This is a genomic window from Jiangella gansuensis DSM 44835 (genome assembly GCF_000515395.1).
GTDB classification, from domain to species: domain Bacteria; phylum Actinomycetota; class Actinomycetes; order Jiangellales; family Jiangellaceae; genus Jiangella; species Jiangella gansuensis.
The window spans coordinates 3994773-4052443 of the sequence record NZ_KI911782.1; the positions used below are offsets into that span (position 1 = coordinate 3994773).

Genomic DNA, 57671 nt, shown 5'->3' on the forward strand with positions numbered 1-57671 from the left:
CCCGTGGCACGGTCACCCTGACGCCGTGTCGCGCACCGGCGATGAGACGAGGCCTGCGGCCCCCGTCTCATCGCCGGTCTCGCCCGACCCTCCTGGGCAAGCATTCGTGGTGAAGCGGGAGGAACCATGGTCCACGTGATCATTTCCGGGGCGGGGTCAGGACTCGCCGCCGGCTTCCTCGGCCGTCGTGGCGTTGACGTCGTCGAGCTTGTAGCGGTCGTGCGCCTGCTTGACGGTGTCCCAGCCGATCTCGCCGCGCCGGGCCAGCAGTGTCAGCACGTTGATGACGATGGACTGCGCATCGACCCGGAAGTGCCGGCGCAGCGCCGCGCGGGTGTCGGACAGGCCGAACCCGTCGGTGCCCAGCGACGCCCAGTCGGTCGGCACGTACGGCGAGATCTGGTCCTGGACGGAGCGCATGTAGTCGCTGACGCCCACCACCGGCCCGCGGGCCTCGCGCAGCCGCCGGGTGACGTACGGCACGCGCTGGTCCTCGCCGGGGTGCATGAGGTTCCACTCGTCGGCGGCGACGGCGTCGCGGCGCAGTTCGTTCCACGACGTCACCGACCAGACGTCGGCGGCGACCTCCCACTCGTCGGCCAGCCGCTGCTGCGCTTCGAGTGCCCAGTTCACGGCCACCCCGGAGGCGAGGATCTGCGCGTGCGGCACGTTGTCGCCAGGTGCGGTCTCCATCGGGTGGTAGAGGTACATGCCCTTGAGCAGGCCCTCGACGTCGAGGTTCTCCGGCTCCGCGGGCTGCGTGTACGGCTCGTTGTACACCGTCAGGTAGTAGAAGAGGTTCTCGGCATCCTCGCCGTACATGCGGCGCAGCCCGTCGCGGATGATGTGGCCGATCTCGAAGGCCCACGCCGGGTCGTAGTGCACCACGGCCGGGTTGGTCGAGGCCAGCAGCGGGGAGTGGCCGTCCTCGTGCTGCAGGCCCTCGCCGTTCAGCGTGGTGCGCCCCGCGGTGGCGCCGAGGACGAACCCGCGGGCCATCTGGTCCGCCGCCGCCCAGAAGCCGTCGCCCGTGCGCTGGAACCCGAACATCGAGTAGAAGATGTAGATCGGGATCATCGGCTCGCCGTGGGTGGCGTACGACGTGGCCGCCGCCGTCCACGACGCGACCGAGCCGGCCTCGTTGATGCCCTCGTGCAGGATCTGCCCGTCCGTGGCTTCCTTGTAGCTCAGGAACAGCTCACGGTCGACCGGCGTGTAGTTCTGCCCGTGCGGCGAGTAGATCTTCAGCGTCGGGAACAGGGAGTCCATGCCGAAGGTGCGGGCCTCGTCCGGGATGACCGGGACCAGGCGCTTGCCGATCTCCGGGTCCTTGAGCAGGTCCTTCAGCAACCGGACCAGCGCCATGGTGGTGGCCACCGGCTGCTTGCCGGAGCCGCGCCTGGCTACCTCGTAGACCTTGTCGCCCGGCAGTACCAGCGGCTTGGCGGTGACCCGGCGGTCGGGCAGGAAGCCGCCGAGCTTCTGCCGCCGCTCCATCATGTAGGCGTGCTCGTCGGAGTCCTTGCCCGGGTGGAAGTACGGCGGGTTGTAGACGTCCTCGAGCGCGGAGTCCGGGATCTCCATGAACAGCCGGTCGCGGAAGAGCTTGAGGTCGTCGCCGGTCAGCTTCTTCATCTGATGGGTGGCGTTGCGCGCCTCGAAGTGCGAGCCGAGCGTCCAGCCCTTGATGGTCTTGGCCAGGATGACGGTGGGCTGCCCGGTGTGCTCGGTGGCGGCCTTGTAGGCGGCGTAGAGCTTGCGGTAGTCGTGACCGCCGCGCTTCAGGCCCCAGATCTCGTCGTCGGACATCTGCTCGACCATCTTGCGCGTGCGCGGGTCGCGGCCGAAGAAGTGCTCGCGCACGTACGCCCCGGACTCGGCCTTGTACGTCTGGTAGTCGCCGTCAGGTGTGACGTTCATGAGGTTGACCAGCGCGCCGTCGGTGTCGGCGGCGAGCAGCGGGTCCCACTCGCGGCCCCAGATGACCTTGATGACGTTCCAGCCGGCGCCGCGGAACAGCGACTCCATCTCCTGGATGATCTTGCCGTTGCCGCGCACCGGGCCGTCGAGGCGCTGCAGGTTGCAGTTGACCACGAAGGTGAGGTTGTCCAGTTCCTCGCGGGCGGCTGTGCCGATGGCGCCGATGGTCTCCGGCTCGTCCATCTCGCCGTCGCCGAGGAACGCCCAGACGTGCTGCTGCGTGGTGTCCTTGATGCCGCGGTTGTGCAGGTAGCGGTTGAACCGGGCCTGGTAGATGGCGTTCAGCGGGCCCAGGCCCATCGACACCGTCGGGAACTCCCAGAAGTCCGGCATCAGCCGCGGATGCGGATACGACGGCAGCCCGCCGCCGGGGCCCGCGTGCGAGAGCTCCTGGCGGAACCCGTCGAGCTGCGCCTTGGTGAGCCGGCCCTCCAGGTAGGCGCGGGCGTACATGCCGGGGGAAGCGTGGCCCTGGAAGAAGATCTGGTCGCCGCCGCCGGCGTGGTCGCGGCCGCGGAAGAAGTGGTTGAACCCGACCTCGTAGAGACTCGCCGACGAAGCGTAGGTGGAGATGTGCCCGCCGACGCCCACGCCCGGGCGCTGCGCGCGCTGCACCATCATGGCCGCGTTCCACCGGATGTAGGCGCGGATGCGCCGCTCGACGTACTCGTCGCCGGGGAACCACGGCTCGGACTCCGGCGCGATGGTGTTGATGTAGTCGGTGTGGCGCAGACTCGGGACGCCGACCTGCCGCTCCATGGCGTGCTGCAGTAACGCCAGCATGAGATATCGCGCCCGGTGGCGGCCGCGCTGGTCGATGGCCGCATCGAGCGACTCCAGCCACTCCCTGGTCTCGTCCGCGTCGATGTCGGGAAGCTGACTCGGGAGGCCGTTGATGATGATCGGCGAGCGGTCTGCAGCCACGACGATCCCTTCGTGGTCTAGGAGACGCCGATGTGAGCGTCGGGGGTTGTCGGGTTCCTATCCCTATCCTGCTCGTTCCGGAGCCGTACGTCACATTCGGGTTCGCCGATGTCTTTGCAGCGCCGCGCAGCCGGGGCACCATGGTCCGCACGAGGTGGGCGTGTCAGGCTTGGTCTGGCGGGTTCACTTGCACAAGGGCGCGTCCTTGGGTGGACTACAGCAATGCGGTACGCACCGAGCGTGCCGGACGACTGCGAGGAGGACGATCGGTGGGCCAGATCGCGGGCCACTCGGACCAGAACGACGGACCGGCCGCACGGCTCGGTTTCCGCCCCAATCAGGTGGTCCAGGAGCTCGGCTGGGACGAGGACAGCGATGACGAGCTGCGGATCGACATCGAAGAGGTCACCGGCAACGAGCTGATCGACGGCGAGTCCGGTGAGGTCGCCGACGTGGTGCTGCAGTGGTGGCGTGATGACGACGGTGACCTCACCGACGCCCTCATCGGAGCCACGACCGACCTCGCTCCCGGTGGCGTCGTGTGGCTGCTGACGCCGAAGGTGGGCCGCGACGGCGCCGTCGAGGCCAGCGACATCGCCGACGCCGCGCTGACCGCCGGGCTGTCCACCACGTCCACCGTCTCGGCAGGCGAGGACTGGTCGGGCACCAAACTGGTGGCCCCGAAGGGTTCGACTCGCAAGTGAACCGGCTCGGTGCCGCAGCACCGGACCTGGTGGGCTCGCCGGCGCCGCACTTCGAGCTGCCCGACCAGCACGGAGCGACGGTCCGGCTGTCCGGCCTGCGCGGACGTCCCGTGGTGGTCGTCTTCTTCCCGTTCGCCTTCACCGGTGTCTGCACAGGGGAGATGGCGGCGCTGCGGGACGCGTTCGTGCCGGCGGTGGGCGACGCCGCACACGTGGTGGCGGTGTCCTGTGACTCGATGTTCGCCCTGCGCGTGTTCGCCGAGTCGAACGGGCTGGATTTCCCGCTGTTGTCCGATTTCTGGCCACATGGCGCCACGGCATCGGCGTACGGTGTCTTCGATCACGGTCGCGGCTGTGCCAACCGAGGTACGTTCGTGGTGGACGCCGAGGGGATCGTGCGCTGGACCGTGGTCAACGCCGTGCCGGACGCCCGGGACGTCGACCAGTACCTGCGGGTGCTGGACGACGTGGGCACCGGCTGAGGGCGACGGCCCGCGCCCGACCACCGACGACCACCATCCGAGCCCGAACGCCGCGAGCGGCAGGAAAGGAGAGGCGACCCGTGCCGTGCTATCGCTGTGGCGCCCGGCAGTCCGACCCTGCCCGGGGAGCCAACCTGTGGGTGCGCGGCGTGCGCGCCGACGAGCAGGTGCTCGTGTGCCCCGACTGCCAGCAGACGAAAGGCTGGTCCAGCGGCCTCGACCACTGCCCGGTCTGCAACGCCACCACGCTGGTGCGCCGCCTGGGCCAGACGGTCTGCCGCTCCTGCGAGGCCTCGGCCACGGCCGAGTTCCTGGCGGTCGAGACCACCATGGACCGCGGTTTCGCCGTCCGGATGCCCGGCCCTGGCCGGCACCGCCGCACCGACGGCCGTGACCTGTCCGCCGACGTCGCCAGCGCCATCGACCGGGTGCTGGGCCGTGGGTCCGCTCGCCCGGCGTCGCCCGGCGACGCAGCCCGGCCCGACGGCGCCCGCCCTGACGGCTCCCGGCCCGACGGCGCTCAGCCCGACGGAGGCGGCCGCGACGCCCCGGGCGTCACCACCCAGGAACAGCGGCGCGTCCCACCCGACGGCGCCGCCTGACCCTCACCCGTCGCGTGTCCGGCCCAGGCCGGGCCTCCGGTAGCCTGAGCCTTCGCGAGGGTGACACAGGGGCGCATAGCTCAGCGGTAGAGCACTGGTCTTACAAACCAGGGGTCGTAGGTTCGAACCCTACTGCGCCCACCGTGTGTGATGTCCCGAGACGCCGTTGACAGGTGTCTCGGAGCATTGTTGCATTTCGGGCTGGTTCTGATGTGTTGGTCGCGCTGTCCCTGTCACTGAGGGTGGCGCCGTTCTCGCCGTCGTCAAGGCCGGGACCCTGCGGGTGGCCTGCGGTCAGCCTTGAGGTGGGCAGCGGTCCAGGTGGTGGGCTCGGCAGAGTGAGATCGCTGCAAGAACGCTGTGGCGTCGCTCTCGTCGAAGCGACAGTGCTCTCACATAGTTTCTGCAGTGATCTCACACCGTTCGCAGCAGGCAGGCGAGCGGGGCAGGCGCGCTACGGCGACATGTCTCCGGCGGTTCCTGGTGGGGCAGTCATCGGTTCTCTGACCGCACCTCACTGGACGAGGACGCGGTTTGTCCCTATTTTGTGGGCTAGACATCGGACTGATGCGGATCCGGCCGTCACCTCAGGGTGATGCCGCGGCAGTCCTCCCCTGAGTCCAGTGGAGGAGTCCCGCATGATCCGTCGTCTTCGCCGCCGCCTGTCGCCGGCCGTGGTCCTCGTCGCCGTCGGGGTGACCGCGTCCGTCGGCGTGGCCGCCGTCCCGCCCGGATCGAGCGCCGTTCCTTCGGGCGCGGGCGCGCTCGCGGCAGCCGGGTCAGGGGCGACTGCCGACGACGCGTTGACGCTCTGGTACGACGAGCCGGCGACGTCCTGGGAGTCGCAGACCCTGCCCATCGGCAACGGCGCGCTGGGGGCCAGCGTCTTCGGGTCGGTCGCGGCCGAGCGGCTGCAGTTCAACGAGAAGACGTTGTGGACCGGCGGCCCTGGTTCCGTGCAGGGATACGACTTCGGGAACTGGACCTCGCCGCGTCCAGGGGCCATCGAGGAGGTGCAGGACCGAATCGACGCCGTGCAGCGGGTGGGCGCCGGGTGGGTCGCGGGCCGGCTCGGCCAGGCGCGCAGGGGCTACGGCTCGTACCAGACCTTCGGCGAGCTCCAGATCAGTCAGACGACGCCGCCTGGCGACGTGAGCGACTACCGGCGCGAACTGGACATCGCCGAGGCGGTGGCCGGGGTGAGCTACGTCGGCGACGGCGTGCGCCACACCCGCGAATACTTCGCGTCGGCCGCGCACGACGTCATCGCGGCACGCCTCGCCGGCGATCGTCCCGGCGCGGTGGACGTCACCGTGGCGCACACCGCTCCGGGCAACCGGACGCGGCAGGTGACCGCGGCGGACGGGCGCATCACCGTAGCCGGCAGCCTGAACGACAACGCGATGCGTTACGAGGCGCAGATCCAGGTGCTCAACGACGGCGGCACTCGTGCGGACAACGCCGACGGCACCGTCACCGTGACGGACGCGGACGCCGTCGTCGTGGTGCTCGGCGCCGGAACCGACTACTCCGACACCTATCCGACCTACCGGGGTGAGGACTCGCACGGCGCCGTCACCGAGCGCGTCGACGCGGCGGCCGCGGTGCCGTACGACGAGCTGCGTGCCGCCCACGTCGCCGACCACGCGGAGCTCTTCGACCGCGTCGCGCTCGACCTCGGCCAGCGGATGCCGGACATCCCGACCGACGAGCTGCTTGCCCAGTACGGCAGCGACGCCGCCGGTGCGGCGCAGCACCGGGCGTTGGAGGCGCTGTTCTTCCAGTACGGCCGGTACCTGCTGATCGCGTCGTCGCGGTCCGGCTCGCTGCCGGCGAACCTGCAAGGGGTGTGGAACAACTCGACCGCCGCGCCGTGGGGCGCTGACTACCACGTCAACATCAACCTCCAGATGAACTACTGGCCGGCCGAGACCACCAACCTCGCCGAGACCACCGAGCCGCTGTGGGACTACATCGACGCACTGTCGGTACCAGGTCAGGTGACCGCCGAGCAGATGTTCGGCAACCGCGGCTGGGTCGTCATGAACGAGACCACGCCGTTCGGATTCACCGGCGTGCACGACTGGGCGAGCGCGTTCTGGTTCCCGGAAGCGGCGGCCTGGCTGGCCCAGCACTACTACGACCATTACCGGTTCACCATGGACCGCCAGTTCCTGGCCGAGCGCGCCTACCCGATCATGAAGCAGCTGGCTCAGTTCTGGCTCGACGAGCTGCGGGTCGACCCACGTGACGGCACGCTGGTGGTGACCCCGAGCTACTCACCCGAGCACGGCGACTTCACCGACGGCGCATCGATGTCGCAGCAAATCGTCTGGGATCTGCTGACCAACGTCACGGAAGCCGCCGCCGTCGTGGGCGACGACGACACCGCCTTCCACTCGGCCGTGGCCGACACGCTGGAGCAGTTGGATCCCGGCACCCGGATCGGCTCCTGGGGCCAGCTGCAGGAGTGGAAGGGCGACTGGGACGACCCGAACGACACCCACCGGCACGTCTCTCACCTGTTCGGCCTGCATCCCGGCCGCCAGATCGCACCTCACACCACCCCTGAGCTGGCCGAAGCCGCGGAGGTCTCGCTCACCGCCCGCGGTGACGGCGGTACCGGCTGGAGCAAGGCGTGGAAGATCAACTTCTGGGCTCGGCTGCTCGACGGCGACCACGCCCACCTCATGCTCGCCGAGCAACTCCAGGCTTCTGCGTTCCTCTGTGCAAAGCCATTTCTCCTGCGCTGGCCAGCCGTGACGCAGCACGATCGGTCTGCCGGCATTCTGTTGGCCCGCTTCAAAGACCTCGAGCTCCACGCCGTCACCCGAAATCAAGGTGGGCTTGGGAAAAGACAAGTTGGTTCAGACATTGAGTTTCCTTTCGTGAGCTGCCGATCATGGGGTGCGTCCTGATCGGCTGCCATCACCGTAAGAGGCATTGCGGACAGAATTGGTCCTCAATACGTGGCACACTCAGACGATGCGGAAGGACCCGACCGGTCGAGCACTGCAGTTGCTCTCGCTCCTTCCAACCCATCGTTTCTGGCGGGGTTCCGAACTCGCCGCACGCCTCGATGTCACGGAACGAACGGTGCGCCGTGACGTCGACCGGCTGCGCGACCTTGGCCATCCGGTCGATGCCAGTTCGGGAAAGTTACGGGGGCTACCGACTTGAAACGGGGGCGCACGTGCCGCCCCTGGTCCTCGACGACGACGAGGCCGTCGCGGTGGCTGTCAGACTGCGCTACGCCGCGCAGGCCGCCATCATCGGCATGGAAGAGACGTCCTTGCGCCCCGACGAAGATCGAGCAACTCCTGCCCCATCGGCTACGCCGACGGGTGTCGGCGCTACATGCGAGCATCACGTCGATGCGGTGGGTTGCCGACGACCACGTCGTCGACCCCGAAGCACTCAGTGTGCTCGCCGCGGCATGTCGAGACCGTGAGGAGGTGCGCTTCGCCTACCGACGGCATGATGGCGACGACAGTCGTCGGCTCGTCCAGCCGCATCAACTCGTGACCGCCGGCCGTCGCTGGTATCTCGTCGCGTGGGACCAACAACGCCGCGACTGGCGAACGATGACGGTGGCCCGCATTGCGCTCGCCGCCCCAGTGGCCGTCATCGAACCAGCCGAGCTCGCCGACACGGTCAGGCGGTTCGCCACTCACCTCACTGCTTCGCCGCGTGAGACACCTGTCGCTAGCCTCTCGGAGGAACAATGACCGCACCGGAACCGCCAGCATCGGCTTCCGCGCACCCAGCGACGTGGAAGTTCGACTACCCGATCTTCCACGCCGAGACCCGGGCACAGTGGCGATCCTGGCTGGAGCGCCACCACACGTCAGCCCGCGCGGTGTGGCTGTGCTCGTGGCGTAGCAGCACCGGCCGACCACGCTGCCCGTACCCGGAGGCCGTCGAGGAAGCCATCTGTTTCGGGTGGATCGACTCCACCACCACCATCCTCGACGACGAGCGCGGCTTGCAGTTGATGACGCCGCGTCGACCCAAGAGTCCCTGGACCCGGCTCAATCGCCAACGGGCAGCCGAGATGGAAAGGCGGGGCCTCATGACCGACGCCGGCCGCCACACTATCGCTGTCGCGAAGTCCAATGGCTGGTGGACGATTTCCGACCAGGTCGAAGACCTCGAAGAACCACCCGACTTGAAGGCAGCGCTCGACGGAGACCCGAAGGCTCGAAGCACCTGGGACGGATTCCCGCCCAGCGCCCGCAAACAGATGCTGTGGTGGATCATAAGTGCTGCTCGAGACGCCACACGGGCAGGTCGAATCGCCCATGTCGTCGCCGAAGCCGCCGCCGGTCAACGTGCCCACGGGTGATGCTCATCCCGAGCACCACGCGTCTTGCCTCCGTAGATCGTGGGTTCGAGCCCCACCGAGCTCGGAATAGACGAACCCGAGCATCACCTCGCGGCCGACTCCAGGCCCGAGCTCCCTTCCGAAAAGACCCACGCGGCCCCGGGCGGCGTGCTGGCAGACTCAGCGTGGCTCACATGAGCCCATTGATCCTTCGTATCATCGATCGTCATGGGCGATATCCCATACAGGACCGCCGGCAACACGACGCTGCTCCTCCATATCTCGCCTCCGCGCAAGCCCGACGTCCTGTCGGCGCCGACAGCGGTCTTCTTCCACGGCGGTGGATGGACCAAGGGGACATGGGTGCAGTTCCAGCCGCAAGCGGCACGTCTCAACGCGCTCGGCATGCTTGCCGTGCTCGTCGAGTACCGCCTCGCTGGCCCGGTCGTCGCCACGACGGACGCGGTGGCGGCGATGAGCGCCGTCTTCGAGATGTCTGAGGAGCTCGGATGCGACACCGAGCGCGTCGTGGCGATCGGCGGATCGGCCGGCGGCCAGTTGGCGGCGGCGACGGCCGTGCTCGAACTGCCCGATGTGAATCCGAGACATCGGCCGGCGGCACTCGTCCTCTTCAATCCGGTCACCGATACGTCGGGCGACTATCCGGCTGGATTCGGAAGGCGGCATTTCGACGATGACGAACACGCTCGGCGTTACTCACCGGTACACCATGTCAGCGAGACCACGCCTCCGACACTGATCATGCACGGCACGGCCGATACCGCCGTTCATCACGAGAACTCCGTGGCATTCGTCGAGAAGGTTAAGCGGTACGGCGGACATGCGGAACTCATTCCCTACGCCGGCCAGCGGCACGGGTTCTTCAACCCGCAGCGCATGGCGCCTCATCGCTCCGGCGGCGGTGACGACACCCTTTTCGAGTCGACGACCCACGAGATGATCCGGTTCATCCGCCAGACATTCATCGAGTCCTGACGCGTAAAGGACAACTACCGCACCCACGGTCGCATGCGCGGGTCCGGGGCCTAGCCGTTGATCTGCGACCTCGCTCGGCCTGCTCGCTGCGTGCCGGTCGAGGCGGAGATCACTCCTGCGCGGATGTCTCCGGCCGACGCCCAGGAACCCTTGACGGGCCGTGAAATCCGTGCGTAACATCTGCGTCCAACCTGTTCGATACGTATCGGGGTTAGCGAGGAGGGGCTGTGGCAGCGCAGCGACGGCGACCAACCCAGATGGACATCGCCCGCCGGGCCGGTGTGTCGCAGTCGACCGTGTCGGTGGTCATCAACGGCGCACCGGCGATCGCGGACGTCGCCGAGGAGAAGCGCCGAGCGGTGCTGGAGGCAGCCGCCGAGCTCGGCTACTCGGTGAACGCCTCGGCGCGCAATCTCAAGGGCGGGCGTAACCGGATGCTCGGCGTCTTCACCTTCGAGCCGGTCTTCCCCGTGAATCAGCGCGATTTCTACTTTCCCTTCCTGCTCGGCATCGAAGAGTCGACCGCCGAGTGCGGCTACAATCTGCTGCTTTTCAGCGCTGTCACGGCGGGCACCGAGCGCCGCGTTTTCGCCGATGGCGTCAACCAGCTCAAGCTGGCCGACGGCTGCGTTCTTCTCGGACGTCATCTCCGTGAGGACGACCTGGCAGCACTTCTCCGCGAAGACTTTCCCTTCGTGTTCATCGGACGGCGTGACGTGCCCGGCGAGGAGTTCTCCTACGTCGCGGCCGATTACGTGGGTGCGACCCGTGACATGGTGCTGTCGCTGGCCGCCCTCGGGCATCGCCGGATCGCCTATCTGAAGGCGGCCGACGACAAGGAATGGACCCAGGACCGCGAGACCGGCTTCCGGCAGGGGCTCGAAGAGGCCGGCATCGCGGATGGCCGGATCGTCTTCCATGTGATGGGGGAGGGGGCCGCACTCACCGGAGCCGAGCTGGAGCGATGGCGGGTGGCGGGAGTCACAGCCGTGCTGGTGGAGCCCAGCCAGGACGACAGCGCGATCTCGGCCCTGGAACACGCGGCCGCCGAAGCGGACATCGAGATCCCCGGCGACCTCTCGGTGGTCCTGCTGGGCGATCCGCCGCTGGTCCACGCCACGGAACGGGACTGGACGCGGTTCACCATTCCGCGCGAGCAGATGGGCCGCGAGGCCGTTCGTCTGCTGCTGGAGCTCCTCGATGACGAAGCCGGAGTCAAGCGGCACCTGTACCTGGACTGCGTTCCGGTTCCCGGTGACTCGGTGGCGGCACCTCGGCCCTACCGGGGACGGGCGACGTGACCGGGTGCCGGTCCACCCCGATGTGGATCAAGGTGACGTCCGCGGGCACGCTGCTGGCCTTCAGCGAGGCTCCGGTGGGGACGAGTGCCGACGACGGTCCGGGTGGTGTGGGCAACACCAGCCGTGCCGTGGCCCGGAGCAGCGACGGCGGCCTGACGTTCACCGATGCCGTCGTCGGGACGAACACTGCGCCGCGTGCGGGCATCGCCTGGCTCACCCAAGGCAGCGACGATGTGGACGGCGGACCTCTCGACTGCGTTCATACGTATCAGGTCGGACGGTCTTCGCGCAGAGTCGACGTCCCGCGGGGCACCACCTAGCAGCACCTCGGTCCAAGAATCAGCGAACCCATCACTACCGCCACGGAGGCACGGTGCAGAAGGTCATTCACTACGAGCGCGGCCTGGAAAAGTTCAAGCCGCTGCGCAACATCGTCACCTACGACGACTTCGATCGTGGCTTCAACGGCTGGCTGGACCTGACGCCGAACTTCGTCAACGACGACTACCGGCACTACCCGTCCGAGGTGGATCTGGCCAGCTGGGCTCCCTCGATGATCAGTGCGGCGCCGATGCGCTTCGCCGCCACCCACGGGTCGATGGAGGGCACGTACTCACTGAAGCTGAACACCAAGCCGGTCGCGAACCGCTACGAGGAGAAGCCGGCTGACGGGAGCATGGGGGTCGCGCTGAAGCGGCTCTCGAACTTCGACCCGAACCTGCGCTACGTCCAGATCGAGGCGTTCTATGCCTACACCCCGCAGCAGGACCGGCTCGGATTCGGTGAAGAGGACCTGCGGGCGTTCGGGTTCTACTTCGACCTTCAGGACCACGAGTACCGCTGGATGCCCGGCGTCCGCTACGTGAACTCCGTCAACGGCAAACTCACCAAGAAGTGGCAGTACTGGAAGGTCGCCGACGGAGTGACCAAGAAGGACTGGTGCTACGGCCGTGAGGACGGCTGGCAGCGCCCCGGTGTCGACAACCTCTGGTACGGCCGTCGACACGCCGACGGCTCGGCCGACGCCTTCCAATGGGTGCCCGACGGCGATCAGGACCTGCTCTACAACGAGAGCCCGGACAAGCTCAACTGGCTGTACTTCCGTCTGCTCATCGATTTCCAGCGGCGCGAGTACGTCGAGCTGCAGAGCATGGATCGGACCTTCGACCTACGAGGTCTGACTCCCACGCTCGTCACGCCCTACAAGAGCATCACGAACCTGATCAACCCGATCTTCTTCGTCGAGACCGACACGAATCGCAGCGTGAATCTCTTCCTCGATTCCGTCGTGTACTCCACGGAATGACCACAGCCCACCGTAGATCGACTCGGAAGGCCCTGCTCAGTGCGCACTTTCGCCACCTCTGTCATCGAACGTCGTCTCGAGATCACCGCCACGCACACCACCCACCCGTACGAGGCGGGCTGGGCTGAGGAAGCGGTCTTCTTCGTCCAGGTCGAAGGAGACCACCCGGAGCTGTCCGTCCAGGCGCAGATCTCACCGGACGGGCTGCACTGGGTCGACCGAGGCCGCGCCAGTGTCCTGGCCGCCGATGACGAGATCGCCGCTATCGACCTGGCGAACTTCGGCGGCTGGCTGCGGTTGGCCTTCACCGGCGCGACGCCGGAGCGGCCGGCCACCGTGCTGGTCCACCTCGCGCTCAAGGGCTGACGAACGGGCAGAAACGGATCGCTTCGATCGAGAGGAGGACAGCACCGATGCTTCCCCAACTGGTCCGCCGGCTCGGCCTCATGATCTTCACCGTGTGGGGTGCCGTGAGCCTCACGTTCGTGATCCTCCGGCTCGCACCCGGTGACCAGGCCACGGTGCAGCTCGGGCCGGACGCGACCGCGGCTGACGTGTCCGCGTTGCGCGAGGAGCTCGGGCTCAACCGGCCGATGCTGGTGCAGTACCTGGACTACCTGGGCTCGGCGCTCACCGGTGACTTCGGTGAGTCGTACCGGTTCCGCGACTCGGCGACGGCGGTCATACTCGATCGATTCCCGGCGACCGTCCTGCTCGCGGGCACCGCGACCGTGTTGGCGCTGACGATCGGTCTGCTCCTGGGGGTCCTGGCCGGTCGCGCACCGGGAAAGCTCGTCGACCGGGCGATCTCCGGCATCACCCTGGTCATGCAGGCGATCCCTTCGTTCTGGTCGGGCATCATGCTGATCCTGCTGATGGCGCTGACACTGCGGCTCCTGCCGAGCGCGGGGTCCGGCGATCTGCAGCACCTGGTGCTGCCGGCGGTCACCCTCGCGATCCCGTTCACGGCGCTGGTCGCCAGGATCACTCGCAGCAGTGTCGCGGAGGTGACGGCCGAGCCTTACATCATGACGGCACGGTCGAAGGGGTTGTCCGAGAGGCTCGTGCTGAGCCGTCACGCCGTGCGCAACTCGGTGATCCCCGTGGTGACCATCGTGTCCTTGCACATCGGCACATTGATGGGCGGCGCGGTGATCGTCGAGCAGGTCTTCGCGTGGGAAGGGGTCGGGTCGCTCCTCGTCGGCGCGGTCGGCAACCGCGACTACGCCATCGTCCAAGGCGCGACCGTGCTCCTGGCGATCGTCGTGGTGACGATGAATCTGCTCGCCGACGTGCTCAACGCCCGGCTGGATCCACGAATCCGAGCGGGGGTGGCGTCATGACGACGATGGGGCTGGTGCAGAACCCGGCGCCGCCGACGCCGTTGGTGCCGGCGCGGACGCGGCGCGCCACGGTGCGTCGCGTGGTCGCCGCCATCCCGATCATGATCTTCGGCTTGTATGTCGTCGCGGCGATCATCGGCCCGCTGCTCATCGACTACTCCCCGGTGGGCGGGGAGCTCAACGACCGCCTCCTTCCGCCCGGCTCGGTGCTCAGCGACGGCGGCACGGCCCTGCTCGGCACCGACGCACTCGGCCGCGACCTGTTAGGCCAGGTCGTCTACGGCGCCCGAACGTCAGTGTTCATCGGCACGCTCGTCGTGCTGATCAGCGCCCTGGTCGGGCTCACTGTCGGTACGGTCGCGGGGTATCGCGGCGGCACGACCGACCTCGTGGCATCGCGCGTCATTGACGTCCTGCTCGCCTTCCCCGGCATCCTGCTGGCCATCGTCATCGCCGGGGTGTTCGATCGAAGCCTCGCCATCGTCGTCATCGCGCTGAGCGTGACCAACTGGATCGGCTTCGCCCGTCTCTCGCGGTCGATGGCCATGACACTGCGGGAGCGCGACTGGGTCAAGTCGGCGACGGTGATGGGCGTGCGGCGCCGGCGAATCATCGCGCGGCACATCTTGCCATTCATCGCCGGCCCTTCGTTCGCCTTGGCGACTACCGAGTTCGCAGGCGCCATCCTGGCTGAAGCTTCGCTGAGCTTCCTCGGGCTCGGTTTGCCGTCGGCATCGGTCTCCTGGGGGCAGACCATCGCCGCCGGCAAGGAATATCTCGCCAGCGCCTGGTGGATCTCCGCCATTCCTGGAATCGCCCTGGCGTTGCTCGTCATCTGCGTGGGCTTCACCGGGGATCGACTCACCCGTTACTTCGGCCGAAAGCAGTGACGGGACCCAGCAGGGCGCGCACCACCACAACACAGTCCAACGCAGCTCAGTGAGGAGCATGGCAATGAGATCCCAACGGAACTCCGCGATCGTGGCAACCGCACTTCTCGGCCTGCTCGGAGCCACGGCATGTGGCGCCGACACCGACTCCACGGGCGGCGGTGGTGATGCAGGCGGCGGCGAGATCGCCGTCGCCGGTCAGTTCCCCACCGAGTCCATCGACCCGAACGGGCCCCTGGCCATCGACGGTGGCACCCGTGTCGCGTCGATTCAGCTGTACAGCCCGTTGCTGCAGACGATCGGACCGGGCGAGTTCGACCCCATTGCCGCGGAGACTTGGGAGATCAACGACACCGCGACCGAGTTCACCTTCACATTGCGTGACGGGATCACCTTCTCCGACGGCTCACCGATCACGGGGAACGATGTGGCCGCATCGTTCGAGCGCACAGTGGCCTCCGACAGCCCCTTCTCCGCGAACTTCGTCAACGTCGCCGTCGCGGCAACTGACACCACGGTGACGTTCACCACGGTTGACCCCGACCCGGCTCTTCCGGCCAAGCTGACCGGGCTCATGATCACCCCGGCAAGCGCGACCGAAGACAGCTACCTGGACACGCCGGTCACCTCCGGCCCGTTCCGAGTGGAGTCGTTCACTCCCGGCGGCGACCTCGTCATGGTCCCCAACGAGAACTACTGGGGAGACCATCCGCAGATCGACCAGCTCACCATCCGGTCCATCCCCGAGGTCGCAGCGAGAGTAACCGCCCTGGAGACCGGTGAGCTCGACGTCATCTGGGGCATCTCCGACGACCAGGTGAAGCAACTCGGCGGCAACACCGAGGTCGAGGTCGTGTCCGCGGTCGGATCAGCCGTCATCACCATGTGGATGAACGCGTCCACGCCCGCATTGGAGAAGGCGGAGGTGCGGCGGGCACTCTGGCAGGCCGTCGACTTCGAGAAGAAGATCGACGCGCTCTACCCGGAGAGCGGCGAGCCCGCCGACTCCGTCATCGCCCCCACGGTTTTCGGATACGCGCCGCAGGAGCCGGTGGTCTACGACCCTGACGCGGCGAGGCAGGCGCTGATCGACGCGGGCTTTGACTTCGACACGACGCTGCGCTTCCACTTCTCCCAGGCGCAGTTCCGCCAGTGGGTCGACTCCGTCGTGTCCGATCTGGCGGCCATCGGTGTCAACGCCGAGGCACTGGAGAAGGAACAGGCCGTCTACACCGAGGACCTGCTGGCCCTGAACTGGGACATCAACATCCAGCAGGTCGGCACGCTCGGGCTGGACGCCTCGTACAACCTCGGCCGGCTCTATACCTGCGCCGCGGAGCGGACCGGCTACTGCAACCCGGAGCTGGACGAGATGCTCAGGCGGGCCGGGACCTCCGTCGACCCCGCCGAGCGGGAGGCAGCCTACGCCGAGGCGACGGAACTCATCTGGAACGAGGCCGTGGGCATGTACCCCATGTTCGTCAAGAATCTCTTCGCCACTCGAACGTCGGTGTCCGGCTTCGAACCCGACGGAGAGGGACTGCCGCGATTCGACACGGTCTCGGTTGATGAGTGACAGGCCTCCCGTGTCGACGAGCACGACGGCAGTGATGTCGGGGCGTGCAGCGGGGGAGTCCCGGCGAGCCTCCGCTGGGACCCTCCGGGTCAGGGATCTGACGATCATGCTGCCCGGCCCGCGCGGCATGGCCGACGTCGTCGACGGCGTCTCCTTCGACATGGTCGAAGGCCGCACGACCGGCCTGATCGGTGAATCCGGGAGCGGGAAGTCGCTGACGGCGATGGCCTTGGTCGGACTGATGCCGGAGACCGGAGTGGTCGGCGGGCAGGTTCTCTTGGGCGAGGAGAACCTGCTCGAGGCCGACCGGGCGCGGATCCGGCAGATCCGGGGGACCGAGATCTCGGTCGTGTTCCAGGACCCGTCGACAGCGCTCAACCCAACGATGACCATCGGTGACCAGGTCGGGGAGATCCTGAGGGGCCGGGGTGTTTCCCGGAGCCAGGCGCGCGTGCGGGCCGCAGAGCTCCTCGACCATGTCGGCATCCCGGACGCGGCAGGCCGCGTCGGCGCCTACCCCCATGAGTTCTCCGGCGGCATGCGTCAGCGGGCGATGATCGCACTGGCGCTCGCCGGCCAGCCGAGGTTCATCCTGGCCGACGAGCCGACGACGGCGCTGGACGTCACGGTGCAGGCCCGGATTCTCGCGCTGCTCGGCCGCCTCCGCGACGAGGACCACCTGTCCATGTTGCTGGTCAGCCACGACCTGCGCGTGATGTCGCACGTCGCAGACGACCTCGTCGTCATGTACGCCGGACGGGTCTGCGAGCGCGGCGGGGCCAAAGCGGTGCTCAACCGGCCGCTCCATCCCTACACCGACGCCCTGGTGCGCAGCGTTCCCTCGGTGCATGTCAGGTCGGCGATCGCCGACCCGCTGCCGGGCAGCCCGGCCAACCCGTTCGACCGGCCGCCCGGGTGCCCGTTCAATCCGCGCTGTCCGCGTGCCGAGGACCGGTGCCGGGCCGAGGTGCCGACGTTGCGCGAGATCGCCCCGGGCCGTCTGAGCGCCTGCCACTTCGCGGAGGAACTGACATGACGGCTGCTGCCGGCCTGAGGATCACGGACCTCACCGTGACCTACCCCGGGCCCCGCGCCGCCGGCCTCGTCGGGCGGCGGACGCCAACCACCGCGGTCAACGCCGTCAGCCTGGACGTCGCGCCGGACGAGACCGTCGCCCTCGTCGGAGAGTCGGGGTCCGGGAAGTCCACGATCGCGCGCGCGGTGGTGGGGCTCGTCGCTCCGTCGGCTGGCTCCATCGACTTCGACGGAACGTCGCTGCTGAAGCTGCGCCCCCGGGATCAGTGGGCGCGGAGGAACATTGCGATGATCTTCCAGGATCCCCGGTCCGCGCTGAACCCGCGCTTGTCGGCGGCGGCCTCCATCAGCGAGGCCTGGGAGGCACACCCCGACGTCGCTCCCGAGGGCGTTCGCCGTGATCAGCGACGGCGACGGGCGGCTGTCGTCGACCTGCTGGCCCAGGTCGGGCTCGATCCGGACGTCGCGGGGAAACGCCCGACGGCGCTGTCCGGCGGGCAGTGCCAGCGGGTGAGCATCGCCCGCGCGCTGGCACTCAGCCCGAAGCTGCTCATCTGCGACGAGGCGGTGTCGGCGCTCGACGTCTCGGTGCAGGCGCAGGTGTTGCAGCTCCTGGTCAGCGTTCGTGAGGCGCGCTCGCTGTCGATGCTCTTCATCACCCACGACCTCGGGGTGGTGCGTCAGGTCGCGGATCGCGTCGCGGTCATGCGCCGCGGCGAGCTGGTCGAGAGCGCCGACGTCCACACGCTGTTCAGAGCACCACAACACGACTACACCCGGCAACTCCTCGCGGCCGCCGTCGACCTCGACGTGAGGAGCTGACCAACGCACGGCACGTCCTCGTCCGCAGTGAAACCACCCAAGGAGAAGGACAGATGACCGATCGCATCAACCGACGCATGATGATCCGTTCCGCCGCCGGCGCAGGTGTCGCGGGCGTCGGCGGACTCGCACTGGGCGGAACCGCCCATGCGGAGACGGCACCACCGAGCCTCGTCGAGGCCGACGGCGCCCCGGTCCTGACGCCTCAGCAGTTCGGCGCCGTCGGCGACGGCGTGGCCGACGACACCGTCGCGATCCAGGCCGCCATCAACGCGGCGCGTTCGCAGCTGAACAAGATCGTCGTCATCCCGCCCGGCGTCTACAAGGTCACGTCGACCATCGTCGTCGGCGACCACGAGTACGAAACCCCCGGCGAGCACCTGAACCGGTTCGTGCTGCGCGGGTACGGCATGTTCGGCGAGGAGTCGTCGAAGATCACCTTCCACCACGACGGTATCGGCATCCGGTGGGAGGCGTCGCTCGGCGGCATCCACGGCATCGCGTTCGACGCACCGGCCAAGTCGGCCAACAACGTCGCGCTCCACGTCGCCCGCAACTCGGCGAACACCGACGACACCGACGTCACCATCGTCGAGTGCTCGTTCCTCCGCTTCCAGCGCGCCATCGAGAGTGTCGGCCGCGGCTTCCTCTTCACGAAGAACAAGGTCGCAGTCTGCACCACGGGCATCACCATCTCGTGGCCAACGGGTGAGATCCCGGGCGGCGTGGTCCACAAGCTGCCGTACGGCCTGCGCAAGTGGCTGATCACCGACAACCACTTCCACTCGAACTTCGACGCGATCGTGTTCAACGGCGCGCCGGACGGCGACTTCCGCGGCGCGGTGATCAGCAACAACCTGCTCGACATCGGCCGCCGACTCTTCAAAGGCAGCCTGACCAACTCGACCATCAGCGGCAATGTGGTCGAGAACGGCAACGGCAACGCGATCATCGAGATCGACTCCGGTGGCCACAACCTCACCATCACCGGCAACGTGATCGGAGGCTTCGACACGACGCCGGGGGCGTGGGAACCGCCCATCTACGCGATCCGCTTCGCGGAAGGTGTCTCGGCGACGAACGTCACGATCTCGGCGAACACGTTCAACTGGCTCCGTGGTTCGCCCATCGGATTCGCGGAGTCCGCCGACAAGATCAGCATCACCGACAACTCGTTCGACCACTGGAACCTGGCCAACACCGCCGTTCACGGAGCCGTTCGCGTCCAGGGCGACGCCACCCGTTTCGCCATCGTCGGCAACGCCATCTCGGCCAACCGGAACCCGGACGGGCTCCCGATCCGGATCGACGGCACGATGAGCGCGTCCAATGTCGTCGGCAACGTGTTCGAGCAGGAGGCTCTGGTCGCCGCCGGCGCGATCAGCGCCGACTCGTTCGTCGAGTCCGAACCTGGCCGGTTCACCAGGCTGCAAGTGGCCGCCGCGAAGGACGCTGCGGTTCGCGTGCTCAGCACAGCCACGGCCGATATCGCCGCGGACGACACGTATGGGGGCTACCTGGTCGAGAGCGCGCTTGCGGACGGATCGGGCCCCGGCGTCAAGGGCGGGGTCGAGGTGGTCGCGGCGAACGCGTCCGGCTCGGCGGCGACCAACTTGCTGTGTTCCACGAACTCCACCAACGGGGTGGTGGCCTTCCAGGCCAGCGTGACGGGCCTGATACCGCCGACGGACAATTCCCGCGACATCGGCAGCGCCGACGCGAGCATTCGCACGGTGTACACCTACGCGACCCGGCTGCATCCCTACACGGTGGCCACCATGCCGTCGGCCGCGGACGCGCCAGGTGCGCTCATCCAGGTCGCCGACGGTCGCGCCGGCGGCCCATGCCTGGCCATGTCCGACGGCACGTCGTGGCGCACCGTGCCGCTCGGGAACGCGGTCAGGTAGCCCTCGGCACTCCAGTTCGATCGGGGCGCGGAGGCCCGCCGGGCCTCCGCGCCCCGACGACCAGCCATCGGCACGACACGAAATAGATCGGACGACCATGGGTGATGATGTGACCTCGGCACCGTGGTGGCGCGACGCGGTGATCTATCAGCTCTATATCCAGTCCTTCGCCGACGGCAATGCTGACGGAATCGGCGACATCGCCGGACTGCGGAACAGGATCGGCTACCTGTCGAGTCTCGGAATCGACGCCATCTGGATCACTCCCTGGTTCCACTCACCCCTGCGCGACGCCGGCTACGACGTCTCCGACTACCGCGCCATCCATCCTCGGTACGGATCCGTGGAGGAGGGCAGAACGTTGATCGACGAGTGCCACGCGGCGGGGATCCGGGTCATCCTCGACATCGTCCCCAACCACACCTCTTCAGAGCACCCGTGGTTCGTCGAGGCAATCGGCGCACCGCCCGGATCCCCGGAACGTTCTCGCTACCATTTCCGCGCCGGGCGCGACTACGGCGCGAGTCCGCCCAACGACTGGCTGAGCGTGTTCGGCGGACCCGCCTGGACACAGGTCGAGGACGCGCACGGTCGCCCGGGCGAGTGGTACCTGCATCTGTTCGACTCGTCGCAGCCCGATCTCGACTGGGACAGTGAGGAGGTTCGCTCCGAGTTCGAGGACATCCTGCGGTTCTGGTTCGACCTCGGTGTCGACGGGTTCCGGATCGACGTCGCCACCGCGCTGGTCAAGGCACCGGGACTCCCGGATCTCGGATATCCAGACGGCGCCTTCCTCGCCGACCTGACCCGCGCGGACCACCCCCACCGCGACCGCGACGAGGTCCACGAGATCTATCGCGACTGGCGCAAGCTGGCCGACTCGTACGATCCGCCGCGGATGTTCGCTGCGGAGGCGTGGCTCGACGACCCGGACCGGCTGTCGCGGTATGTCCGGCCCGACGAGCTGCACACCACGTTGAACCTGTACTACCTGAAATCCGCCTGGACAGCGGACAGCATGCGTCGCGCCATCGACGCCTCGATCGCGGCCACGGCGAGTGTGGGGGCGCCGACCACCTGGGCGTTGTCCAACCACGACGTCGAACGAGTGGTCACCCGCTACGGCCGTGACGACACCCGTCGACGCCCGGGCGTGTCCGGGCCGGACCTGGGGCCCGTCGACGAGCAGCTCGGCCGCCGCCGGGCCCGCGCAGCGGCCCTGCTGACCCTCGCACTACCCGGCAGCGTGTACGTCTACCAGGGCGACGAGCTCGGGCTGGCCGATGCGCACGTGCCGGAGCACGCCCGGCAGGACCCCATCTGGATCCGGTCCGGTGGCCGGCGCTGGGGTCGCGACGGCGCCCGGGTGCCCTTGCCATGGACGCCGGACGGAAGCTCGTTCGGGTTCGGCGACGACGGCGCCTGGCTGCCGCAGCCCCCGGGGTGGGGAACGCACGCGGTGTCGGCCCAGGCCGGCGACGACTCGTCGTTCCTCGAGCTGTACCGGAGCGCGTTGCTCCTGCGGCGCGCTCATCCGGCACTGGGCGGAACGAGCGATGTGCACTGGCACGAAGCGCCCCGCGACGACGTCCTCGTGTTCACCCGCGACCCCGGCTTCGGCTGCGTCGTCAACTTCGGACCGGTGCCGGCGCCGATTCCCCTGGACGGTCGGGTCGTCCTGTCCAGTGACCACCGGACCACCGAGGGTGAGGTTCCTCCCCACGGTGCGATCTGGCTGGATCTTCACCCGGCGCGCCGCGCATGACGACGATCGAGCGCCCCAATGTCGTGCTGATCCATTGGCACGACGTCGGCACGCATCTGGGTGCGTACGGTCACCGTGATGTGACCAGCCCTGCCGTCGACCGGTTGGCTGCGGAGGGGCTGCGGTTCGACCGGGCGTTCTGCACCACACCGCTGTGCAGCCCGGCCCGCGGCTCGCTGTTCACCGGCCGATACCCGCACACGAACGGGCTGATGGGCCTGGTCAACCGGGGCTGGGAGTACCGTCCGGGCGAACGAACCGCGCCGTCGCTGCTGTCCGAGCTCGGCTACCGGACCGCTCTCATCGGTCAACAGCACGAGAGCCACGACCCGTTCCGGCTCGGCTTCGACGAGGTCCATCCCTGGGTCGAGGGCCCGGCCCGGTGCGGGCCGGTGTCGGAGAAGGCGGTGGCATGGCTCGAGGCGGCGCCGGCGGAGCCGTTCTTCCTGACGGTCGGCTTCTTCGAGACGCATCGCCCCTATCCGCCGGCGCAGTACCGGGCGGTGGACCCGGCGGCGGTCGAGGTTCCGCCGTTTCTGCCGGACAACCACCACACGCGCGAGGACCTTGCCGGGTTCCTCGGCTCGATCCGGGTCGCCGACGCCGCCACCGGCCGGGTCCTCGACGCCATCGACCGGGCCGGCCTCGCCGAGTCCACTCTGGTCCTGTTCACCACTGACCACGGGATCGCGTACCCGCGGGCGAAGGGCACGTTGTACGACCCCGGCATTCGGGTGGCGCTCCTCGCCCGGCCGCCACGGTCGTGGAACGTCGCGCCGGGAGCTCCGGACGGGCTGCTCAGTCATGTCGATTTGCTGCCGACCCTGCTCGAACTGGCCGGCGGAGAGGTCCCCTCGTTCGTGCAGGGGCAGAGCTTCGCCCCCGTCCTGCGCGGCGAACCCGGCCCCCGGCGCACGGAGATCTTCGCCGAGAAGAACTTCCACGACGAGTACGACCCGATCCGGGGCATCCGCACCGACCGGTTCGCCTACTTCCGCAACCTCGAACCGGGCACGCCGCCGAGGCTGTCGGGCGACATCGAGCGCAGCCTGGTGCGGCTGGGCCTGGGTGAGGATCGCCTGCGGCCCCGGCCGGCAGAGGAGCTCTACGACCTCGACGACGATCCGTGGCAGCTGCACGATCTGACGGACGACGCGTCGTATGCGAGCGTGAAGGCCGGCCTGGCGGCGCGCCTGGCGGAGTGGATGGCCGAGACGAACGACCCGGTGCTGGCGGGGCCCGTGGTGGCTCCGAGTGGCTCTCTTGACGAGAGATCGGGGGCACGATGAACGACCGGCCCAACATCGTGCTGATCGTGATGGACGACCTCGGCTACGGTGACCTGAGCTGCATGGGGAACACGATCCTGCGCACGCCGCGGATCGATTCGATCGCCGCCGACGGGATCAGGCTGCGTCACATGTACGCGGCGTCGGCGGTGTGTACCCCGTCGCGGGCTGCGTTGCTGACCGGCCGGTATCCGCAGCGGGTCGGTCTGCCGAAGGTGCTGAACCCGCGCGACGGCACCGGCCTGTCGCCGTTCGAGTACACCCTGCCGGAGACGTTGCGCGACGCCGGGTACCGCACGGCGATGTTCGGGAAGTGGCATCTGGGGTGCCGGCCGGAGCACTACCCGACCAGGCACGGCTTCGACGAGTACACCGGGCTGCTCTACAGCAACGACATGCACCCGGTCGAGTTGTTCGAGGGCGACGAGATCACCACCACCGACGTAGATCAGGCGGCGCTCACCCGCGCGTACACCGACCAGGCCGTCGACTTCATCGAGCGGCACGCCGATCGGCCGTTCTTCGTCTACCTCGCGCACACCATGCCGCACATCCCCCTGCACGTGGAGGACGAGTTCGCCGGCCGGTCGGCCGGTGGCAGGTACGGCGACGTCGTCGAGAGCCTGGACCACCACATCGGCCGGTTGTCGGACCGGTTGGAGGATCTCGGGCTGGCCGACGACACCATCGTCATGATCACCAGTGACAACGGGCCGTGGTTCGAGGGCAGCACCGGCGGGTTGCGCGGCACCAAGCTGCACACCTACGAGGGCGGGATCCGGGTCCCGTTCGTCGCGCGGTGGCCGGGACGGATCCCCGCGGGCACGGTGTCCGACGAACCGGTGTGCCTGTTCGACCTGCTGCCGACGCTGGCCGGGCTGGCCGGGGGAGCGGTGCGGGACGACCGGCCGATCGACGGGGTGGACGTGTCCGCGGTGTTGACGGGTGGGTCGATGCCGGTGCCGCGTCCGTTCTTCTTCTTCCACTGGTGGACGCTCAACGCCGTGCGGTGGGGTCGGTGGAAACTGCACCTTGACCGGTTCCCCCGCGACTCCAGCCGGGCCCAGGGCAAGGAGCTGCCCCAGCTGTTCGACCTCGAGCTCGACCCGGCTGAGACCTACGACCTGAAAGACCGCCATCCCGACGTCCTCGAGCAGCTCACCGAGCTGGCGGCGGCATTCCAGGACGAGATCGCCGGCCAACGCGAGGCCGCCGAAGCCCGCGCGGCCGGCCGATCGACCGCGCGGGCATGTCGACGTGCGAGCTCCGCCTCTTGACCACTGCTACGAGCTTGGGGAGACCATGACTGCCATTCCTTCGGATCCGCCGGTGCGCTTGATGGCGGCGCCGTTCACCGCGTTCGACCGTGACGGCGGCCTGGACCTGGACCGCATCGCCGATCAGGTGGCAGGTCTTCGCGCCGATGGTGTCCACGCGGCGTTCGTCTGCGGCACCACCGGCGAGGGTGCGTCGCTGGCCGAAGCGGAGCGCATGCGTGTGGTGCAGCGCTGGTGTATCGAGGCGGGGCCGGAGTTCGACGTCGTGGTTCACGTTGGCCACGCGAGTCTGCGGGTCGCGATCGAGCTGGCTCGGCATGCCGCTTCGACCGGTGCGACCGCCGTCGCCGCCGTGGCGCCGTACTTCCACCGGCCGCGAACGGTGGACGAGCTGGTGGAGGCCTGCGCTGAGGTGGCTGGCGCGGCGGGGTCGCTGCCGTTCTACTTCTATCACCTGCCGGACATGACCGGTGTGCGTGTTGCGATGGCGGAGTTCATCGCGCTCGGCCGCGAGCGGATCCCGAACTTCGCGGGCGTGAAGTTCACCCACAACGACCTCGCCGAGCTCGGGCAATGTCTGCAGGTGGCTGGTGACGATCTGGAGATCATGGCCGGCCGGGACGAGATCCTCCTGGCCAGCCTCGCGGTGGGCGCTGATTCGGCCGTCGGGAGCACGTACAACTTTGCCGCGCCCGTCTATCTCGACATGGCGGATGCGTTCGCCAGCGGAGACCTCGCGTCCGCGCGCCACTTGCAGCAGGTGACGCGGGGCATGATCGATCTCGTCCAACCCTTCGGTGGTCTGCCGGCGCTCAAGGCGATCGCGTCGATGGTCGGCGTCGATTGCGGACCGTGCCGGCTTCCGCTGCACGATCTCGACGACGCTGCGCGGGCGGGCCTCCGGCAGGAACTCGAGCGGATCGGTTTCCTCAAGACGCTCGAGCAGAGCCGTACGCGTCGTGGCGCCGTGAACGAGACTGCCGCTCAAACGGTCTGATCGGTCGGCCTGGGCGCGGGAGTCATTGGGAGAGCAGCAGGTCCGCACGGCCTCGCCTCCGGCGCGCCGTCGCGTTGATCAACAACCCGGCGGTGCTGGCGGCGGGTCGGTGCCGCGGCGTCTCACGCGGGCTGGGGCTTCACCTCGCACTACGTTCGGGCCGGGGCGAAGCGACGTCGGCCGATGACGCCATCGCGTACCGTTCCCGCGTGTGGAGTCGTCCGTCCCCGCGCTTGTCGTCGCGCTCGTGGTCTTCGTCCTCTCGATGCTGGTGTTGCGCAAGGTGACGACGCCCGCGAGGGTGGGCAAGCTCGCCGGCCGGTTGCCGTCGCGCCCGAGAACCGTCTTCTCGCCCGATGACGTACGCCGGCAGGCTACCGAGCTGCTGAACCGGCTCGCCGACGAGTTGAGCCGGACGAACCCGGCCGAGGTGGACGCCGACCTCTACGAGCGGGCCGGGCTCGCCCGCTCGGAGGCGGAGCGGGTGCTGGACTCGGAGCGGTTGACCGATGTCGTCGGCGCGCTCGTCCTGGCCCGGACCGGCCTCGACGATCTGCGGGTCGCCGCCGGGCGATCGCAGATCCGCTACCAGCCGTGCTTCTTCAACCCGATGCACGACCAGGCCACCCGGCAGGTCGCCTACACGCTCGGTGCGGGCACCGTCTCGGTGCCGGTGTGCCGGCATTGCCAGGCCGATATCCGCAGGGGCGGGCATCACCTCGACGCGGTCCCGAGTGACACGAGCCCCGGCGAGCCGTACTTCCTCGGTGACGACGAATGGGCTGTCACCGGGTACGGGGCGCTGGTCGAGGATCTCCCGGCGGCGTTGTTCCGGTACGAGCGGGCCAGGCGGGAGGGCACGCCATGACGGCTGCGACGTCGTATCGGACCAAGCAGCGCAAGCGGCGTGACCTCCGGCGCGCGCGGAAGAGACTTCAGGCACGGCGGGAGCAGCCGTCCACCATGGTCGTGCCGGTGCGGGCTCGCGTCCTGCGGCAGGTGGGGATCTGGGGTGGCGCCGTCGTCCTGGCCACCGGCGCCTACGTCGGCGCCACCATCGCGGCGGCGGCGTTCCTCGACGACCAGGACGACGAGTCCCCGCTCGCCACCGCCGCCGAGGCGCTCGGCGACGACCTCGTCTACGTCGATCCCCGTGCGGAGGACCTGCTGGACGACGCCGAGCTCGCCACGCTGGAGGAACAGGCGGCCGATGCGAGCCAGCCGACGCGGGTCGTGGTGTGGCCGCTGGACGGTGGATGGCCGGCCGACGTCGTCGAGCACATCGCGGCCCGGTCAGGCACGGACAGCAGGTTCCTCATGGTCAACGACGAGGGGCGGACCGTGGTCGCGTCGACGCTCCACGAACGGGAGCCGTCGATCGATGACATGGTCGGCAGGCCGCCCGCCGACGCGGCAGCGCAGGCGCTCGATGAACTCGATGCCACACCGTTGCGGGGCGAGCCTGAGGAGTACGAGGAGAGCTCACTACCGTTCGGCTCCACTTGGCTCGCCGCCGCGTTGGGCGGTGCGCTCGGGGTCGGGGTCATTCTCGTCGCGGTCAGCACCGCATTCGTGGGGTTCGGCATTCTCGTGCTCGCGGTGGCCCCAGGATGGTTCGCCGTCGACGCGTACCGCCGTCGGAGGGCCGGCCCGGCGATCGCGAACGTCGAGGCGAGGCCGGCACGCCGGCGGGGGAAGAACCGGCTCGTCTACCGGCCTCCGAACGACGTCCTGGTCCGGCTCAACACCGTCCGCGTCGCCGAGCGGGGCGAGCGCCTGCGTGGTGAGTTGCTGGCCCTGGGCGAGCGGATGGCGGCGTCGACCGACGACGCCACTGGTGCGGCGTGGGAGCTGGCGCTCGATTGCTATGCGACGGCGGGCCGGATCGCCGACAGCGTCGAGGGTGGTACCGACCTCGCAAGCCACGCCGATGTCGTCGCCGGCCTGGTCCTGGTGGCGCGCGGGCGGCAGGCCGTGGACGCCGCGGAGGCACACGGCGATCTGGCCGAATCGGCCGACTGCTTCGCGAACCCGTTCCACGGCGCGTCGGTCGGCGCCGTGCCGACGATCGCGCTCGGTGCCGACCGGCCGCCGGCATCGGTGCCGCGGCAGGTCGACGTCTGCGCGACGTGCCGCGCCGCGGCCGAGAAGGGCATCGCGGTAGCGGATCCGCTCGTGCTCGATTCCGGCGGCGGGCGCATGCGGGAGTACTGGATGCTCGACGTGACGCCGTGGGCGCAGGTCGGTTACGGCGCGCCGAGCCGTGAGTTGATCGACGCCTGGAACGCCTCGCGGGTCTAGCTCGCCGCCGTGATCGTCAACCGGTGCGGCGCGACGACGTCGTGGTGCGGCTTCGGCCGGCCACGGCTCGAGACGCAAGAAGTAGGTCTCGTGGTATTCGGCGGCATGGTGCGCGGACCGTCAGAGGTTTCGCGCAGGGCGACGCGGCGCGAGCGGAATCCGTGCGGCCGACGCAACCTCATGACGGGCTCTCGGAGTCGAGTGTCGTGAAGGGGGTGTCGGATGATGTTCGCCGTGACTCGCGACACGGGCGCACCGACGTTCGAGGAGTATGCCGGTGTCATCTGGCCGTCGTTGTATCGCAGCGCGTATCTGCTGGCAGGCAACCACGCCGACGCTGAGGACGTCGCTCAGCAGACGTTGTTGAAGGTGTATCGGTCCTGGTCGCAGGTCGTTCGGTCGGACTCGCCGGACGCGTATGTGCGGCGGATGCTCACCAACACGTTTCTGTCGGCCCGCCGCCCGAGGAAGCGGCGGCTGGAGTTGTTGACCGACACCCCTCCCGAGCACGGCGCCGTACGGGCGCCGCAGGGGCCCGAGGACCGGATGATGCTCTGGCCGCATGTGAGGTCGCTGCCGCCCCGTCAGCGCGCCGTGATCGTGTTGCGCTACTACGAGGACCTCAGCGAGCAGGAGATCGCCGACGTCCTCGGCTGCTCGCGCGGCAATGTGAAGTCCACCGCGCATCGCGCGCTCAAGGCCTTGCGAGCCGCTCTCGGCAAGGAACACGACGGCGGGAGGGAGAGTTGAGATGAACATCGACGTCGAGGAAATCCTCAGCCGTGAGCTTCGCGAGGTAGCCTCCGGTCTGAAGGTCCCGGTACGGCCGCCGATGCCGCAGGAGCGGCACCGGACCCAGCACCTCTGGCGGCCGCTGCTGGTCGCCGCCGCGGTGATCATCATCGTCGCGGGTGCCGTGGCCGTGGTGGCGCCGTACGGGAACGACGGGGGACCGCGACCGGCGACATCGCCACCTGTCGAGACGCCCGCTGAGGAGCCCGCGGTTCGTCCCCTCACTGCCGACGTACCGACGGTGCCTTTCCTGTTCGGCGGTCGCTTGTATGTCGGCGGTGAGCAGTTGCCCGGGACCTGGGGAACCATGAACCGGGCTGGCGGCGCGTGGGCCGCGCAACGTCTCGACGAGACCTGGTGGTGGGGCAACGGTGCCGGGCAGAACTCGATCTCCGGCACGGTGATCCTGCAGCCTCGCCTCTCTCCCGACGGCATCCTGCTGGCGGTCGGCAGCTCCACGCGGGAAGGAGGGCAGGTGCTGCTCATCGACACGCGGTCCGGTGAGACGGTCAACACGTTGCAGACCACGGCGACCGGGCCGGGTGATCCAGACCCTCTCGGCGTCGTCGCGGTCACCAACGACATGAAGGTCTTCCTGGAGAGCAACAGCCGCCGTCTGATGTGGCTCGCGGCCGAGGGCGACGAGACGGTCGACCTCGACGCCACCGCCCCCGACCAGTGGGTGCAGGGCAGTACCCCCGCCGGTCTGATCGTGTTCGACGGCACCGCGGACGGTGAGGGCGATGCGACGTACCTGGCGGAGGTCTCCGATTCGGGGACACCGAATCGGTTGCGGACGCTGCCGGGCGAGAGCGTGGTGGTCAACCCGTCCGGCACGTGGCTCGGGCACAGCGGGACCTGGGGCGGTGAGTCCCAGACGATCCCCGAGATCACGGCGCTGCAGTTCGACGGCAGCCGGCAGCTCACGCTGCAGCCACCCGATGAACGGGAACTCCTTGCCGTGACGTGGGAGGACGATGACCTGCTGCTCGCCGAGTTGCACACCGACGGAAGCCCGACCGGGCTGGCACGTTGCAGCATCCGCGAGGAAGCCTGCCTGGTGATCGACGTCCCATGAGGTGTCCGTGACCGGGATGGTGGGGATTGCAGTCCATGCGCGCTGACCCGGTGAGACCACGAGGCAGCCTAGCGGGCGGCTGCGGCCCGCCCGCTAGGCTTCCGGTCATGATCCGTCACACGGTCGCCTTCCGGCTGCGCCACCCGGCCGGCTCGGAGGAGGAGCGCGACTTCCTCCAAGGCGCACTGGTGCTGGCCGGTGTTCCGGGTGTGCAGCGGTTCGAGCAGCTGCGCCAGACCAGCCAGAAGAACGGGTTCCATTTCGGCTTCTCGATGGAGTTCGCCGACCAGGCGGCCTATGACGACTACAACGCGCATCCTGTGCACACGGCGTTCGTGGCCGACCGCTGGATGCCCGAGGTGGCGGACTTCCTGGAGCTCGACTACGAGCCGCTCGGCTGACTCCGGTGGGTCGCCGGCGGTGTGCCGGTGCGGGATGGCGCGCCGTGTCTGAAATGCCCCATTCGGGGTAGCGTCCTCGTCAAGGTGGGACCGGGCCGACGGCCCGGTCGGGAACACCGGAACGGGGCAATCATGAGCGATTTCGTCGCCCAGATGGAGCAGGCATTGCAGAGCGCCGGCCCGGCCGGCCGCCGCGCGATGCTGCGCGGTCTGATGCCGACGGTTGTCAGATGGTTCGAGGAGTCCCTCGAGCCCGACGATCGCGAAGGTCAGGCGGATGTGCGACTCATGCTGTGGGCCGACCAGGTCTCAGGCGGCCTGATCGGACCGCTGTGTGCGGCGACGCAGCGGGCGCGGTCGTCGGCGGCCGCCGCCGAGCGGCTCCGGCAGCAGGTTCGCTGGCGTCGTCGGCGCGGCGTCGTGGACGTGTCGGACGTAGCGGAGGACTGACCCCTACGGCCAGGCGGCCGGAAATTGCCGCGCGAGGCGGCGTGCGGCCCCGGTAGCGTCTGCCGCCATGACTCTCCCGCGTACCCGCCCGGACCTGACCGCCGACGAGCGCGCCCAGCTGGTCGGCTGGCTCGACCTGCAGCGCGCCATCGTCCACTGGAAATGCGAAGGCCTGTCCGAGCAGGACGCGCACCGGCCCGTCCTGCCGACGTCGCCGTTGATGACGATGGCCGGGCTGGTCTCGCATCTGCGCTGGACCGAGCACTGCTGGTTCGAGGTGCTGTTCCTCGGCCGCTCGGCAGAGCCGAACCCGCAGTTCCGCGAACCCGACGACGGCGACATGATGGTCGACGACGTCCCGCTCGCGCAGCTGCTGGCCGAGTACGAGCGGCAGTGCGAGATCTCGAACGAGATCGTCGCCGCCCACTCGCTCGATGACGTCGGCCGGCACCCCGACTTCCGCTCCGGCGCCGCCAGCCTGCGCTTCATGCTGACGCACATGGTCGAGGAGACCGCCCGGCATGCCGGTCACGCCGACATCGTGCGGGAGCTCCTGGACGGGCAGAAGGGCTACTACTGACGTCCGGCTCACCCTGCTCGCAGGAGGCGGCCCGGGCGGGCGCTGGTCTGGGCGCCGTTCTCGATCACAGGCTCGCCGTTCACCAGGACGTGGTGGATGCCGGCCGGGGGACGGCACGGGTCCAGGAAGGTGGCCCGGTCGGCCACGACGGCCGGGTCGAACACGACGACGTCGGCGGCCAGTCCGGGACGGAGCACGCCCCGGTCGGCGATTCCCAGGCGGTCGGCGACGGCGCCGGTCATCCGGTGCACCGCCGTGGCCAGGTCGAGGTCCCCGAGCTCGCGGACGTACCGGCCGAGCACCCGGGCGTGGGCACCGAATGCGCGCGGATGCGGGCGGCGTCCGCCCTGGTCGTACGGCAGGGCCGCGCCGTCGGAGCCGACCAGTGTGTGCGTGTAGCGGAGGAACTCGCGCATGTCGGCCTCACTGCGATAGAAGAGCACCACCTGCACCCGGTTGCCGCCGGCTCGGCACAACCCCAGGACGTACCGGGCCGGCGGTAGCCCCGCGGCTCGGGCGGCCTGCTCGACCGTGGCGCCCTCGGGTGCGCCGAGAATGCCGTCGGTGCGCGCGAGCAGGACCCGGTCCCAGAACCACGGGATGCGCTCGTCGCCGGGCACGCCGCCCCAGCCGGCGGCCAGGTCCGCTTCGGCTCGGGCCGCGACGGCCGGGTCGGCCAGCCGCGCACGCATCGCCTCGATGCCGCCGTCCTGCACCCACGCGGGGAGGTACTGGGTGAGCGCGGAGGCGGAGGCGTCGTACGGGTACACGTCGGCGGCCAGGTCCACGCCGTGGCCGCGGGCGCGGTCGATGACGGCGAGCAGGTCGCCGGCCCGTCCCCACCGGTCCGGTTCGTTGACCGCGAGGTGGGAGAACTGGATCCGAGCTCCGGTGTCGTGGCCGAGGCGGGCCGCTTCCTCGATCGCGCCCGCGCCGCCGCCCCGGGCGTGGGTGGCGTACAGCCGGCCATAACGCGCCAGCACCCGGCACAGGGCGGTCAGCTCGGCGTCGTCGGCGTACCGGGACGGGACGTACGTCAGCCCCGTCGACAGTCCGAACGCCCCCTGGTCCAACTGCTCGGCGAGCAGCACCCCCTGGGTGGCCAGCTGGCCGGGCGACAACCGCTGGTCCATGCCGGCCGCGGCGATGCGTAGCTGGCCGTGGCCGACCAGAGCGGCCACGTTGATCGCGGTTCCCCGCTCGGCCAGCGCGGCGCCGTAGCCGGCCAGGTCTCGCCAGTGCGGCGAGACGGGGTCGTCGCCGATGCCGGCCAGGAGCTCCACGTGGTCCCGGTGGTGGCGCGCCGTGAGCGGGAACGCGGAGAAGCCGCAGTTGCCGACGATGTCCGTGGTGACACCCTGGTGGACCTTGCTCTGAGCCCGGCCGTCCAGCAGCACGCTCACGTCCGAGTGCGTGTGGACGTCGATGAAACCGGGCGCCGCCACCAGGCCGTCGGCCGCCAGGACCCGCGCCGACTCCACCGGCGTTCCCGGCCGCAGCAGCGCTTCGATCCGGCCGCCGTCGACGAGGACGTCCCGGTGGGCGGCGGGCGCGCCGGTCCCGTCGAGCACCGCCGCGCCGCGGATCAGGAGGGTCGGCATGCGGGCTCCCATCGGCTGAGAGGTTTCACTGGTTGCAACAGTTGATTCACTTGGTAGAATCCGATGTCGGGAACCGGGCAACGGCGGCCAGTGCCTGCGCCGTGCCAGGTCATTATGATCGAGCAACCGTCGAGGGCAGGAGTTCGCGATGAGCGGCGAGGCAGAGCCGGCCGACAGCCGATCCGGCATCCGCGCCGTGAGCCGGGTGTGTGACGTTCTCGACCTGGTCCAGGCCCACCCGCAGGGCTTCTCCCTCAACCAGGTCGCCAATGTCACCCAGCTGCCCAAGAGCTCCGCCTATCGGTACCTGACTGCGCTGGAGGAACGGCAGTACGTCATGCGCGATCCGGCCAGTGGCCTGTTCCGCATGGGCTCGGCGTTCCTGCCGCTGCAGTCGCAGCAACTCGCGCTGCTGGGGGAGCGGGTCCGGCCGTACCTGGTCCGGTTGCGCGACGAGTTCGACGAGACCGCCAACCTGGGCATCCTCGACGGCTACCGCATCTCCTACGTCGAGATCGTGGAGAGCCCGTACTCGGTCCGGCTCGCGGCCCGCCCCGGCGACCGTGACCAGCTGCACTGCACGGCGCTGGGCAAGGCCATCGCGTCCACGCTGGACCTCGAGCGGGTCACGGCCATCCTGGCCGCCGAGGGCATGCCGCGTCGCACGGAATCCACCATCACCACGCTCGAGCAGTACGTCGAGGAGCTGGAGCGCACCCGTGCCCGCGGCTACGCCATCGACGACGCCGAGAACGAACGCGACGGACGCTGCGTGGCCGTACCGCTCTCGGGGCTCAAGCTGCCGGCGTCCATCAGCGTCTCCGCACCGGCCTCGCGGCTGGAGCTCGACGACATCCCCAAGGTCGCCGGAGCCCTCACCCAGGTGGCCGCCGAACTCGCCGCGGCCGACCGCTGAGCCGGGTCGGGGGCGGGTCCGGCCGGCGTCGCCCGCGCAGGCGTCACCCACGCACCGCCGCCACGACGTCGATCTCGAACTTGATCTGTTCGGTCAGGCAGTTGGCGATGGTCGTGCGGGCCGGCAGCGGCGGCGCGAAGTAGTCGCGGTACCGGGCGTTGAACTCGCCCAGGTGCGCGGGGTCGTGCACGTAGGCGCCGACCTTGACCACGTCGCTCAGATCGAGGCCATGGGCGGCCAGGACGCGCTCGACGTTGCGGATGGACCGGTCCATCTCCTCGGCGAACGTGCCCGGCACGATCGTCCCGGACTCGTCCACCGACGCCTGGCCGGAGACGAAGACCAGCCCGCCGGCCACCACGGCGGCGGTGAAGTTGGCGGTGTTCCCGTCGGGGTTCGTGGGGGTGGGGTCGGTCATGTCGCTCCTGTCGAGTTCGCTGGTGTGGCCGTCATGGGGTTCAGATGATCCAGGCGTGCCAGTTCTCCGGCGCGGTGACGGCTCCGCTGTCGCGCAGGCGTTCGAGGGCGGGGCCGATCTCGCGGACCAGGCCCCAGTGCTCCCGGAGGGTAGCCGGGACCAGGTAGGCGGGTGCGCCGGCGGCGGTGGCGCGCATCAGGTCGACGCCGCGAGCGGTCAGCTCGCCGGCGGCGTCCGGACCGTCGCCGGGGTCGCGGGCGGCGGCGAGCAGGTCGAGCAGCAGGCCCAGCGAGCCGGCCAGCCGGAGCAGTTGGTGCGACCAGGTGCCGGCGGGGTCGCCCCAGTACCGGACCGGGCGCCCGGCCGGCATGCTCGCGACGGCGTCGAGCACGGTGGCGCGGGACTGCCGGAGGACGTCGGCCAGCGGCGGCTGGGTGAGCGCCGCGGCCCGCACGATGTCGTCGGGGTACGTGGTGACGCCGGCCGCGGAGGTGGCGAAGTAGGGCAGGACGTGCTGGAGCAGGTACATCATCAGCGGGTAGCTGGCGGTGACGGTGCCGGCCAGGGAGAGCGCGTGGGCGGCGGCGTCGGGGTCGGCGGGGGACAGCAGCCGGGCCCACCGGGTGCGGAACCCGGTGGCGCCGCCGGAGCCCTCCAGGTTCCAGGCGAGGTCGGCCAGGCACGCGACGTTCGCGTGGTCGGCCGGGCTGGGCATCGTGTAGGCCAGAACGCCCTCGGCACCGGCCTGGCGGCCCCGGCGCAGCATCGTCTCGATGTTGGGGCCGAAGTCCTGACTGAACAGCGTCGCGAACAGCCCGGTGGTGGGTGCCACCCAGGTCGTCGCGGTCCTCGCATCGGGCACCGGTACGGGGTCGTTGTACTTCCACCACGTGATGACCGGTTGACGGAACCCCGCGGCCGCCGCCCGGTCGAGGTAGGTGTCGAGGACGCCCTCGCGGACCAGGGTGTCGTGCCAGTGCACCATGCCGATGTCGTGCTCGGCGAGCAACCCGCCAATGGCCATCAGGTACTCGATCAGCTGCTCGCCCGGTGAGAGGTCGCGGCAGCCGTCGCAGCGGCAGTATGGGCTGACGGTGCGCAGCCGGTCGTCCGGGTCGATGTTGCGGATCGGGTAGTACTCGTCGGCGGCGACGTGCAGCCGCCGGACCCCGGCCGGCACCAGATGCTGGCGCACCAAATTCGCGACGACGGCGAGCAGCGCCGCTCGGGCCGCGGGCCGGCTGACGCAGTAGCCGTACCCGGTGGGCGCGCCGTCGTCGTCCAGCGCGGACAGGTCGGGCACGAGCCGGGGCAGGAGCGTGGAGTGACCCGGCCCGCCGAAGTGCGGGATCACCTCGATGCCTTGCTCGGCGGCGTAGCGCACCACCTCGGCGAAGAGGTCGTCGGCGAAGAACGTGGGCAGGTAGACCTGGGTGACCTCGCGGCCGGTCCGGACGTCCCAGGTCACCATCCGCTGTGGCGTGCGCAGCTGCGGGAAGTCGTCGAGCGGTACGAACAGGTACTCGCTGCGGCTGGTGTCGTGGCGCAGGTCCCAGCAGCCGTAGACGGACACGCCGACGGTGTTGAGCTTGAGCTGGCCGGCGCGGTCGATGAACGTGCGCCAGTCGGTGGCGTCCATGCGGTCGCTGCCGGCGAACGACTCGGCGAACAGCCCGCGCCGGCGATACGTCGGATGGTCGGCGATGCGCACGTGCGGCAGCCCATCGCCGTCGCCGCCGTCCCACAGGTCGACTAGCGTGCGGACGGCGTGCAGCGCGCCGTGCGGGTCGCCGGCCCGCACCCGCACACCGTCGGCGTTCACGTCCAGCTCGTAGCCCTCGGACTCGGTGGTCGCCCGGGTCAGGGCGACCGCGACCTCGGGCTCGCCGCCGGTGCCCACCGCGGCGAGCAGCCGCTCGAGATGGGGCCGGAACGCCGCCAGGGCGTCCGGCACCTCGGCGAACACGAGCCGGCCGGCCGGGAGCGAGGCGTCGCCCCACTCCAGGCGGCGCGGCTGTGGGACGAGCGCGGGATGCGGCGGCATCGCCTCAGCCCCAGCTCAGCGGGCGCAGGTCGAGTTCGCTGGCCGAGCGGTACGGCTTCATGCCGGCCAGGTCGTCGCGCATGGCGGACACCTCGTCCTGGTTGGCGATCGGGATGACGTAGGCCCGGTCGGCGAACAGTTCGACCGCCTGGCGGCGCAGGTCGGCCCACTCCGCGGTGTCCAGCGCCTGGTCGGCCTCGGCCAGGAGCTGGCCGAACTCCTCGGAGCAGTCGTTCGAGAACCAGCCGGGGCACTGCCAGGAGTCCGCCTGCTGCGGCCCGCTCAGCACCGTCAGCTGGTAGTCGGGGTTCTCGCCCAGGATCTGCTCCAGGTAGGTGGTGAGATCCAGCCCCACCGGCTCGACCCCGATGCCGACCGCGGTGAGCTGCGAGCGCACCACCTCCATGGTGGCGGGGAAGAACCCGCTGGTGATGTAGGTGAAGTCGACGGCGAGATCGGGCACGCCCGCCTCGGCCAGCAACTCCTCGGCGCGGTCGGGGTCGTACGGGTACGGGCAGTAGTCGCTGTTCCAGGGCACGTTGGGCGGATTGACGAAGACGCACGAGGGCTGCCCGAGGCCGCCGCTGGCGCCGTCGATGATCGGTTGGCGGTCGACGGCGTGCGCGATGGCCTGGCGGACGCGGTCGTCCTGGAACGCGGGGTCGGCGGCGTTGAGGACCAGGTAGATGAACTCCGACCCGGCGGTGGTGACGCCGGTGAAGCCGTCGGTCTCGTTGATGCTGTCGAACCGTTCCAGGCCTTCGCCGATGAGGTTGCTGACCAGGTCGACGTCACCGGCCAGCAGCGCGTTGAGCGAGGCGGTCTCGTCGGCGAAGAACTGCCAGGTGACGTCCTCGAAGTACGGCAGGTCGGTCCAGTAGTCGTCGTACCTGGCCAGGGTCACGGAGACACCGTTGCGCCACTGCTCGAAGGTGTACGGCCCGGTGCCGACGGGTTGCTGGGCCAGCTGGTCCGCGGAGCCCTCCGGGATGATCAGCCCGGCCACCCCGGACATGCCCTGCAGGAAGTTCTGGCTCGGCCGGTCCAGGCTGACGGTGACGACGTCGTCGGCGGTGGCCTCGATCGCGCTGACGGCCGCGAACGGGCCCGAGATCTCGCCCTGTGGCGAACTCTGGCTGGCGGTGAGGGAGTAGACGACATCGGCGGCGGTCAGCTCGCTGCCGTCGTGGAACGTGGCCGGCCGGATGGTAAACGTGTACTGCAGGCCGTCCGGGCTCACCTCGTACGACTCGGCCAGCAGCGGCTCGTAGCCGCCGTCCTCGGTCTTCTCCAGCAGCGGTTCCACCACGTTGTGCACCACCAGCGCCTTGATGGCCGTCGCCGCGTTCTGCAAGTAGTTCCAGTCCGGCGGCTCCTGCGGGAACGCGACGCGCAGCTCGGTGGACTGCTCACCGGAGCCGCCGCCGTCGTCGCCGTCTCCGCCGGAGCCGGCGAGCTGTCCGCCGTCGTCGCCGCAGCCGGCGAGGACGAGCCCCGCGGCCAGCGCCACGACGAGGGCCGCGGCGCGCCGGCGGCGCCGCACGAGGTGGTGGATTCGGGTCGGGCGGGTGCTCTTCACGAGGGTTCTCCCGTCGTCGAGACCGGGCTCGGCCCGGTCGGCGGGTGCTGGATGGCGGGTGCGGACGAGCGAGAGGGACGGCCGACGGCCGCGAGCATCCCGCCGTCGACGGTGACGACCGATCCGGTGACCCAGCCCGCGGCGGGGTCGAGGAACATCCGGACCACGTGGGCGACCTCGGTGCCGTGGCCCCACCGTCCCAGTGGGATGCGGGCCCGGTCCTGCGCCTTCACGTCGTCCGGCAGGCCGTTGATCATCGGCGTGTCGACGCTGCCGGGCCGGACGACGTTGACGGTGATGCCGTGCTCGGCCAACTCCAGCGCGAGACACTGGCTGAAGGCCTCGACCGCGGCTTTGCTCGGTGCGTAGGCGCAGCCGCCGCGGGTGCCGCCGACGGCGTTGACCGACGACCAGTTGACGATCCGGCCGCCGCGGCCGGCGGCGACCATGTGCCGCGCCGCGGCACGGTCGACGTTGACCGTGCCGAAGTGGTTGACCTCCATCAGCGAGCGCAGGGTCGCGGTGCTCGCGGTGAGCGCCTCGGCCGGCTCGCCCACCAGTGCCGCGGTGACGCACACCGCCCAGGGCGGACCGGACTGGCGCACCAGCTCGGCCATGACGTCGTCGACGGCGGCCTCGTCGGTGATGTCGAGCGGGGCTCCGCTCAGGCCGGAGTCACGCACGCGACCGGCGTCCACGTCGCAGACCGACACCGCCGCGCCCTCGGCGGCGAGCGACTGCGCCAGCGGCAGGCCCATCCCGCCCAGGCCGACGACGATCACGTGCTCCCCGGCGAGGCCGGACCCCGTCGCGGCGTTCATCGTCCGGCCCCGGCGTGCAGGGACGGTGCCGCGGCCAGCAGCGTCCGGGTGTAGGGGTGCTGCGGATCCTCGTAGATCTGCTCGGTCGGTCCCTGCTCGACGATCTCGCCGTTCAGCATCACGGCGGTGTGGTCGGTGGCGAACCGGACGACGCGCATGTCGTGCGACACGACCAGCAGCGCCAGGTGCCGTTGTTCGCGCAGCTGCTGGAGCAGGTTGAGGATCTGCGCCTGGACCGACACGTCGAGTGCCGACGTCGGTTCGTCGGCGACGATGAGGCCGGGCTCCACGGCCAGCGCGCGGGCCAGCGCGACCCGCTGGAGCTGCCCGCCGGACAGCGCCCGCACCGGCCGGGCGGCCATCGCCGCCGGCAGGCCGACGCTCTCCAGCGTCTCCCGGACGGTGACCGCGCGGGAGCGGCGGTCGCCGATGCCCAGCACCACCAGCGGGTCGCCGACGACCGCCCCGACGGACAGCCGCGGGTTGAGCGAGCTGCGCGGGTCCTGGAAGACCATGGCGGCGTCGCGGGCGAGCGTGCGGAACCGGGTCATCTGCGGCAGCCGGTAGATGTCGTTGCCGCGGTGGCGTACTTCGCCGGAGGTCGGTGCGATCAGGCCGAGCAGTGACCGCGCCAGGGTCGTCTTGCCCGACCCGGATTCGCCGATGAGCCCGACCGCCTGGCCGGCCCGGACGGTCAGGCTGACCCCGGCCAGAGCCCTCGTGACGGTGCCCCGGCTGTGGTAGTCGACGACGACGTCGCGCGCCTCCACGATGACGTCGGACGGCGCCACCGGCTCGGACTCGGACGTCGACCCGGGGCCGGATTCGGACGTCGACCCGGGCTCGGGCTCGGACGTCGGCTCGGGTTCGACGGCTGCCGGCCGGCTGGGGACCGCGGTCCGCGGCATCGGGTGGAAGCAGGCCAGCAGCCGCTCGCCGTCGGCCGCCAGGGCGGGCCGGGTGGCGCAGGCGTCGTCGGCGCGGGAGCAGCGGTCGCGGAAGCGGCAGCCGGTGACGAACTCGGACGGCTGCCGGACGTGCCCGGCGATGGGTGCGAGCACCGGCCAGCGTTCCTCGAGGCTGATGCTGGCGCCGAGCAGGCCGGCGCTGTAGGGGTGCCGGGGCCGGCGGAGGATGTCGGCGGTCGGCCCGGCCTCCACCACCTGTCCCGCGTACATGACGGTCGTGCGGCTGGCGACCTCGGAGACCAGGCCGAGGTCGTGGCTGACGAACATCAGTGCGAAGCCGCGACTGGCCTGCAGGCCCTGCAGCAGCTCCACCACCTGCCGCTGGACGGTGACGTCGAGCGCCGTCGTCGGCTCGTCGGCGATGACCAGCGCGGGGTCGCGGGCCAGGGCGATGGCGATGAGAACGCGTTGCCGCTGGCCGCCGGAGAGCTGGTACGGCCGGGCGCGCAGGATCCGGTCGGTCTGGCCCAGGCCCACCGAGGCCAGCAGCTCCGCCGGGGTGCTCGAGGACCCGAGGCGGCAGACCTGGCGCAGCTGGGCGCCGACCGTCATGCCCGGGTTCAGGCTGGTCATCGCGTCCTGGAACACGACGGCGATGCCGGCGCCGCGGATCCGGCGCAGCTCTCGCCGCGACATGGCGCGCACGTCCCGGCCGCGGAACGCGACCGTGCCGGACACCTGCGCGGTGGACGGCAGCAGGTGGGCCGCAGCCATTCCGAGCAGCGACTTCCCGCAGCCGGACTCGCCGACGACGGCGACCGCCTCGCCGACGCCGATGGTGAGGTCGACGCCGTCGAGCACCGGCACGTCGCCGTAGCGCTTGGGGAAGCGGACCTGCAGGTCTCGGATCTGAAGAAGTGGGGCGTCCGTGGCGTCCGGGCCGGGTCCGCCCGCGGGATCCGTGGTCGTCGTTGTCATCATCGGGACCTCAATCGCGTTCCGAGGGCTTCGGAGAACCTGTTCAGCGCGAGCACGGCGACGACGATGGCCAGGCCGGGGAAGAGTGACACCCACCAGGCGCCGGCGCCGATGACGGCCTGCCCGTCGCTGATGATGTTGCCCCACGACGGGGCCGGCGGCTTGATGCCGGCGCCGAGGAACGACAGCGCCGCCTCCGTGACCACCGCGTCGGCCATGATGAGGGTCGTGTAGACCATGACCGGCAGGGCCGCGTTGAGCCCGATGTGGTAGCCGACCAGCCGGATCTTGCGGGTGCCGAACAGGGTGGCGGCGGTGACGTAATCCTCGCCGTGCTCGGCGAAGACTGCCGCGCGGACGACCCGCGCCATCGGCGGCGTGTACACGACGCCGAGCACGATCACGGTTGTCCACAGGCTCGGGCCGATGGCGGCGGCCAGGACGATCGCCAGCAGGATGCCGGGGAACGCCAGCCCGACGTCCATGATCCGCATGATCACCTCGTTGACCCAGCCGCGGCTGCTGGCGGCGAGGGCGCCGAGGATCCCACCGCAGACGAGCGCCGCGGCGGCGGAGCAGAAGGCCACCAGAACGCTCAGCCGGGCGCCGTGCACCACCCGGGCCAGGACGTCGCGGCCCAGCTGGTCGGTGCCGAACAGGTGGTCGGCCGACGGGCCCTGCAGGGCGCGGGAGGCGTCGATGCCAGTCGGGGAGCCGGGGACGATCAGGGGCAGCACCACCAGGACGGTGATGAGGACGACGCCCGCACCGGTCAGCCAGCGGACCAGCGGGTCGGTGCGCAGTGCGACGGTGTATCGGCTCATGGCTGCGCCACCTCCGCGCCGCGCGGGTTGAGCAGCAGGTAGACGAGGTCGACGATGACGTTGACGACCACGAAGGACGCGGCGCCGACGATGGCCACCCCGCGCACGATGCCGAGGTCGCCCTGGCGGACGCCGGTGACCAGCAGCGTCCCCATGCCCGGCAGGTTGAACACCGTCTCGACCAGGATGGCGCCGGACATCATGGCGCCGATGTAGACACCGAGCACGGTGATCGGGGTGATGAGCGCGTTGCGCAGGACGTTGCCGACCAGCACGGTGCCGATGGGCAGGCCGCTGCCGACCGCGGTGCGCACGTAGTCCTTGCCCAGCTCGTCGGCGACGGAGGCGCGGATGACCCGCGTCATCGCCGCGGCGAACGGCAGCGCCAGCACGACCGCCGGGCCGATCAGCGAGGAGAACCAGTAGCTGAAGCCGGTCGAGAGCGGCGCGTATCCGCCGGCGGGCAGCACACCCAGACCGACGGCGAACAACTGGACGAACAGCAGGCCGATCCAGAACTGCGGAGCGGCCTGGAAGAACGCTGCCACCACGCTGATGACGCGGTCGGCCGGCCGGCCCTCGAACCGGGCCGCGACGATACCCAGCAGCAGCGCGAACGCCACCGCGATGACGGTGGCCATGAGCATCAGCTGGACGGTGATCGGCAACGCCATGCCGATCAGCTCGTTCACCGACTCCGGGCGGACGACGGATTCGCCCAGCCGGAACTGGACGAGGTCGGCCAGGAACCGGACGTACCGCAGCGGCAGCGGGTCGTCCAGGCCGTTCTCGGCGGCGAACCGTTCGCGCTGCTCGGCGTCGGCGAAGACGCCCAGCACCGCGCGGGCGGGATCGTTCGGCGACAGGTCGATGACCACGAAGACGGTGAACGACACCCCGAGCAGGATGAGCGGAGCCAGCAGCAGGCGCCGCCCGATGAAGCGGGCGTAGCCGCGGCGCCCACCCGCCCGGCCCGGTGGGCCGGGCGCCGGCGCGGGCCGGTCGAGGCCGGCGGTGGCGCTAGTGACCATCGCTGTCCCGTTTCCGCCCGGCATGACCGGTGACCGGCCGGCCGCGGGTCATCCGGTGACCCCGTCGAGCTCGAACCCGGAGGTGGGCAGCGGCCGGAATCCCTGCAGCGTGCTGGACCACCCGGTCAGGTAGTCGGCGCGGTGCAGCCGCGCCAGCGGCGTCTGTGTCTGGAGGATGTTCTGTGCCTCGGCCAGCGCCGCGGACCGCTCGGCGGCGTCGGCCGTCGTCAGGGCCAGATCCAGCAGCTGCTCCACCCGGTCGCGCTCGGGCGTGTTCCAGTACAGGAACTCGCGCGGGATGGTGCCGTAGAACGACCACCGCAGCAGGAACTCGGCGTCCGTCGCACCCAGTGCCGCGGTGTCGCTCTTGATCAGGAACAGGTTGTAGCTGCCCTCGGTGACCCGCGAGTACAGCGACTCCAGCTCGCCCGGGATCACGTTCGGCTCGAACCCGACCGCGCGGAGGTTCTCCTCGATGATCGGCGTCTGCGAGGCGAGGAACTCCAGGTTGCCGGCCAGGAAGTCGATCGGGATGCCGCCGTCGCCGTAGCCGGCCTCGGCGAGCAGGGTCCGGGCCTGGTCGGGGTCGTACCGGTAGACGACGTCCGGGGCGGCGTACTCGGGGTTGTCGGGGGTGATGACGCCGTCCCATGCGGGGGTCGCGTGGCCGAAGAAGCTGGTCTGGCTGATGGTGTCGCGGTCGATCGCGTAGACGACGGCCTGCCGGACCCGGTGGTCGTCGAAGGGCGGCTTGCCGCAGTGGAACATGAGGCCGGTCTGGTGGTCGCCGCTGGCGCCCTCGGCCTCGATGCCCTCGGTGGCCGCCAGGCTGTCGAACGAGCTGCTGGGGACGTCCTCGACGATGCGGGTCTGGCCGCTGCGCAGGCCGGACACGCGGGCGTTGCCGTCGACGGTGACGTTCACCGTGAGCTCGTCGAAGGCGATGCGCGCCGGGCCGGAGTAGTCCTCGAACAGTGTCATGGACACCTCCTGCCCGGAGGCGACCGAGGTGACGCGATACGGCCCGGTGCCGACGGGGGTGACGGTCAGCGCCTCCGGCGAGCTCTCCACCGCCCGCCTGGACATGCCCTTGACCAGGACCAGCCGCTGCGCGAGCAGGGTGGTGGGCTGGGTGAGGAGGATCTCGACCTCGTGGTCGCCGACCGCCTGGACGGACTGGACGATCTCGAAGAACCGGGCGAACAGCGACCCCGCGGCGGGGTCCTTGATGCGCTCGATGGTGAAGACGATGTCGTCGGCGGTCAGCGGGCTGCCGTCGTGGAACACCACGTCGGAGCGCAGCGGGATCCGGTACGTCGTGGGGTCGACCTCGTGCGGCAGGTCGGTCGCCAGCTCGGGCGACAGGTCCGCCCGCGGCGGGAACGGGTCGAGCCGGTAGAGCGACTCGTACACGAACCGGTTGATGGCGATGGTGCCGACCGCCGACGCGGTGGTCGGGTCGAGGTCGCTGAAGGTGTTCGCCATGGCCGCACGCAGCTGCGAGCTGGTGGACCCGGGCGAGCCGCTGCTTCCACCGGTGTCGCCGGCCGGCGTCTGCGCCGTGCAGGCGGCGGCCGCACCGCCGAGGCCGACGGCCGCCAGGCCCACACCGGCGGCGCGCAGGAGCTGCCGGCGGCTCAGCGCGTCCGACCACAGGGCGGCGAAGCCGTCGTCACTGGTGAACCGTGTCATGTGAGGACCTCCTGACAGTGCGTGCGGGTCGCTCCGGTGTTCATGTCGATCACCACAGGGTCCAGCCCCCGTCGACGACGATCTCCGCCCCGGTGATGAAGGACGCCTCGCCGGACAGCAGGAAGGCGACCGCACCGGCGATCTCGTCCGGCCTGCCGAGGCGCCCCAGGGGGGTGGCAGCGGCGAACCGGTCCACGTCGGCGGGGCTGAGCTCGTGGTGCTCCAGGCCGATCATCCCGGGGGAGACGGTGTTGATCCGGACGCCCGACGACGCCGCGGCCACCGCGAGCTCCCGGGTCAGCTGCCGGACGGCGCCCTTCGATGCCGCGTAGGCGACGCCGCGCTCCGGCCCGTCGGGGGTGTCCGGGGAGATGCGCTCGGGGTAGAAGACGGGGTTGAGGGCGACCTCGCCGTAGACGGAGGCGATGTTGACGATGCCCGCGCCGTCCCGGCCGCGCATCCGCCGGATCGCCTCGAAGGACAGGAACGCGGTCGCCTCGACGTTCAGGGCCAGGTTCTCCCGCCACCGCTCGAGGTCCTGCGCGAACAGGGGAGCGATGTACGTGTCGCCGGCGTTGTTGACCAGCGCCGTGAGCGGTTCCGGCTGCTGGTCGGCGGCGGCCATGATGGCCTCCCGCCCGTCCGGTGTCGTGACGTCGGCGACGACGGTGACGACGTCCGGAGCGGGACCGGCCAGCCGGGCGGTTTCGTCGAGCTTCTCCTCCCGCCGGCCGGCGATCAGGCAGCGGTAACCGGCCTGGGCCAGCCTGAGCGTGATCGCCCGGCCGATGCCGGTGCCGCCGCCGGTGACGACGGCCAGCCGGGTGGCGTCGAGCCGGTCCGAAGGGCTGGCCATGTCAGATCCTGGCCGGGACGAAGCTGTCGGTGGCGCCGGTGCCGCCGGACTCGGCGGCGATGGCCGACTCGACCATGGCGCGGAAGTCGTGCCGGGGCCGGTAGCCGAGGATGTCCCGAGCGGCGTCGACGGCCATCTCCAGCCGCCACGTCAGCGGTAGCCGGACACTCAGGCGGGGGACACCGTCCAGCTCCGCGACGACGTCGGCGCCGTCCTCGAACGTGGTGGGCTCGGCGGCGGTGATGTTGAACGCGCGACCGGTGGCGGCGGGCACGGTGAGGGCCAGGTACAGCCCCTCCACCGCGTCGCGGACGTCGAGCAGGTGGATGCTCCACGGCCCGTCCGGCCCGGTGAGCCCGACGGCGACGTCGTCGGCGGCATCGCCGACCGCGTCGTCGAACAGCTCGGCCAGCTCCGGATTCTGGCGGAACAGCGGCCAGATGTTGCTGTCGCGGCCCAGTTCGACCCGCCTCAGCATGGTCCGGACCGAGGCTACCCGGAAGTACCTGCGCGCCTCCGCCGGGTCGAGCACCGTGGCGAACCGGGTGATCGCGAACGGGATGTCGTACTGGACGGCGTGGTTGCGCAAAATCACCTCGCCCAGCAGCTTGGCGGTCCCGTAGTAGTCGGCCGGCACCTGCGGCGCGTCCTCGGGCAGCGGCACCAGCGGCGGGTCGCCCGGCCGGTAAGTGCCGTCGGTGCTGGCGAGCAGGAACCGCTCCACCCCGCCGCTCTTGACCACGCCCTCCAGCAGCCGCAGCGTGCCGAACGCGTTGACGTCGTAGAACCGGTCGACGGGGGTGTCGCCGCGCACCAGTTGGGCGGCGAGGTGGACGACATGCGTGACGCCTCGGGTGGCGGCGTCGACAGCGCTCTGGTCGCCGAGGTCGGCCTCGACGATCTCGACGCCGTCCAGGCCGTCGAGCTTGGCCCGCTGCGGGTCGCCGGGCAGGACCATCGCCCGCACGTCGGCACCGGCCGCGCGCAGCCGGCGGACCATGTTCGCGCCGACTCGCCCGGCCGCGCCGGTGACGAGGACTCTCATGCGACACCTCCGTCGAACGTGGTGTGGATCTCGAACGGGTACAGCGGCCGGCGCCGGTTCAGGTAGGAGAACCGGTGCAGGTTGGCGGCGGTGATGCCCGGGGTGTCGACGCGCACGATGTCGGCGACGTGCGGCCCGTAGCCGGCCAGCGGCGAGTGCACGCCCTTGGCGACGATCGCGGCGAAGTCCGCGGGCGCCAGCCCGAGCGTGGTGAGCTGGTCGACGCTGAACGGCAGCACCACCTCGGTGGTGACGATGACCGTCTGGCCGGTGTCCAGGCGGACGGCGGCGCTGGGCCCGGCCTCGAAGTGGCTCCAGCCGGCGTGTACCGGGCCGGTCGCGTCGAACGTCCCGTCGTGCAGGGCGAGCACGGTCGCCGTGGCTTCGACCGGCGGCCCGGTGGCGGGGTCGGTGCGGGCACCGAGGGTCACCGTCACCTGCGCGCCCACGCCGGCGGCCGTACACGCGGCGGCGGTGACGGGGTCGGCGACGATGGTGAGCAGGCTCGCGAATCCGGCCGCACGTGCGGCGCCGAGCAACACCACCGAGTCGCCGGGTGAGCCGGCACCGATGTTGTCGCCGACGTCGAGCAGCAGAACCGGAGCCCCTGGCGTCCCTTCCGCACGCTGCGCGGCGGCGATGGCCTGTGCCGGCGTGGTGCCGGTGACGTCGAACTGGGCGCGGCGGTTCCACACCTCACCGGCGAGCGCGCGGGCGTGGGCGGCCGCCGCGGCGTCGTCGCCGTCGGTGATGACCACGACGCTCATGCCCATCTCCGGGACGTCGGCGTACGGGTACCCCTCGGCGACGGTGGCCGACAGCACGCCCGGCTCGTCCATCAGCGCCCGGACCCGGTCCATCAGGTCCCGCATCGGCGGCTCGTCGGTGTTCTGGCACAGGATGTTGATCGTGGTGGGCACCGGTAGGTAGGCCAGCGCCGGGCGGATCTCGCCGCGCGCCGCCCGGATGGTCAGGTCGCCCACTTCCTCGGCGACCTCGCGCGCGTCCACATGCGGGTTGGTGCGGTAGGTGTTGAGGACGTCGGCGTGCTCACACATCGCGGCACTGATGTTGGCGTGCAGGTCTAGTGAGACCCCGATCGGGACGTCCGGCCCGACCGCCGCCCGGATGGACCGCAGCAGGTGGCCGTCGACGTCGGCGATCTGCGCACTGACGGCCGCACCGTGCAGGTCGACGAGGACGCCGTCGAACGGACCGGAGCGGCGCAGCGCCGACACCATCTCCTCGGTCCGGGCGTCGAGGGCGTCGGCGGTGATGGGCCCGGACGGCACCAGGTGCGTCATCACCAGCGGCACGGCCTCGACGCTGTGCTTGTCGCAGGCGGCGAGGTAACCGGACACGGTGCTGGTGCCGCCCGCGTGCCGCTCCACGATCTCCGCGCCGCGCAGCGTGGCCCCCTCGACGACGGCGGCGTCGACCGGATGCGCCGAGAACGTGTTGGCCTCGTGCGACAGGCCGAGCAGAGCGATGCGGAGCATGGGGCGAGGTCTCCTCTCGTGGTCCGGGGCGGTCAGACGTGCCGGGCCCAGTCGGCGATGGCCTGGGGCACGTCGTCGACCTGGGCGGTGGGGATGCGTGCGGCGGGAGCGGCGAAGCGGCTCTGGTCCTTCCAGCCGGCGCCGGTGAGGATCAGTACCGGGTGGTCGTCACCGCGCAGCCGGCCGCGCTCGTGGTCGTCGAGCAGCGCGGCCAGGCTGGTCGCCGCTGCCGGTTCGACGAAGACACCCTCGGCGGTGGCGAGCAGCTGCTGCGCCCGCAGGATGGCGGCGTCGTCGACAGCGGTGCCCCAGCCGCCGGAGGCCCGGACGGCGTCGACGGCCAGCTGTCCGTCCGGTGGGGCCGGCAGCTGCAGGCCGGAGATCAAGGTGTCGCAGCCGCCGACGACGGGCTGGTCGAGCTCACCGGCGAGGTGCCGGGCGATCGGCGCGCACCCGAGCGGCTGGCAGACGACGACGGCGGCCTGCTGTGACCGGGTGGCCAACCCGCGGGCCAGCGACGCCGCCAGCCCGCCGCCGCCGGTGGGTGCGTACGCGTGGGTCATGTCCGGCACCTGCTCGGCCAGCTCGTAGCCGAGGGTGTCGATGCCGCGCATGCCCAGCGGGTTGTGCGCGTTGGCGGTGATGGCGAGGAACAGCCCGTGCCGTTCGGCCGCCGCGGCCACGTGCGCCATCAGCCCGGTGCCACTGGTGGCCGACGCGCCGTCGCCGACGCCGTCGACGGCCACGACGCCGATGCCGTACGGCACCAGCGGCACCCGCTTCTCCTGCGGCGCGGTGGACACCACGCACAGGAAGCCGGGCAGGCCGGCGCGGGTGCCGAAGGCCGCCATCGCCAGGCCGGCGTTGCCGGACGACGTGGCCACCCAGCCGCGGTAGCCCTGATGGCGGGCCAGGGAGACCGTCATCGCGGCGACCCGGTCCTTGTAGGACCCGGTCGGGTTGGCCGTCTCGAGCTTCGCCGACAGCCGCCCGAGGCCCAGCCGGGACGCGAGGCGGTCCAGTGCGATGACCGGTGTACCGCCCTCGCCGAGGGTGACGAACCGGTCGACCGCCGGCAGGTCTGCGGCGTAGCGCGCCAGGCCGTGGGTCGGAGTACTCATGCTCCGGCCTCCTCTCGGCCGTCCAGGCCGGCGAGGACGAACAGCACGTCTTCGGTCGCGGTACGGGCCTGGCGCCGCAGGAACATGACCATGCCGTCACCGGGCGCGACGACCGGATGCGCGGACTCGCCGTCGTGATCGTGGAACCGCCCGATCTCCTCGCCGCGGCGTACGACGTCGCCGGCCCGGACCGACGAGACGAAGAAGCCGTGCCCGCCGGCGGCGGCGCCGGTGTCGAGGTCGCCCTGGCCGTGCACCCACCGGGGCGGCGCGGGGCGGTCGCCGGACGACGGCAGCATGCCCAATTCGGCGAGGACACGCAGCACGCCCGCGACGTAGGTGTCCAGCTCGTGTGCCCGGATGCTGCCTCCGCCGGAACATTCGGCGTAGATGGCCGGGATGCCGGCCTGTGCCGCGACGGAGAGCGACCGGCCTGGTGCGGACGCGGGGTGCCGCCAGACGACCGGGGCGCCGAACGCGACCGCCAGCCGTTCCGAGGCGGCACCGGCCGGGCCGTCCGCGCAGTACCCCGCCAGCAGCGGCATGCGGTAGCGGATGCCGGCCGAGTGCAGGTCGACCAGCGCGTCGCTGCCCTCGATGACCTCGGCCGTGACGGCGGCCGCGATGGCCGCGGTGGGTCCGTCGGCCGGATCGCCGGGGAAGCTGCGAGCGAGGTTGCCGCCGTCGAGCGGGCTGGTCCGGCTGTGCGCGTCCCAGGCGGGCGGATTGGCGACGGCGACCGCGCGGACCGTGCCGCGCAACGGGAGACCACGCAGTTCGCTCAGCACGAGGCGGACCGCCAGGACACCTTCGTCCTCGTCGCCGTGGACGCCGCCGAGTAGGGCGAGCGTCGGCCCGGCGGACTGGCCGGTGACGGTGGTGAGGACGACGCCGCCGGCAAGCGACCGGTGGTTGACCTGCGGCTCCTGCATGCGTTCGCTGCTCTCCGCTCGTCGGTTCGACACGGCGCCGGACCCGGCGTCGTGGTGTCCGTTCGATGACCTCGCGGTACGCCCGGCCGGTGCAGAAAGCCCCCGGCCGCTGACTGTTGAGTGAACCTATCCGGGCCTGATAGAAGTGTCAACAGATGGGACGGCTGATTCAGTCTGTGGCACCTCGGTGGAAATATGACCTTTACCGGGAGTGCCCGCTCACGTAGCATCACTTCACCTGACGGAAACAGTAACTCATCTACTGGAACCTCGGTCGAACAGGAAGAGGCTGATGACGTCCACGACTCACACGCGATCCGCGCAGTTCGACCAGCGGGCCCGGGACCTCACCCCCGGCGGTGTCCACTCCAACGTGCGCCTCAGCGGGCCGAGAGTGTGTTTCGACCGGGGGGAGGGCGCCTGGCTCTACGACATCGACGGCAACGACTACGTCGACTACCTGCTCGGCCAGGGCCCGAGCCTGCTCGGCCACGCCGCCCCGGCGGTCAACGCCGTCGTCGCCCGGGAATCACGGCGCGGTTCGGTCTTCGGTTCGCAGCACGTGCTCGAGAACGAGGCCGGCGAGCTCTTCCTCGACACCGTCGGCTGGGCCGAGCGGGTGCGCTTCGGCCTGACCGGTACCGAAGCCGACCAGGCCGCGCTCCGGCTGGCGCGCGCGGCCACCGGCCGCACCAAGTTCGTCCGGTTCGAGGGCACCTACCACGGCTGGCTCGACAACATGCTGGTCACCAGCGTCGACGGTCAGATCCGCCCGGGCAGTGCCGGCCAGCTGGCCCACCACCTGGACGACACCTACTTCCTGCCGTACAACGACCTCACGGCCCTGGAGAAGGTGTTCGCCAACCACGACGACGTCGCCGCCGTCATCGTCGAGCCGGTCATGTGCAACAGCGCCGCCATCCAACCCCGCGACGGGTTCCTGGCCGAGGTGCGCCGGCTGTGCGACCGCACCGGTGCCGTGCTCATCTTCGACGAGGTCATCACCGGCTTCCGGGTGGCGCTGGGCGGCGCCGCCGAACGGTACGGAGTCACTCCCGACCTGGCCGTCTACGGCAAGGCCATGGCCGGCGGCTGGCCGGTCTCCGCGCTGGCCGGGTCCGCCGCCCTGATGGACCAGCTCACCACCGGGGTCGTCCACTCCGGCACCTTCAACTCCTCGATCCCGGCGTGCGCGGCCGTGATCGCCACCCTGACCGAGCTACGGCAGGATCCGCCGTACGAGCGCATCGAGACGCACGGCGCGGCCCTGATGAGCCGGATCCGGGAACTCGGGGCGGCGCACGGCGTCCCGCTGCGGGTGCAGGGCCTGCCGGTCGCCTTCCACGCGTCCTTCGGCGACCCGCACCCCATCCACCACCACGCGCAGCTGGGCACCATCGACGCCGCCCGCTACGCGAGGTTCGTCGAGGTCCTCGTCGCGCACGGAGTGTGGGTGGCGCCGCGCGGCATCTGGTACGTTTCGGCCGCTCACGGCGACCGCGAGCTCGACGCCGTCGTGAACCGTATGGATGCGGCGCTCGCGGCGGAAACCCGCATCCGTCGCACCGCCGGTTGACGAGCAATTGCGCGGCGCCGGTCGCCGCGCAACCCACCCTCGTCCGGATCGGGGAGGAGGTCACGTGATTCGCCTGGTCGTCCGCAAGACCGCGGTGCTGCTGGCGTCGGCGCTGGCTGGATCCATCGTCGTGTTCGTCCTGATGCGGATGCTCGGCGGCGACGTCGCCACCGTCATCCTCGGCCAGGGGAGCACGCCCGAAGCCCGCGAGGCGCTGCGGGCGGAGCTGGGGCTGGACCGGTCCTGGCCCGAGCAGTACGCCAGCTGGATCGGCGGGCTGTTCCGCGGCGACCTCGGCCAGTCGTACGCGGCCGGTTACGACATCTTCGACGAGATCGTCGCCCGGCTGGGGCTGACGCTGAGCCTGGCGCTGATCTCGCTCGTCGTGTCGCTGCTGCTCGGCGTGGTCGCCGGTACCTACTCCGCCCTGCACGCGCGCGACGCCCGCGGCGGGCTCGTCGACGTCGTCGCGCAACTGGGCATCGCGATTCCGCCGTTCTGGGTCGGACTGCTGCTCATCAGTCTCGTCTCGGTGCAGCTGGGGTGGCTGCCGTCCGGCGGCTACATCCCCTGGTCCGAGAGCGTGGTGGGAGCGCTGCGCAGCCTCACCCTGCCGCTGATCGCGCTCTCGATCGCGCTGACCGGTGTGTTCACGCGGTTCGTGCGATCCAGCATGCTCGACGTGCTGGGGGAGGACTACATCCGCACCGCGATGGCCAAGGGCCGCACCTGGCGCGGCGCCGCGATCCGCCACGGCGTGCGCAACGCCTCCATCCCCCTGGTCACGGTCGGCGCCCTCCAACTCGGCGGACTGCTGGCCGGCACCGTCGTCATCGAGAGCGTGTTCACCCTGCCCGGCCTCGGGCGGATGCTCATGTCGGCGGTCACCGGGCGGGAGGCCATCGTGGTCCAGTCGCTCGCGTTCGTGATCATCCTGGTGATCCTCGTGCTGAACTTCCTGCTCGACATCGCCTACGGGCTGCTCGACCCGAGGATCACCGACGCGGAAGGAGCGGCCCGTGCGTAGCCGTCTGCGTCAATGGCCCCTGCAGCTGGTGGTGGGCGCCGGCCTGGTCGGCGTGTTCGTCGGTGTCGGAGTGATCTCCCTCGTCTGGACGCCGTACGACGTCGAGACGCTCGACGTGGCCGCCCGGCTGGCACCCCCGGGCACCGACGGGCATCTGCTCGGCACCGACCGCCTCGGGCGGGACCTGCTGACCCAGCTCATGGTGGGTGCCCGCAACTCGCTGCTGGTGGCGGTCGTGAGCACGACCGCGGCGCTGATCCCCGGCGTCCTGGTGGGGCTGCTGGCCGCGGCCTCGGGCAGGTTGGTGCGTGAGACGCTCAGCCGGGCCACCGACGTCGCCATCGCGCTGCCCGGCATCCTCATCGCCCTGGTCCTGGCCACCGCGATCGGCCCCGGCAACACCACCACGATGATCGCGATCACCGCGTGGTTCGTGCCGGTGATGGCCCGGGTCACCATCGGGCCCGCCCGGCAGATCCTGGCCCGCGAGTTCGTCGAGGCCGCCCGGGCCGGTGGCCGCGGCCGGTGGTTCATCCTGCTGCGCCACGTGCTGCCCAACATCGCCCCGGTCATCATCGTCCAGACGTCGCTGCTGTTCGCCTCGGCGATCCTCATCGAGGCCGCGCTGTCCTATCTGGGCGTCGGCGCACAACGCCCCACGACGTCGTGGGGCATGGTCTTCAACGAAGCGCAGGCCGTGGTGGGCGAGGCGCCGAGCCTGGTGCTCATCCCGGGTGTGGTCATGGTCGTCACCGTGCTGGGCTTCAACCTGCTCGGTGACGGGCTGCGCGCCGTGCTCGACCCGCGCCAGACGACGAAGGTGGTGGCCTGATGCTGTCGATCCGCGACCTCACCGTGCGCATCGGACCGCACGAGATCGTGTCCGTCGACGAGCTCGACCTCGCGCCGGGCCGCCGGCTCGGACTGGTCGGGGAGTCCGGCTCGGGGAAGACCATGACCGCGATGAGCATCGTGGGGCTGCAGCCGCGCGAGGCCGTCGTCACCGGGTCCATCGTCTTCCACGGCCGCGAACTGGTCGGGCTCACCGACCGCCAGTTCGCCGACGTGCGAGGCGCCGACATGGGGGTGGTCTTCCAGGATCCGCTGCGGGCACTGAACCCCACCATGCGGATCGGGCGGCAGATCGCCGAGGCCGTCCGGCTCACCGGCGACCTCAACCGCGCCGAGACCAAGGAACGCGTGCACGAGCTGATGGCGCAGGTCCAGCTGCCCGAGCCGGCCCGGTTGGCCCGCCGCTACCCGCACCAGCTGTCCGGCGGACAGCGTCAGCGCGTGCTCATCGCGATGGCCATCGCCTCGCGGCCGCGGCTGCTGATCGCCGACGAGCCCACGACTGCGCTGGACGTCACCGTGCAGAAGGGCATCCTCGACCTCATCGACACCGTCAGCGCGGAGAACGACATGTCGGTGATCTTCGTCAGCCACAGCCTCGGCGTGGTCCGCAAGGTGAGCGACGACATCGCGGTGCTCTACGGGGGCCGCCTGGTCGAGAGCGGGCCCGGCGCCGCTGTCGTCGACCGCCCCCGCCACCGCTACACGGAGGCGCTCATCGGAGCCGACCCGGACCACGCCGACCCCGACCAGGCGGAGGCCGTCATCGGGCAGCCGCTGACGACGATCCCGGGCGCGGTCCCGCCGCTCGGGGCGTTCCCGAGCGGCTGCCGGTTCCGGGACCGCTGCCCGCACCACCTGGAGGTTTGCACGCAGGATCCACCGGTCACCCGCGAGGACGGCCCGCACCGCTACACCTGCTGGAACCCCGCCGCCGTGACCGTGGGAGGTGAGCGCGATGGCGCCGCTCGTTGACGTCCAGGACCTGTCCTTCCGCTACGGCGGGCACCTGCCGTGGGTCCTGCGGTCGGTGGGGCTCTCGGTCGAGCAGGGCGCCGCCGTGGGCATCGTGGGTGAGTCCGGGTCGGGGAAGTCGACCCTGGTGCGCGTGCTGTGCGGACTGGTGGCGGCCGGCGGCGGCACGGTCGGCTACGAGGGCCGCGACATCAGCGACTGGCTGGCCCGGGACCCGCGAGCGTTCCGCCGGCAGAACCAGATGGTCTTCCAGAGCCCCGGGTCGTCGTTCGATCCGCGGATGCGGATCCGGCGGTCGGTCGGCGAACCGGTCCGGGCGTTGGAGCGGCGGCGGGTGAGCGAGGCGGAACTGACCGAGTGGCTGGCGCTGGTCGGGCTGGACCGCACGATCCTCGACCGCTATCCCCATCAGCTCTCGGGCGGGCAGCTGCAGCGAATCGCCATCGCCCGGGCGCTGTCGGTGAACCCGTCCGTCCTGTACGCCGACGAGCCCACCAGCGCGCTGGACGTGTCGGTGCAGGCACAGGTCCTCAACCTGCTCATGGACCTGCGCGCCCGGCTGGGCCTCACGCTGGTCATGGTGTCGCACGACCTCGCCGTCGTCGGCCGGGTGTGCGAGCAGGTCGTGGTCATGCGGAACGGCGAGATCGTGGAGTCCGGGCCGACGGCCGCCGTCATGCACCAGCCCGCCGCCGACTACACCCGGTCGCTCGTGGCAGCCGCCCGCGCGGTGAGTCTGGCGGCGTCGCGCGTGCCTGGCTGAGCGCCCGACGTCCCGCCCGCCTCCCGTTGATCTTGGAGTTCTGGCGGAATCCATCGGAGGCGGCGTCCAGCGGTGGAAGCAACGGTCATGCTGCTGCCGGGTTGGCGAGCAGTTCGGCCAGCGCTTGGGCTGGGGTCTTTAGGTCGAGGGTAGGGCGGGGCCGCTGGTTGAGGGTGGCGGCGATGCGGTCGAGGTCGGCGGCGGTGTGGGTGGACAGGTCGCTGCCCTTGGTGAGCCAGAATCGCAGCAGCCGGTTGGTGTTCTCGTTGCTGCCGCGCTGCCAGGGCGAACGCGGGTCGCAGAAGTAGACCGGCATGTCCAGGTCGAGTTGGATGCGCTGATAGTCGGCCAGCTCGGTGCCGCGGTCCCAGGTCAGGGACCTGCGCAGATGGTCGGGCAACCCGCGCATCTGGTTGATCATCACCGCGGCTACGCTGGCCGCGTCGTGGCGCTGCGGCAGGTGCAGCAGCATGGTGAAGCGGGTGGTCCGCTCGACCAGCGTGCCGACCGCCGACGCGTTGCCGGCGCCCACGATCAGGTCGCCCTCCCAGTGTCCCGGGACGGCCCGGTCGGCGACCTCGGCCGGGCGTTGGCGGATCGTGAACGCCTCCCGGTACGGGCTGCTTTCCCGCTTGCCGGCGGTGCGTGGTCGACGCGCGGCGCGTTGCAGGCTCAGCTGCCGGTGCAGGTCCCGGCGCAGCTGCCCGCGGGTCTGCACATACAACGCCTGGTAGATCGTCTCGTGGCTCACACGAGCCATCCTCGCCCCAGCATCGGCGCCGGGACGCTCGCGCCGCAGGACCGTCGCGATCAGTCCCGGCGACCAGCCATCGTCCATCCACCCCTCGATCGCCCGGCACAACATCGGGTTCTCGACGAGCTTGAACGGTTTCGGCCGGCGGCGACGCTCGTGCGCGGCCCGATGCGCGACCGACGCGTAGTAGGAGCCGTCGCCGCCCCGGTTACGCCGCACCTCACGACAGATCACCGACTTGTCCCGCCCGATCGCCGCGCCGATCTGGGCATACGACAGTCCCTGACGCAGCAGCGCCGCGATCACCGCCCGGTCCTGACTGCTCAACGCCCGACGCTGCCGGGCCAGCGGCCGCTGCTGCCCGCCGGTGACACCGGGAACCGCTGCCGCCCCGCTGCCGGGCAGTCCCCCGCGGCGGCCTGGCTGGATCGATAGGTCCACAAGCCCCGATGCTCGCCACCACAGCACACCAGTCCACGACGACACGCCGACCACCCGCGCCGCCGCCTGCGCCGACAACCCGCCACACAACAGCTCAAAGAACTCCTCACGCACCTCACACGAGAACACCTTCGGCATCGGACAACACCTTCCACCAGGCGTTGCTACGACCGATGGAATCCGCCGGAAATTCCGGGCGGAGTAAGCCCCATAACTCCAAGATCAACGCAAGCGGGGCGGTCAAGGGGTGAGCGCCGCTTCGCCGATGCTCCGGGAGAGGTCAGCGGGTCGGCACCACCCAGATGGGGTTGGTGTAGAACCACAGGTCGACCCACGGGTCGGCGTCGCCGACGACATCCATGGCGGGGCCTTCCGGGTCGATGGACGCGCCGAGGAATCCCGGCTGGGAGCGGTTGCCGTCGGTGCCGCGCAGCCGGACGTAGAACGGGTCATAGGCGTTCGGCAGCCGGTGCACGATCTCGAAGGTGCCGGTGCGCCCCGAGGTGTCCCACTGCTTCACGACCGTGGTCTCCGGCGCGACGAAGCTGTCGCGGTCGGCATCGGCCGCGGAGGGGTCGACCATGCCCTGGATGAGGTCGACCCGGTTGAGCTCGGGGACGAACTGGGCCCAGTTCGGCTGGTCCTGCGCGGTGATCCGGATGACCAGCTCGAGGCGGGCGCCGTAACGCACCTGCAGTGTGGAGCCGAGTGGGACACCCGGACCGCGGCTGCCGTGCACCCGGACGCTGACGTCGACGTTCTTCACCAGCCGGCCGTGGTCGACCCACACCCGCCCGTCGCGCAGGCCCTTCATGACCGCGAGGTAGGAGCGGGCGTCGGAGCCGACGTGGGTGCGGGAGTAGAAGCCGGGCCAGAAGTCGCCGGCGGTCAGGTTGACCGCGCCGCCGTGCACCGGCGCACCGTAGCGGCCATCGCGGTTGAACTGGTCGGACGAGGAACCGTCGGGGCGACGGCTGGTGTCGCCCCAGTTGACGTGGGAGTCGGAGTTGGCGCTGATGGACCACGGCTTGCCCTCGGCCAGCAGGCTGTCCCACAGGCCGCCGACCGTGGCGGTCATCCAGTCGAAGCCGCCCCAGGTGCGGTAGCTCTCCAGCGGGTAGCCGGGGAACGAGTTGGCGTTGGGCCCACCCCCGTAGTAGCCGCGCGCCGACCCCGGGCCGAATCCGGCGGGCAGCCCGGCGGCCTGGTGCCCCGGCGCGCCCTCGAACCCGACCGCGACGCGAGGGTCGGCGTCGCGCCAGGCGCGGATCTCGTGCGGGCTGTCGATGCCCTGGCGGGCCGGGTGGTTGGCGAGGAACAGCGCGTCGTCGACACGACGCTGGTCGATCTGCGCGCCGAGCCACGTGATGCCGGCCAGCGCGTGCGCCTCGTTGGCGGGGGTGTTGGCGCCCCAGCCGTTCACGCCGCCGTCGTAGTCGGTTTCGAACTGCTTGAGAACCGACACCTCGTTCGGGCCCGGCGCGACGAACACCGTGCCGTGCTCGGCGGCCGGGATGTTCCACTCCAGGCCCTGGAAGACCAGGGTGTCGGGGAGTAGCTCGCGGGCCGCGCGGATGTCCGGGTTCACCAGCTCGACGCCGATGCGGGCATGCGTGGCGCCGCCGTGGTCGGTGATGACCATCCAGTCCAGGCCGTACGCGGCGCCGTGCTGGACCTGGTCGATGACCCGGTACATGGCGTCGGAGCTGAACTGTGTGTGGATGTGGTGGTCGCCGGCCAGCCAGTGCCGCACGGGGCCGCCGCCTGCGGCCGGGGTGGTGGCCGGGCGTCCACGTCCTTCGGCCATCGCCGGCGTGACCCCGACCATGCCCAGCGCGGTGGCGCCACCGACGATGCCGGCGGACCGGAACAGTGACCGGCGGGACAGCTGAGACG

50 protein-coding genes, 1 tRNA gene and 1 pseudogene (1 of these 52 only partly in view) are annotated in these 57671 nt (G+C 70.4%); 35 read left to right on the forward strand and 17 right to left on the reverse strand.

Annotated features, from left to right (window positions below; all coding sequences use genetic code 11):
* Window positions 1-156 precede the first annotated feature (156 nt).
* A complete protein-coding gene (aceE, locus tag JIAGA_RS0118745) occupies window positions 157-2904 on the reverse strand; it encodes a pyruvate dehydrogenase (acetyl-transferring), homodimeric type (RefSeq protein WP_026876853.1) in 2748 nt (915 codons plus the stop codon).
* 269 nt (window positions 2905-3173) lie between these two features.
* On the opposite strand from aceE, the gene JIAGA_RS0118750 reads away from it, so the two are divergent.
* The 29 genes and pseudogenes from JIAGA_RS0118750 to JIAGA_RS0118890 all read left to right on the forward strand — a co-directional run bounded on the left by JIAGA_RS0118750 (window position 3174) and on the right by JIAGA_RS0118890 (window position 31122).
* On the forward strand, window positions 3174-3608 hold the full coding sequence (locus JIAGA_RS0118750) for a DUF3052 domain-containing protein (RefSeq protein WP_035812706.1): 435 nt from the start codon (window positions 3174-3176) through the stop codon (window positions 3606-3608).
* Entirely contained in the window at window positions 3605-4090 is a 486-nt protein-coding gene (locus JIAGA_RS0118755; RefSeq protein WP_211239730.1) for a redoxin domain-containing protein, read from the forward strand. Before JIAGA_RS0118750 ends, JIAGA_RS0118755 begins: the two co-directional genes overlap by 4 nt.
* Window positions 4091-4170: 80 nt before the next feature.
* Complete coding sequence (locus JIAGA_RS33290; protein WP_051426257.1) at window positions 4171-4692, forward strand: hypothetical protein; 522 nt, start codon at window positions 4171-4173, stop codon at window positions 4690-4692.
* Between the two features lie 69 nt (window positions 4693-4761).
* Window positions 4762-4833 (forward strand) — tRNA-Val (locus tag JIAGA_RS0118765).
* Between the two features lie 497 nt (window positions 4834-5330).
* On the forward strand, window positions 5331-7610 hold the full coding sequence (locus JIAGA_RS30805) for a glycoside hydrolase family 95 protein (protein ID WP_211239731.1): 2280 nt from the start codon (window positions 5331-5333) through the stop codon (window positions 7608-7610).
* A gap of 67 nt (window positions 7611-7677) precedes the next feature.
* A pseudogene (locus JIAGA_RS36185) lies at window positions 7678-8309 on the forward strand (helix-turn-helix transcriptional regulator); the annotation flags it as partial.
* A gap of 107 nt (window positions 8310-8416) precedes the next feature.
* The gene (locus JIAGA_RS33980; protein WP_084469792.1) at window positions 8417-9037 is read left to right on the forward strand and encodes a YdeI/OmpD-associated family protein; all 621 of its coding nucleotides are present in this window, start codon (window positions 8417-8419) and stop codon (window positions 9035-9037) included.
* A 207-nt stretch (window positions 9038-9244) separates the two neighbouring features.
* Window positions 9245-10012, forward strand: a complete 768-nt coding sequence (locus tag JIAGA_RS30810; RefSeq protein ID WP_051426258.1) for an alpha/beta hydrolase — start codon at window positions 9245-9247, stop codon at window positions 10010-10012.
* Window positions 10013-10269: 257 nt separating this feature from the next.
* Window positions 10270-11313 carry a LacI family DNA-binding transcriptional regulator gene (locus JIAGA_RS0118790; protein WP_035812708.1) on the forward strand — a complete coding sequence of 348 codons (1044 nt, stop codon included), beginning with the start codon at window positions 10270-10272 and terminating at the stop codon, window positions 11311-11313.
* Window positions 11310-11633, forward strand: a complete 324-nt coding sequence (locus JIAGA_RS0118795; protein ID WP_157553321.1) for a hypothetical protein — start codon at window positions 11310-11312, stop codon at window positions 11631-11633. The genes JIAGA_RS0118790 and JIAGA_RS0118795 overlap by 4 nt, the downstream gene beginning before the upstream one ends.
* A gap of 53 nt (window positions 11634-11686) precedes the next feature.
* Window positions 11687-12619, forward strand: coding sequence for a DUF6772 family protein (locus JIAGA_RS0118800; protein ID WP_051426259.1), 933 nt, complete (start codon window positions 11687-11689; stop codon window positions 12617-12619).
* Between the two features lie 39 nt (window positions 12620-12658).
* Complete coding sequence (locus JIAGA_RS0118805; protein ID WP_026876861.1) at window positions 12659-12985, forward strand: DUF6385 domain-containing protein; 327 nt, start codon at window positions 12659-12661, stop codon at window positions 12983-12985.
* A 47-nt stretch (window positions 12986-13032) separates the two neighbouring features.
* Window positions 13033-13962 (forward strand): ABC transporter permease, encoded by a 930-nt coding sequence (locus tag JIAGA_RS0118810; protein WP_026876862.1) that lies wholly within the window; start codon window positions 13033-13035, stop codon window positions 13960-13962.
* Window positions 13959-14852 (forward strand): ABC transporter permease, encoded by an 894-nt coding sequence (locus JIAGA_RS0118815; protein ID WP_051426260.1) that lies wholly within the window; start codon window positions 13959-13961, stop codon window positions 14850-14852. The genes JIAGA_RS0118810 and JIAGA_RS0118815 overlap by 4 nt, the downstream gene beginning before the upstream one ends.
* A 64-nt stretch (window positions 14853-14916) precedes the next feature.
* On the forward strand, window positions 14917-16428 hold the full coding sequence (locus tag JIAGA_RS33295) for an ABC transporter substrate-binding protein (protein ID WP_026876864.1): 1512 nt from the start codon (window positions 14917-14919) through the stop codon (window positions 16426-16428).
* A 106-nt stretch (window positions 16429-16534) separates the two neighbouring features.
* Window positions 16535-17464, forward strand: coding sequence for an ABC transporter ATP-binding protein (locus JIAGA_RS0118825; RefSeq protein WP_026876865.1), 930 nt, complete (start codon window positions 16535-16537; stop codon window positions 17462-17464).
* The gene (locus JIAGA_RS30820) at window positions 17461-18285 is read left to right on the forward strand and encodes an ATP-binding cassette domain-containing protein (protein ID WP_051426261.1); all 825 of its coding nucleotides are present in this window, start codon (window positions 17461-17463) and stop codon (window positions 18283-18285) included. Before JIAGA_RS0118825 ends, JIAGA_RS30820 begins: the two co-directional genes overlap by 4 nt.
* 53 nt (window positions 18286-18338) lie before the next feature.
* Window positions 18339-20192 (forward strand): right-handed parallel beta-helix repeat-containing protein, encoded by a 1854-nt coding sequence (locus JIAGA_RS0118835; RefSeq protein ID WP_026876866.1) that lies wholly within the window; start codon window positions 18339-18341, stop codon window positions 20190-20192.
* Between the two features lie 97 nt (window positions 20193-20289).
* Entirely contained in the window at window positions 20290-21957 is a 1668-nt protein-coding gene (locus tag JIAGA_RS0118840) for a glycoside hydrolase family 13 protein (protein ID WP_026876867.1), read from the forward strand.
* Window positions 21954-23246, forward strand: a complete 1293-nt coding sequence (locus tag JIAGA_RS30825; protein WP_157553323.1) for a sulfatase family protein — start codon at window positions 21954-21956, stop codon at window positions 23244-23246. Before JIAGA_RS0118840 ends, JIAGA_RS30825 begins: the two co-directional genes overlap by 4 nt.
* The gene (locus tag JIAGA_RS30830; protein ID WP_051426262.1) at window positions 23243-24523 is read left to right on the forward strand and encodes a sulfatase family protein; all 1281 of its coding nucleotides are present in this window, start codon (window positions 23243-23245) and stop codon (window positions 24521-24523) included. Before JIAGA_RS30825 ends, JIAGA_RS30830 begins: the two co-directional genes overlap by 4 nt.
* A gap of 25 nt (window positions 24524-24548) precedes the next feature.
* Window positions 24549-25520, forward strand: a complete 972-nt coding sequence (locus JIAGA_RS30835; protein ID WP_084469795.1) for a dihydrodipicolinate synthase family protein — start codon at window positions 24549-24551, stop codon at window positions 25518-25520.
* A 211-nt stretch (window positions 25521-25731) separates the two neighbouring features.
* Window positions 25732-26388, forward strand: coding sequence for a hypothetical protein (locus JIAGA_RS0118860; protein ID WP_026876868.1), 657 nt, complete (start codon window positions 25732-25734; stop codon window positions 26386-26388).
* Window positions 26385-27821 carry a hypothetical protein gene (locus tag JIAGA_RS0118865; RefSeq protein ID WP_026876869.1) on the forward strand — a complete coding sequence of 479 codons (1437 nt, stop codon included), beginning with the start codon at window positions 26385-26387 and terminating at the stop codon, window positions 27819-27821. The genes JIAGA_RS0118860 and JIAGA_RS0118865 overlap by 4 nt, the downstream gene beginning before the upstream one ends.
* 234 nt (window positions 27822-28055) lie before the next feature.
* Window positions 28056-28571, forward strand: coding sequence for a SigE family RNA polymerase sigma factor (locus JIAGA_RS0118870; RefSeq protein WP_026876870.1), 516 nt, complete (start codon window positions 28056-28058; stop codon window positions 28569-28571).
* 1 nt (window position 28572) lies between these two features.
* Window positions 28573-29691: a hypothetical protein gene (locus JIAGA_RS0118875; protein ID WP_026876871.1), complete on the forward strand. Its 1119-nt coding sequence runs from the start codon at window positions 28573-28575 to the stop codon at window positions 29689-29691.
* 107 nt (window positions 29692-29798) lie between these two features.
* Window positions 29799-30092: a Dabb family protein gene (locus JIAGA_RS0118880; protein WP_026876872.1), complete on the forward strand. Its 294-nt coding sequence runs from the start codon at window positions 29799-29801 to the stop codon at window positions 30090-30092.
* 132 nt (window positions 30093-30224) lie between these two features.
* Window positions 30225-30542 carry a hypothetical protein gene (locus JIAGA_RS0118885; RefSeq protein ID WP_026876873.1) on the forward strand — a complete coding sequence of 106 codons (318 nt, stop codon included), beginning with the start codon at window positions 30225-30227 and terminating at the stop codon, window positions 30540-30542.
* 67 nt (window positions 30543-30609) lie between these two features.
* Window positions 30610-31122, forward strand: a complete 513-nt coding sequence (locus JIAGA_RS0118890) for a DinB family protein (protein ID WP_026876874.1) — start codon at window positions 30610-30612, stop codon at window positions 31120-31122.
* An 8-nt stretch (window positions 31123-31130) separates the two neighbouring features.
* Here JIAGA_RS0118890 and JIAGA_RS0118895 read toward each other — a convergent pair whose 3' ends face one another.
* On the reverse strand, window positions 31131-32723 hold the full coding sequence (locus JIAGA_RS0118895) for an N-acyl-D-amino-acid deacylase family protein (RefSeq protein ID WP_026876875.1): 1593 nt from the start codon (window positions 32721-32723) through the stop codon (window positions 31131-31133).
* Between the two features lie 148 nt (window positions 32724-32871).
* Here JIAGA_RS0118895 and JIAGA_RS0118900 point away from each other — a divergent pair, with 148 nt between their 5' ends.
* Complete coding sequence (locus JIAGA_RS0118900) at window positions 32872-33639, forward strand: IclR family transcriptional regulator (RefSeq protein ID WP_026876876.1); 768 nt, start codon at window positions 32872-32874, stop codon at window positions 33637-33639.
* A 43-nt stretch (window positions 33640-33682) separates the two neighbouring features.
* On the opposite strand, the gene JIAGA_RS0118905 is transcribed toward JIAGA_RS0118900, so the two are convergent.
* The 13 genes from JIAGA_RS0118905 to JIAGA_RS33305 are packed head-to-tail and all read right to left on the reverse strand — an operon-like array spanning window position 33683 to window position 49387.
* Complete coding sequence (locus JIAGA_RS0118905; RefSeq protein ID WP_026876877.1) at window positions 33683-34057, reverse strand: RidA family protein; 375 nt, start codon at window positions 34055-34057, stop codon at window positions 33683-33685.
* A 40-nt stretch (window positions 34058-34097) separates the two neighbouring features.
* A complete protein-coding gene (locus JIAGA_RS0118910; protein WP_026876878.1) occupies window positions 34098-36101 on the reverse strand; it encodes a glycoside hydrolase family 20 zincin-like fold domain-containing protein in 2004 nt (667 codons plus the stop codon).
* Window positions 36102-36105: 4 nt separating this feature from the next.
* Complete coding sequence (locus JIAGA_RS0118915; RefSeq protein ID WP_026876879.1) at window positions 36106-37680, reverse strand: ABC transporter substrate-binding protein; 1575 nt, start codon at window positions 37678-37680, stop codon at window positions 36106-36108.
* Window positions 37677-38501, reverse strand: coding sequence for an SDR family NAD(P)-dependent oxidoreductase (locus tag JIAGA_RS30840; protein WP_051426263.1), 825 nt, complete (start codon window positions 38499-38501; stop codon window positions 37677-37679). Before JIAGA_RS30840 ends, JIAGA_RS0118915 begins: the two co-directional genes overlap by 4 nt.
* A complete protein-coding gene (locus tag JIAGA_RS0118925; RefSeq protein ID WP_169738893.1) occupies window positions 38498-40387 on the reverse strand; it encodes an ABC transporter ATP-binding protein in 1890 nt (629 codons plus the stop codon). Before JIAGA_RS0118925 ends, JIAGA_RS30840 begins: the two co-directional genes overlap by 4 nt.
* Window positions 40387-41211, reverse strand: a complete 825-nt coding sequence (locus JIAGA_RS30845) for an ABC transporter permease (protein ID WP_051426265.1) — start codon at window positions 41209-41211, stop codon at window positions 40387-40389. The genes JIAGA_RS0118925 and JIAGA_RS30845 overlap by 1 nt, the downstream gene beginning before the upstream one ends.
* A complete protein-coding gene (locus tag JIAGA_RS0118935) occupies window positions 41208-42242 on the reverse strand; it encodes an ABC transporter permease (protein ID WP_084469798.1) in 1035 nt (344 codons plus the stop codon). Before JIAGA_RS0118935 ends, JIAGA_RS30845 begins: the two co-directional genes overlap by 4 nt.
* A 48-nt stretch (window positions 42243-42290) precedes the next feature.
* The gene (locus tag JIAGA_RS0118940; protein ID WP_026876882.1) at window positions 42291-43934 is read right to left on the reverse strand and encodes an ABC transporter substrate-binding protein; all 1644 of its coding nucleotides are present in this window, start codon (window positions 43932-43934) and stop codon (window positions 42291-42293) included.
* A 49-nt stretch (window positions 43935-43983) separates the two neighbouring features.
* Window positions 43984-44790: an SDR family NAD(P)-dependent oxidoreductase gene (locus JIAGA_RS0118945; protein WP_026876883.1), complete on the reverse strand. Its 807-nt coding sequence runs from the start codon at window positions 44788-44790 to the stop codon at window positions 43984-43986.
* Between the two features lies 1 nt (window position 44791).
* On the reverse strand, window positions 44792-45835 hold the full coding sequence (locus JIAGA_RS33300) for an NAD-dependent epimerase/dehydratase family protein (RefSeq protein WP_051426266.1): 1044 nt from the start codon (window positions 45833-45835) through the stop codon (window positions 44792-44794).
* Complete coding sequence (locus JIAGA_RS0118955; protein ID WP_026876884.1) at window positions 45832-47334, reverse strand: M81 family metallopeptidase; 1503 nt, start codon at window positions 47332-47334, stop codon at window positions 45832-45834. Before JIAGA_RS0118955 ends, JIAGA_RS33300 begins: the two co-directional genes overlap by 4 nt.
* Window positions 47335-47366: 32 nt before the next feature.
* On the reverse strand, window positions 47367-48455 hold the full coding sequence (locus tag JIAGA_RS0118960; RefSeq protein ID WP_026876885.1) for a pyridoxal-phosphate dependent enzyme: 1089 nt from the start codon (window positions 48453-48455) through the stop codon (window positions 47367-47369).
* Window positions 48452-49387, reverse strand: a complete 936-nt coding sequence (locus tag JIAGA_RS33305) for a succinylglutamate desuccinylase/aspartoacylase family protein (protein WP_051426267.1) — start codon at window positions 49385-49387, stop codon at window positions 48452-48454. Before JIAGA_RS33305 ends, JIAGA_RS0118960 begins: the two co-directional genes overlap by 4 nt.
* Before the next feature lie 292 nt (window positions 49388-49679).
* Between JIAGA_RS33305 and JIAGA_RS30860 the strand changes: the two genes are divergently transcribed.
* The 5 genes from JIAGA_RS30860 to JIAGA_RS0118990 all read left to right on the forward strand — a co-directional run bounded on the left by JIAGA_RS30860 (window position 49680) and on the right by JIAGA_RS0118990 (window position 54580).
* Window positions 49680-50963 (forward strand): aspartate aminotransferase family protein, encoded by a 1284-nt coding sequence (locus JIAGA_RS30860; protein ID WP_035812710.1) that lies wholly within the window; start codon window positions 49680-49682, stop codon window positions 50961-50963.
* A 64-nt stretch (window positions 50964-51027) separates the two neighbouring features.
* The gene (locus tag JIAGA_RS0118975) at window positions 51028-51990 is read left to right on the forward strand and encodes an ABC transporter permease (protein WP_026876886.1); all 963 of its coding nucleotides are present in this window, start codon (window positions 51028-51030) and stop codon (window positions 51988-51990) included.
* A complete protein-coding gene (locus tag JIAGA_RS30865) occupies window positions 51983-52822 on the forward strand; it encodes an ABC transporter permease (RefSeq protein WP_035812711.1) in 840 nt (279 codons plus the stop codon). The genes JIAGA_RS0118975 and JIAGA_RS30865 overlap by 8 nt, the downstream gene beginning before the upstream one ends.
* A complete protein-coding gene (locus JIAGA_RS30870; protein ID WP_051426268.1) occupies window positions 52822-53817 on the forward strand; it encodes an ABC transporter ATP-binding protein in 996 nt (331 codons plus the stop codon). Before JIAGA_RS30865 ends, JIAGA_RS30870 begins: the two co-directional genes overlap by 1 nt.
* Window positions 53801-54580 carry an ABC transporter ATP-binding protein gene (locus JIAGA_RS0118990; RefSeq protein WP_026876887.1) on the forward strand — a complete coding sequence of 260 codons (780 nt, stop codon included), beginning with the start codon at window positions 53801-53803 and terminating at the stop codon, window positions 54578-54580. Before JIAGA_RS30870 ends, JIAGA_RS0118990 begins: the two co-directional genes overlap by 17 nt.
* Before the next feature lie 85 nt (window positions 54581-54665).
* Here JIAGA_RS0118990 and JIAGA_RS0118995 read toward each other — a convergent pair whose 3' ends face one another.
* Both JIAGA_RS0118995 and JIAGA_RS0119000 read right to left on the reverse strand, forming a co-directional pair.
* Window positions 54666-55913 carry an IS30 family transposase gene (locus JIAGA_RS0118995; RefSeq protein WP_026876277.1) on the reverse strand — a complete coding sequence of 416 codons (1248 nt, stop codon included), beginning with the start codon at window positions 55911-55913 and terminating at the stop codon, window positions 54666-54668.
* A 142-nt stretch (window positions 55914-56055) separates the two neighbouring features.
* On the reverse strand, window positions 56056-57671 hold the 3' portion of the coding sequence (locus JIAGA_RS0119000) for a CehA/McbA family metallohydrolase domain-containing protein (RefSeq protein ID WP_026876888.1). The gene runs 151 nt beyond the window's last position; only the last 1616 of its 1767 coding nucleotides appear in the window; its start codon lies off the right edge, out of view; its stop codon occupies window positions 56056-56058.

Excerpts from the sequence above, each read along its gene's own strand:
- JIAGA_RS30805 (WP_211239731.1), top strand. The coding sequence starts at position 5,331 with ATGATCCGTCGTCTTCGCCGCCGCCTGTCGCCGGCCGTGGTCCTCGTC.
- JIAGA_RS33980 (WP_084469792.1), top strand. The coding sequence starts at position 8,417 with ATGACCGCACCGGAACCGCCAGCATCGGCTTCCGCGCACCCAGCGACG.
- JIAGA_RS30810 (WP_051426258.1), top strand. The coding sequence starts at position 9,245 with ATGGGCGATATCCCATACAGGACCGCCGGCAACACGACGCTGCTCCTC.
- JIAGA_RS0118790 (WP_035812708.1), top strand. The coding sequence starts at position 10,270 with ATGGACATCGCCCGCCGGGCCGGTGTGTCGCAGTCGACCGTGTCGGTG.
- JIAGA_RS0118810 (WP_026876862.1), top strand. The coding sequence starts at position 13,033 with ATGCTTCCCCAACTGGTCCGCCGGCTCGGCCTCATGATCTTCACCGTG.
- JIAGA_RS0118815 (WP_051426260.1), top strand. The coding sequence starts at position 13,959 with ATGACGACGATGGGGCTGGTGCAGAACCCGGCGCCGCCGACGCCGTTG.
- JIAGA_RS33295 (WP_026876864.1), top strand. The coding sequence starts at position 14,917 with ATGAGATCCCAACGGAACTCCGCGATCGTGGCAACCGCACTTCTCGGC.
- JIAGA_RS0118825 (WP_026876865.1), top strand. The coding sequence starts at position 16,535 with ATGCTGCCCGGCCCGCGCGGCATGGCCGACGTCGTCGACGGCGTCTCC.
- JIAGA_RS30820 (WP_051426261.1), top strand. The coding sequence starts at position 17,461 with ATGACGGCTGCTGCCGGCCTGAGGATCACGGACCTCACCGTGACCTAC.
- JIAGA_RS0118835 (WP_026876866.1), top strand. The coding sequence starts at position 18,339 with ATGACCGATCGCATCAACCGACGCATGATGATCCGTTCCGCCGCCGGC.
- JIAGA_RS0118840 (WP_026876867.1), top strand. The coding sequence starts at position 20,290 with ATGGGTGATGATGTGACCTCGGCACCGTGGTGGCGCGACGCGGTGATC.
- JIAGA_RS30825 (WP_157553323.1), top strand. The coding sequence starts at position 21,954 with ATGACGACGATCGAGCGCCCCAATGTCGTGCTGATCCATTGGCACGAC.
- JIAGA_RS30830 (WP_051426262.1), top strand. The coding sequence starts at position 23,243 with ATGAACGACCGGCCCAACATCGTGCTGATCGTGATGGACGACCTCGGC.
- JIAGA_RS30835 (WP_084469795.1), top strand. The coding sequence starts at position 24,549 with ATGACTGCCATTCCTTCGGATCCGCCGGTGCGCTTGATGGCGGCGCCG.
- JIAGA_RS0118865 (WP_026876869.1), top strand. The coding sequence starts at position 26,385 with ATGACGGCTGCGACGTCGTATCGGACCAAGCAGCGCAAGCGGCGTGAC.
- JIAGA_RS0118875 (WP_026876871.1), top strand. The coding sequence starts at position 28,573 with ATGAACATCGACGTCGAGGAAATCCTCAGCCGTGAGCTTCGCGAGGTA.
- JIAGA_RS0118880 (WP_026876872.1), top strand. The coding sequence starts at position 29,799 with ATGATCCGTCACACGGTCGCCTTCCGGCTGCGCCACCCGGCCGGCTCG.
- JIAGA_RS0118885 (WP_026876873.1), top strand. The coding sequence starts at position 30,225 with ATGAGCGATTTCGTCGCCCAGATGGAGCAGGCATTGCAGAGCGCCGGC.
- JIAGA_RS0118890 (WP_026876874.1), top strand. The coding sequence starts at position 30,610 with ATGACTCTCCCGCGTACCCGCCCGGACCTGACCGCCGACGAGCGCGCC.
- JIAGA_RS0118895 (WP_026876875.1), bottom strand. The coding sequence starts at position 32,723 with ATGCCGACCCTCCTGATCCGCGGCGCGGCGGTGCTCGACGGGACCGGC.
- JIAGA_RS0118900 (WP_026876876.1), top strand. The coding sequence starts at position 32,872 with ATGAGCGGCGAGGCAGAGCCGGCCGACAGCCGATCCGGCATCCGCGCC.
- JIAGA_RS0118905 (WP_026876877.1), bottom strand. The coding sequence starts at position 34,057 with ATGACCGACCCCACCCCCACGAACCCCGACGGGAACACCGCCAACTTC.
- JIAGA_RS0118910 (WP_026876878.1), bottom strand. The coding sequence starts at position 36,101 with ATGCCGCCGCATCCCGCGCTCGTCCCACAGCCGCGCCGCCTGGAGTGG.
- JIAGA_RS30840 (WP_051426263.1), bottom strand. The coding sequence starts at position 38,501 with ATGAACGCCGCGACGGGGTCCGGCCTCGCCGGGGAGCACGTGATCGTC.
- JIAGA_RS0118925 (WP_169738893.1), bottom strand. The coding sequence starts at position 40,387 with ATGACAACGACGACCACGGATCCCGCGGGCGGACCCGGCCCGGACGCC.
- JIAGA_RS30845 (WP_051426265.1), bottom strand. The coding sequence starts at position 41,211 with ATGAGCCGATACACCGTCGCACTGCGCACCGACCCGCTGGTCCGCTGG.
- JIAGA_RS0118935 (WP_084469798.1), bottom strand. The coding sequence starts at position 42,242 with ATGGTCACTAGCGCCACCGCCGGCCTCGACCGGCCCGCGCCGGCGCCC.
- JIAGA_RS0118940 (WP_026876882.1), bottom strand. The coding sequence starts at position 43,934 with ATGACACGGTTCACCAGTGACGACGGCTTCGCCGCCCTGTGGTCGGAC.
- JIAGA_RS0118945 (WP_026876883.1), bottom strand. The coding sequence starts at position 44,790 with ATGGCCAGCCCTTCGGACCGGCTCGACGCCACCCGGCTGGCCGTCGTC.
- JIAGA_RS33300 (WP_051426266.1), bottom strand. The coding sequence starts at position 45,835 with ATGAGAGTCCTCGTCACCGGCGCGGCCGGGCGAGTCGGCGCGAACATG.
- JIAGA_RS0118955 (WP_026876884.1), bottom strand. The coding sequence starts at position 47,334 with ATGCTCCGCATCGCTCTGCTCGGCCTGTCGCACGAGGCCAACACGTTC.
- JIAGA_RS0118960 (WP_026876885.1), bottom strand. The coding sequence starts at position 48,455 with ATGAGTACTCCGACCCACGGCCTGGCGCGCTACGCCGCAGACCTGCCG.
- JIAGA_RS33305 (WP_051426267.1), bottom strand. The coding sequence starts at position 49,387 with ATGCAGGAGCCGCAGGTCAACCACCGGTCGCTTGCCGGCGGCGTCGTC.
- JIAGA_RS30860 (WP_035812710.1), top strand. The coding sequence starts at position 49,680 with ATGACGTCCACGACTCACACGCGATCCGCGCAGTTCGACCAGCGGGCC.
- JIAGA_RS30870 (WP_051426268.1), top strand. The coding sequence starts at position 52,822 with ATGCTGTCGATCCGCGACCTCACCGTGCGCATCGGACCGCACGAGATC.
- JIAGA_RS0118990 (WP_026876887.1), top strand. The coding sequence starts at position 53,801 with ATGGCGCCGCTCGTTGACGTCCAGGACCTGTCCTTCCGCTACGGCGGG.
- JIAGA_RS0118995 (WP_026876277.1), bottom strand. The coding sequence starts at position 55,913 with ATGCCGAAGGTGTTCTCGTGTGAGGTGCGTGAGGAGTTCTTTGAGCTG.